Origin of the sequence: Streptomyces sp. NPDC051684 (assembly GCF_044453445.1) — a bacterium.
In the GTDB taxonomy this organism is placed as follows: domain Bacteria; phylum Actinomycetota; class Actinomycetes; order Streptomycetales; family Streptomycetaceae; genus Streptomyces.
Genome location: NZ_JBITCS010000039.1, coordinates 1 through 54909 on the forward strand (window position 1 = coordinate 1; position 54909 = coordinate 54909).

58 protein-coding genes and 3 pseudogenes (1 of these 61 only partly in view) are annotated in these 54909 nt (G+C 71.8%); 34 read left to right on the forward strand and 27 right to left on the reverse strand.

Annotated features, from left to right (window positions below; translation table 11 throughout):
* The first annotated feature begins 347 nt into the window (after positions 1-347).
* The 4 genes from ACIA8D_RS34215 to ACIA8D_RS34230 all read left to right on the forward strand — a co-directional run bounded on the left by ACIA8D_RS34215 (position 348) and on the right by ACIA8D_RS34230 (position 3191).
* A complete protein-coding gene (locus ACIA8D_RS34215; protein WP_399238125.1) occupies positions 348-875 on the forward strand; it encodes a hypothetical protein in 528 nt (175 codons plus the stop codon).
* A 118-nt stretch (positions 876-993) separates the two neighbouring features.
* Positions 994-1554: a hypothetical protein gene (locus tag ACIA8D_RS34220; protein WP_399238126.1), complete on the forward strand. Its 561-nt coding sequence runs from the start codon at positions 994-996 to the stop codon at positions 1552-1554.
* Positions 1555-1717: 163 nt separating this feature from the next.
* A complete protein-coding gene (locus tag ACIA8D_RS34225; protein WP_399238127.1) occupies positions 1718-2365 on the forward strand; it encodes a M20/M25/M40 family metallo-hydrolase in 648 nt (215 codons plus the stop codon).
* A gap of 58 nt (positions 2366-2423) precedes the next feature.
* Positions 2424-3191: an SDR family NAD(P)-dependent oxidoreductase gene (locus ACIA8D_RS34230; RefSeq protein WP_399238128.1), complete on the forward strand. Its 768-nt coding sequence runs from the start codon at positions 2424-2426 to the stop codon at positions 3189-3191.
* A gap of 75 nt (positions 3192-3266) precedes the next feature.
* On the opposite strand, the gene ACIA8D_RS34235 is transcribed toward ACIA8D_RS34230, so the two are convergent.
* Positions 3267-4214 carry a ScbA/BarX family gamma-butyrolactone biosynthesis protein gene (locus ACIA8D_RS34235; RefSeq protein WP_399238129.1) on the reverse strand — a complete coding sequence of 316 codons (948 nt, stop codon included), beginning with the start codon at positions 4212-4214 and terminating at the stop codon, positions 3267-3269.
* A 120-nt stretch (positions 4215-4334) separates the two neighbouring features.
* Between ACIA8D_RS34235 and ACIA8D_RS34240 the strand changes: the two genes are divergently transcribed.
* Positions 4335-5015, forward strand: a complete 681-nt coding sequence (locus ACIA8D_RS34240) for a ScbR family autoregulator-binding transcription factor (protein WP_399238130.1) — start codon at positions 4335-4337, stop codon at positions 5013-5015.
* The gene (locus tag ACIA8D_RS34245; RefSeq protein WP_399238131.1) at positions 5012-5716 is read left to right on the forward strand and encodes an HAD family phosphatase; all 705 of its coding nucleotides are present in this window, start codon (positions 5012-5014) and stop codon (positions 5714-5716) included. The genes ACIA8D_RS34240 and ACIA8D_RS34245 overlap by 4 nt, the downstream gene beginning before the upstream one ends.
* Before the next feature lie 94 nt (positions 5717-5810).
* Here the strand turns inward: ACIA8D_RS34245 and ACIA8D_RS34250 are convergent, their stop codons facing one another.
* From ACIA8D_RS34250 to ACIA8D_RS34280, 7 genes are all read right to left on the reverse strand, one after another.
* Positions 5811-6836: an aldo/keto reductase gene (locus ACIA8D_RS34250; RefSeq protein WP_399238132.1), complete on the reverse strand. Its 1026-nt coding sequence runs from the start codon at positions 6834-6836 to the stop codon at positions 5811-5813.
* 25 nt (positions 6837-6861) lie between these two features.
* On the reverse strand, positions 6862-7842 hold the full coding sequence (locus ACIA8D_RS34255) for a zinc-binding alcohol dehydrogenase family protein (RefSeq protein ID WP_399238133.1): 981 nt from the start codon (positions 7840-7842) through the stop codon (positions 6862-6864).
* A 70-nt stretch (positions 7843-7912) separates the two neighbouring features.
* On the reverse strand, positions 7913-9358 hold the full coding sequence (locus ACIA8D_RS34260) for an MFS transporter (protein WP_399238134.1): 1446 nt from the start codon (positions 9356-9358) through the stop codon (positions 7913-7915).
* A complete protein-coding gene (locus tag ACIA8D_RS34265) occupies positions 9351-10901 on the reverse strand; it encodes an MFS transporter (protein WP_399238136.1) in 1551 nt (516 codons plus the stop codon). The genes ACIA8D_RS34260 and ACIA8D_RS34265 overlap by 8 nt, the downstream gene beginning before the upstream one ends.
* 2 nt (positions 10902-10903) lie before the next feature.
* Positions 10904-11356, reverse strand: coding sequence for an SRPBCC family protein (locus ACIA8D_RS34270; protein WP_399238137.1), 453 nt, complete (start codon positions 11354-11356; stop codon positions 10904-10906).
* 29 nt (positions 11357-11385) lie between these two features.
* Positions 11386-12150 (reverse strand): SDR family NAD(P)-dependent oxidoreductase, encoded by a 765-nt coding sequence (locus tag ACIA8D_RS34275; RefSeq protein WP_399238138.1) that lies wholly within the window; start codon positions 12148-12150, stop codon positions 11386-11388.
* Between the two features lie 66 nt (positions 12151-12216).
* Positions 12217-13158, reverse strand: a complete 942-nt coding sequence (locus ACIA8D_RS34280; protein ID WP_399238139.1) for an ACP S-malonyltransferase — start codon at positions 13156-13158, stop codon at positions 12217-12219.
* Positions 13159-13596: 438 nt separating this feature from the next.
* On the opposite strand from ACIA8D_RS34280, the gene ACIA8D_RS34285 reads away from it, so the two are divergent.
* The 11 genes from ACIA8D_RS34285 (at position 13597) to ACIA8D_RS34335 (ending at position 24985) form a co-directional block, all read left to right on the forward strand.
* Positions 13597-14643 (forward strand): AfsA-related hotdog domain-containing protein, encoded by a 1047-nt coding sequence (locus tag ACIA8D_RS34285; protein ID WP_399238140.1) that lies wholly within the window; start codon positions 13597-13599, stop codon positions 14641-14643.
* Positions 14640-15719: a 3-oxoacyl-ACP synthase gene (locus tag ACIA8D_RS34290; RefSeq protein ID WP_399238141.1), complete on the forward strand. Its 1080-nt coding sequence runs from the start codon at positions 14640-14642 to the stop codon at positions 15717-15719. Before ACIA8D_RS34285 ends, ACIA8D_RS34290 begins: the two co-directional genes overlap by 4 nt.
* Positions 15720-15730: 11 nt before the next feature.
* Positions 15731-17431 (forward strand): FAD-dependent monooxygenase, encoded by a 1701-nt coding sequence (locus ACIA8D_RS34295; RefSeq protein ID WP_399238142.1) that lies wholly within the window; start codon positions 15731-15733, stop codon positions 17429-17431.
* Complete coding sequence (locus ACIA8D_RS34300; protein ID WP_399238143.1) at positions 17428-18525, forward strand: beta-ketoacyl-ACP synthase III; 1098 nt, start codon at positions 17428-17430, stop codon at positions 18523-18525. Before ACIA8D_RS34295 ends, ACIA8D_RS34300 begins: the two co-directional genes overlap by 4 nt.
* Complete coding sequence (locus ACIA8D_RS34305) at positions 18522-18767, forward strand: acyl carrier protein (protein ID WP_399238144.1); 246 nt, start codon at positions 18522-18524, stop codon at positions 18765-18767. Before ACIA8D_RS34300 ends, ACIA8D_RS34305 begins: the two co-directional genes overlap by 4 nt.
* Positions 18764-19984, forward strand: coding sequence for a beta-ketoacyl-[acyl-carrier-protein] synthase family protein (locus ACIA8D_RS34310; protein ID WP_399238145.1), 1221 nt, complete (start codon positions 18764-18766; stop codon positions 19982-19984). The genes ACIA8D_RS34305 and ACIA8D_RS34310 overlap by 4 nt, the downstream gene beginning before the upstream one ends.
* A gap of 87 nt (positions 19985-20071) precedes the next feature.
* Positions 20072-21049 (forward strand): aldo/keto reductase, encoded by a 978-nt coding sequence (locus ACIA8D_RS34315; RefSeq protein ID WP_399238146.1) that lies wholly within the window; start codon positions 20072-20074, stop codon positions 21047-21049.
* A 9-nt stretch (positions 21050-21058) separates the two neighbouring features.
* Positions 21059-22699, forward strand: coding sequence for a 3-hydroxyacyl-CoA dehydrogenase NAD-binding domain-containing protein (locus ACIA8D_RS34320; protein WP_399238147.1), 1641 nt, complete (start codon positions 21059-21061; stop codon positions 22697-22699).
* Between the two features lie 49 nt (positions 22700-22748).
* Positions 22749-23237 (forward strand): cupin domain-containing protein, encoded by a 489-nt coding sequence (locus ACIA8D_RS34325; RefSeq protein ID WP_399238148.1) that lies wholly within the window; start codon positions 22749-22751, stop codon positions 23235-23237.
* Positions 23234-23935, forward strand: a complete 702-nt coding sequence (locus tag ACIA8D_RS34330; protein ID WP_399238149.1) for an HAD family hydrolase — start codon at positions 23234-23236, stop codon at positions 23933-23935. The genes ACIA8D_RS34325 and ACIA8D_RS34330 overlap by 4 nt, the downstream gene beginning before the upstream one ends.
* A 177-nt stretch (positions 23936-24112) precedes the next feature.
* Positions 24113-24985, forward strand: coding sequence for a BTAD domain-containing putative transcriptional regulator (locus ACIA8D_RS34335; protein ID WP_399238150.1), 873 nt, complete (start codon positions 24113-24115; stop codon positions 24983-24985).
* 45 nt (positions 24986-25030) lie between these two features.
* On the opposite strand, the pseudogene abc-f reads toward ACIA8D_RS34335, so the two are convergent.
* The 3 genes and pseudogenes from abc-f to ACIA8D_RS34350 form a co-directional block, all read right to left on the reverse strand.
* Positions 25031-26685: pseudogene (gene abc-f, locus ACIA8D_RS34340) on the reverse strand (ribosomal protection-like ABC-F family protein).
* Positions 26686-26855: 170 nt separating this feature from the next.
* On the reverse strand, positions 26856-27863 hold the full coding sequence (locus tag ACIA8D_RS34345) for a helix-turn-helix domain-containing protein (RefSeq protein WP_399238151.1): 1008 nt from the start codon (positions 27861-27863) through the stop codon (positions 26856-26858).
* A 62-nt stretch (positions 27864-27925) separates the two neighbouring features.
* Positions 27926-28897, reverse strand: coding sequence for an alpha/beta hydrolase (locus ACIA8D_RS34350; RefSeq protein WP_399238152.1), 972 nt, complete (start codon positions 28895-28897; stop codon positions 27926-27928).
* 186 nt (positions 28898-29083) lie between these two features.
* On the opposite strand from ACIA8D_RS34350, the gene ACIA8D_RS34355 reads away from it, so the two are divergent.
* On the forward strand, positions 29084-29404 hold the full coding sequence (locus tag ACIA8D_RS34355; RefSeq protein ID WP_399238153.1) for a LysR substrate-binding domain-containing protein: 321 nt from the start codon (positions 29084-29086) through the stop codon (positions 29402-29404).
* 42 nt (positions 29405-29446) lie between these two features.
* Here the strand turns inward: ACIA8D_RS34355 and ACIA8D_RS34360 are convergent, their stop codons facing one another.
* The gene (locus ACIA8D_RS34360) at positions 29447-29908 is read right to left on the reverse strand and encodes a MarR family winged helix-turn-helix transcriptional regulator (RefSeq protein WP_399238154.1); all 462 of its coding nucleotides are present in this window, start codon (positions 29906-29908) and stop codon (positions 29447-29449) included.
* Between the two features lie 246 nt (positions 29909-30154).
* On the opposite strand from ACIA8D_RS34360, the gene ACIA8D_RS34365 reads away from it, so the two are divergent.
* Both ACIA8D_RS34365 and ACIA8D_RS34370 read left to right on the forward strand, forming a co-directional pair.
* On the forward strand, positions 30155-31414 hold the full coding sequence (locus ACIA8D_RS34365) for a cytochrome P450 (protein ID WP_399238156.1): 1260 nt from the start codon (positions 30155-30157) through the stop codon (positions 31412-31414).
* 49 nt (positions 31415-31463) lie between these two features.
* Complete coding sequence (locus ACIA8D_RS34370; protein ID WP_399238157.1) at positions 31464-31667, forward strand: ferredoxin; 204 nt, start codon at positions 31464-31466, stop codon at positions 31665-31667.
* Between the two features lie 27 nt (positions 31668-31694).
* Here ACIA8D_RS34370 and ACIA8D_RS34375 read toward each other — a convergent pair whose 3' ends face one another.
* From ACIA8D_RS34375 to ACIA8D_RS34390, 4 genes and pseudogenes are all read right to left on the reverse strand, one after another.
* Positions 31695-32132: a VOC family protein gene (locus ACIA8D_RS34375; RefSeq protein ID WP_399238159.1), complete on the reverse strand. Its 438-nt coding sequence runs from the start codon at positions 32130-32132 to the stop codon at positions 31695-31697.
* Positions 32133-32276: 144 nt separating this feature from the next.
* Entirely contained in the window at positions 32277-32522 is a 246-nt protein-coding gene (locus ACIA8D_RS34380; protein ID WP_399238160.1) for a hypothetical protein, read from the reverse strand.
* Positions 32519-33460 carry a virginiamycin B lyase gene (locus ACIA8D_RS34385; protein WP_399238161.1) on the reverse strand — a complete coding sequence of 314 codons (942 nt, stop codon included), beginning with the start codon at positions 33458-33460 and terminating at the stop codon, positions 32519-32521. The genes ACIA8D_RS34380 and ACIA8D_RS34385 overlap by 4 nt, the downstream gene beginning before the upstream one ends.
* Positions 33457-33945: pseudogene (locus ACIA8D_RS34390) on the reverse strand (CatB-related O-acetyltransferase); the annotation flags it as partial. The pseudogene ACIA8D_RS34390 and the gene ACIA8D_RS34385, both read right to left, overlap by 4 nt.
* 300 nt (positions 33946-34245) lie before the next feature.
* On the opposite strand from ACIA8D_RS34390, the gene ACIA8D_RS34395 reads away from it, so the two are divergent.
* From ACIA8D_RS34395 to ACIA8D_RS34405, 3 genes are all read left to right on the forward strand, one after another.
* Positions 34246-34647 (forward strand): hypothetical protein, encoded by a 402-nt coding sequence (locus ACIA8D_RS34395; RefSeq protein WP_399238162.1) that lies wholly within the window; start codon positions 34246-34248, stop codon positions 34645-34647.
* 523 nt (positions 34648-35170) lie between these two features.
* Entirely contained in the window at positions 35171-35509 is a 339-nt protein-coding gene (locus ACIA8D_RS34400; RefSeq protein WP_399238163.1) for a GNAT family N-acetyltransferase, read from the forward strand.
* A gap of 98 nt (positions 35510-35607) precedes the next feature.
* On the forward strand, positions 35608-36336 hold the full coding sequence (locus ACIA8D_RS34405) for a hydrolase (RefSeq protein ID WP_399238164.1): 729 nt from the start codon (positions 35608-35610) through the stop codon (positions 36334-36336).
* A 73-nt stretch (positions 36337-36409) separates the two neighbouring features.
* Here ACIA8D_RS34405 and ACIA8D_RS34410 read toward each other — a convergent pair whose 3' ends face one another.
* Both ACIA8D_RS34410 and ACIA8D_RS34415 read right to left on the reverse strand, forming a co-directional pair.
* On the reverse strand, positions 36410-37630 hold the full coding sequence (locus ACIA8D_RS34410) for an MFS transporter (RefSeq protein WP_399238165.1): 1221 nt from the start codon (positions 37628-37630) through the stop codon (positions 36410-36412).
* Positions 37627-37974: an ArsR/SmtB family transcription factor gene (locus ACIA8D_RS34415; RefSeq protein WP_399238166.1), complete on the reverse strand. Its 348-nt coding sequence runs from the start codon at positions 37972-37974 to the stop codon at positions 37627-37629. The genes ACIA8D_RS34410 and ACIA8D_RS34415 overlap by 4 nt, the downstream gene beginning before the upstream one ends.
* 105 nt (positions 37975-38079) lie before the next feature.
* Between ACIA8D_RS34415 and ACIA8D_RS34420 the strand changes: the two genes are divergently transcribed.
* The 4 genes from ACIA8D_RS34420 to ACIA8D_RS34435 all read left to right on the forward strand — a co-directional run bounded on the left by ACIA8D_RS34420 (position 38080) and on the right by ACIA8D_RS34435 (position 40691).
* Entirely contained in the window at positions 38080-38421 is a 342-nt protein-coding gene (locus ACIA8D_RS34420; protein ID WP_399238167.1) for an ArsR/SmtB family transcription factor, read from the forward strand.
* 3 nt (positions 38422-38424) lie between these two features.
* Positions 38425-38943, forward strand: coding sequence for an SRPBCC family protein (locus ACIA8D_RS34425; protein WP_399238168.1), 519 nt, complete (start codon positions 38425-38427; stop codon positions 38941-38943).
* Complete coding sequence (locus tag ACIA8D_RS34430; RefSeq protein ID WP_399238169.1) at positions 38943-39563, forward strand: dihydrofolate reductase family protein; 621 nt, start codon at positions 38943-38945, stop codon at positions 39561-39563. The genes ACIA8D_RS34425 and ACIA8D_RS34430 overlap by 1 nt, the downstream gene beginning before the upstream one ends.
* A 96-nt stretch (positions 39564-39659) precedes the next feature.
* Positions 39660-40691, forward strand: a complete 1032-nt coding sequence (locus ACIA8D_RS34435) for an NADPH:quinone reductase (protein WP_399238170.1) — start codon at positions 39660-39662, stop codon at positions 40689-40691.
* A 46-nt stretch (positions 40692-40737) separates the two neighbouring features.
* Here ACIA8D_RS34435 and ACIA8D_RS34440 read toward each other — a convergent pair whose 3' ends face one another.
* From ACIA8D_RS34440 to ACIA8D_RS34450, 3 genes are read right to left on the reverse strand one after another with little or no spacing between them, the layout of a single operon-like run.
* Positions 40738-41595, reverse strand: coding sequence for an aldo/keto reductase (locus ACIA8D_RS34440; RefSeq protein WP_399238171.1), 858 nt, complete (start codon positions 41593-41595; stop codon positions 40738-40740).
* Positions 41592-42026: a cupin domain-containing protein gene (locus ACIA8D_RS34445; RefSeq protein ID WP_399238173.1), complete on the reverse strand. Its 435-nt coding sequence runs from the start codon at positions 42024-42026 to the stop codon at positions 41592-41594. Before ACIA8D_RS34445 ends, ACIA8D_RS34440 begins: the two co-directional genes overlap by 4 nt.
* Positions 42023-42901: a helix-turn-helix transcriptional regulator gene (locus ACIA8D_RS34450; RefSeq protein WP_399238175.1), complete on the reverse strand. Its 879-nt coding sequence runs from the start codon at positions 42899-42901 to the stop codon at positions 42023-42025. The genes ACIA8D_RS34445 and ACIA8D_RS34450 overlap by 4 nt, the downstream gene beginning before the upstream one ends.
* A gap of 35 nt (positions 42902-42936) precedes the next feature.
* On the opposite strand from ACIA8D_RS34450, the pseudogene ACIA8D_RS34455 reads away from it, so the two are divergent.
* The 3 genes and pseudogenes from ACIA8D_RS34455 to ACIA8D_RS34465 form a co-directional block, all read left to right on the forward strand.
* Positions 42937-43146: pseudogene (locus ACIA8D_RS34455) on the forward strand (carboxymuconolactone decarboxylase family protein); the annotation flags it as partial.
* A 202-nt stretch (positions 43147-43348) separates the two neighbouring features.
* Positions 43349-44320 carry a hypothetical protein gene (locus tag ACIA8D_RS34460; RefSeq protein WP_399238176.1) on the forward strand — a complete coding sequence of 324 codons (972 nt, stop codon included), beginning with the start codon at positions 43349-43351 and terminating at the stop codon, positions 44318-44320.
* Positions 44321-44419: 99 nt separating this feature from the next.
* Positions 44420-46564 (forward strand): PQQ-dependent sugar dehydrogenase, encoded by a 2145-nt coding sequence (locus ACIA8D_RS34465; protein WP_399238177.1) that lies wholly within the window; start codon positions 44420-44422, stop codon positions 46562-46564.
* A gap of 119 nt (positions 46565-46683) precedes the next feature.
* On the opposite strand, the gene ACIA8D_RS34470 is transcribed toward ACIA8D_RS34465, so the two are convergent.
* On the reverse strand, positions 46684-47724 hold the full coding sequence (locus ACIA8D_RS34470) for a hypothetical protein (RefSeq protein WP_399238179.1): 1041 nt from the start codon (positions 47722-47724) through the stop codon (positions 46684-46686).
* A 71-nt stretch (positions 47725-47795) separates the two neighbouring features.
* A complete protein-coding gene (locus tag ACIA8D_RS34475; protein ID WP_399238181.1) occupies positions 47796-48746 on the reverse strand; it encodes an MBL fold metallo-hydrolase in 951 nt (316 codons plus the stop codon).
* 26 nt (positions 48747-48772) lie between these two features.
* Here ACIA8D_RS34475 and ACIA8D_RS34480 point away from each other — a divergent pair, with 26 nt between their 5' ends.
* On the forward strand, positions 48773-49315 hold the full coding sequence (locus tag ACIA8D_RS34480) for an MOSC domain-containing protein (protein ID WP_399238182.1): 543 nt from the start codon (positions 48773-48775) through the stop codon (positions 49313-49315).
* Positions 49316-49365: 50 nt separating this feature from the next.
* On the opposite strand, the gene ACIA8D_RS34485 is transcribed toward ACIA8D_RS34480, so the two are convergent.
* The gene (locus ACIA8D_RS34485) at positions 49366-49941 is read right to left on the reverse strand and encodes a dihydrofolate reductase family protein (RefSeq protein WP_399238183.1); all 576 of its coding nucleotides are present in this window, start codon (positions 49939-49941) and stop codon (positions 49366-49368) included.
* A 134-nt stretch (positions 49942-50075) separates the two neighbouring features.
* A complete protein-coding gene (locus tag ACIA8D_RS34490; RefSeq protein ID WP_399238185.1) occupies positions 50076-51596 on the reverse strand; it encodes an FAD-dependent monooxygenase in 1521 nt (506 codons plus the stop codon).
* Between the two features lie 75 nt (positions 51597-51671).
* Here ACIA8D_RS34490 and ACIA8D_RS34495 point away from each other — a divergent pair, with 75 nt between their 5' ends.
* A complete protein-coding gene (locus ACIA8D_RS34495; protein ID WP_399238186.1) occupies positions 51672-52439 on the forward strand; it encodes a TetR/AcrR family transcriptional regulator C-terminal domain-containing protein in 768 nt (255 codons plus the stop codon).
* Between the two features lie 117 nt (positions 52440-52556).
* Positions 52557-53402, forward strand: coding sequence for a prephenate dehydratase (locus ACIA8D_RS34500; RefSeq protein ID WP_399238187.1), 846 nt, complete (start codon positions 52557-52559; stop codon positions 53400-53402).
* A 68-nt stretch (positions 53403-53470) separates the two neighbouring features.
* Here ACIA8D_RS34500 and ACIA8D_RS34505 read toward each other — a convergent pair whose 3' ends face one another.
* Both ACIA8D_RS34505 and ACIA8D_RS34510 read right to left on the reverse strand, forming a co-directional pair.
* Positions 53471-53902: a DUF4267 domain-containing protein gene (locus ACIA8D_RS34505; RefSeq protein WP_399238188.1), complete on the reverse strand. Its 432-nt coding sequence runs from the start codon at positions 53900-53902 to the stop codon at positions 53471-53473.
* 38 nt (positions 53903-53940) lie between these two features.
* Complete coding sequence (locus ACIA8D_RS34510) at positions 53941-54291, reverse strand: antibiotic biosynthesis monooxygenase family protein (protein WP_399238189.1); 351 nt, start codon at positions 54289-54291, stop codon at positions 53941-53943.
* Positions 54292-54431: 140 nt separating this feature from the next.
* Here ACIA8D_RS34510 and ACIA8D_RS34515 point away from each other — a divergent pair, with 140 nt between their 5' ends.
* Positions 54432-54909, forward strand: partial view of a TetR family transcriptional regulator gene (locus ACIA8D_RS34515; protein ID WP_399238190.1) — the 5' portion only. 107 nt of this gene lie beyond the right edge of the window; the window shows 478 of its 585 coding nt (coding positions 1-478); the start codon lies at positions 54432-54434; the stop codon falls past the right edge of the window.

Genomic DNA, 54909 nt, shown 5'->3' on the forward strand with positions numbered 1-54909 from the left:
CGACGCTCCGCGTCGCCTCCCTCCTCCGCCTTGCGATCGCACGCACCAGGCCCCGCTCCCTGATCCGGCCTGATCCAAACGACAAGCCCTAGGTCTTTCCGGCGCCTTGCGATCGCACGCGCCAGACGCCGCGGCGCCGCCCTCCGGGCGACGACGGGAGATTGAAGACAGGCCCTAGGGCCCTTCTGACGGATCAGGCAGGTCCAACAGGCCGGCCCGCCGCCAGGGCTATGCGTACGTTCGTGGGATCTCGGCGGCGAATCACTGCGGATCGGGTAGGGACGATCAGGTATGTCCGGACGGCGAGACCGATCCGGGCAGCGTCCCCCGGCCGAAAGGTGTCCCCCTTGTTCCCCCGAACCCGACGTTCCGCCGTCCTCGCCGCCGTGACGGTCGTGGCCGCGGCCGTGCTCCCGGCGACGGCCGCCCGTGCCACCGCTCCCACCGATGGCGCCGATACGAAGGCGCCCGAGTCCACGGTCACCCGCGCCGAGGTCCTCCAGCGTGCCGACTTCTGGGTCCGGGAGGCCGTGCCGTACAGCCAGCGGCACTCGTACCGCGACCCGCAGGGCGCGAAGTACCGCGCCGACTCCAGTGGTTACGCCTCCATGGCCTGGCACCTGCCCACGAGCCTGACGACCCGGACCCTCCCCACGGTCAGCCACCGCATCACCAAGGACGAGCTCCGGCCGGGCGACGTACTGCTCAATCCGGACCAGCACGTCGTGATCTTCGCGGGCTGGGCCGACAAGAAGAGGTCGTCGTACCTCGCCTACGAGCAGACCCCTCCGCACGCGCAGCGGCACACCCTCCCGTACCCGTACTACCGCCACGACAAGGAATACCTGCCGTACCGCTACAACGGCGTGAAGTAGTACGCACGGGACGTGAGCGGGCACGTATTACAGGCACGAGACGGTACGGAGGAACTGGTGGACCGGGCGTGCGCGAGTGGGAAAGTCCAGCTCACAAGCGGCTGGCTAGGGTGTGGGCATGTCCTCGACGCCGAACCCCACGCACGCGCCGGTACCGCTGGATGTCGCCGAGCGGACCTGGCGGCTCGTGGTCGACGAGGCGCACTACGTGAACGCGCGGCCCGAGGACGTGCGCCTCGCGGCGGTGGTGACGCTCGCGCGGGCTTCGAAGGGGCGGGCTCGGGTGGGGGAGTTGTATGCGATCACCGTCGACGACCTCGACATGAAGGCCGGGCGGATCAGCATGCTGCACAGGCGGCCGGGGCCGGCCGCCGGGCGCACCAATCGCAAGACGTACGACCTCGACGAGGACGCGCTCACCGTGCTGCGGAGGTGGCTCGCTGTGCGCGAGAAGGTGCAGCACGGGCCGATCGAAGGGGACCGGGTGCGGGCGTTGTTCGTGACGGTGCGGGCCGCGCACCGGCACGGGGCGCTGTACCACGCGGGGCTGCCGATCCACCCGCGTGGCATGCAGCAGTCGTGGGACCGGCTCATCGGGCGGTTGAACGCCCGGCATGCCGGGGAGGACGGGTTTCCGTTGCCGCGCCGCTTCGAGCAGTTGCGTCGCGCCTGGCGGTGACGGTCTGTCCTGTCACTACTGGTCGCGTACAACTCCGCTGTTCCTCGCGGGAGTTATGTGTCCCAGGGGCGTCAAGGGCCTGGGGTCGGCATGCATGAGGGGTACATTCGACTGCTCGCACACCTCGCATCATGCTTCTGCGCCAACGGGGGTTGGGCTCAAGATGACGCGCCATACGGCCTCGCTGTGCCGTCATGAAGTTCGGCTGCTGCTGTGGCTGCACGAGCAGTGCGGCCCGCAGACCGATGTGCCCGTGCCGGCCGCGGAGTTCGGGCGGCAGAAGAACATGCCGGGGCTCGGTGTCGCCGCCCTGATCGAAGCGCTCCAGGAGCGCGGTCTTGTGCGGATCCAGGAGGACGGGGAGCGGCCGCCGCCCGATGCGGAGCTCACCGCGGCGGGGCTGGCGCGGGCGGAGCAGTTGGTCGCCGATCTGGGGAACCCGGACGCGGTCCGGCGGTACCGGCAGCGCGTCACACGAGCCCTCGCCGACCTGCGCCCCACCGACCCCCGCACCCACCTGGAGGTCACGGGGGACTGGAACCGCCCGGTCTTCGAGCGCACCGAACAGGTGGCGGAACTCGCTCAGTTGGTGAAGGGCTGCGCCCGCATCCTCGGTCACGACCTGACGGATGCCTCGGTCGGCGGGGCCAGCGACGGCAACTTCCTCGCGGCGGCCGGCATCCCGGTCCTCGACGGCATCGGCGCGGTCGGCAGCGGCGCCCACGCCCGCTCCGAGCACACCACGGTGTCGGGCATGGTCGAACGGGCGGCGCTGGCGGCGTCGGTGCTGGGGGCGTCGGCGGGGAGGTGAGGGCGGGGCGGGCGTGGGGTGAGCGCCCGCCACTGTCCCCGTCTGCTTGACTCTTCGCATGTCAACACATGGTTTGCTCGCTGAGAAGAACATCCTGGTCGCCGGTGCATCCAGTGGTATCGGTGCCGCCGCGGCGCGCCTGTTCGCCCGGGAAGGCGCCAGGGTGGCCCTGCTGGCCCGCCGGCAGAAGAACCTTGAGGGCCTCGCTGGGGAGATCCGCGCCGAGGGCGGCACCGCCCTGGCGATAGCCGGGGATGTCACCGATCCCGGGGACGTGGAGCGTGCGGTTCGAGGTGTGGTCGAGGAGTTCGGCCGGCTCGACGGTGCGTTCAACAACGCGGGCGCCGCCACCGTCGGCACCGAACTGCACGAGATGACCATGGACGATTACGACCTGGTGATGGACACCAACGTGCGGGGCACGTGGAACTGTCTGCAACACGAGATCCGCGCCATGCTCGTCTCCGGAGGCGGAGCCATCGTCAACACCTCCAGTGTCGCGGGCCTGGTGTCCACCGGTGTGGGCGCGCCCTACATGGCGGCCAAGCACGCGGTCATCGGCCTGACCAAGGCCGCCGCGCACGAGTACGGGGAGCGTGGCATCCGCGTCAACGCCCTTGCGGTCGGCTCCACTTTGACCGAGATGATGGAGGGGGCCATCGCCGAGTCCCCGGGCATCGAGAAGACGTTCTTCGCCCGAGCCATCCAGCAGCGCATGGCCTCCCCCGAGGAGATCGGGCAGGCCGCCGCCTGGCTCCTGAGCGACCGCTCCACCTTCGTCACCGGCGCGACCATGCCCGTGGAGGGCGGGACGCTCGCCGTCTGACCAGGATCATCCGACGGGTCCTGCGCGCCTTTCCCGGCAGACTCCGGGCGAGGCGCGCAGGCGCGCTCGCGGGCTTCAATACCGGTGTGCCTCGGCGAGGGTGAGGGACGTCCGGAAGCACTCCTGGCCGCTCTGCGTCATGAGGACGCGCACCACGGGACGCCCGGCGCCGTCCTCGCCCACGGTCTCGGCCGTCACGGTGCACGGCTGGTCGAGCTCCACATAACGGGAGAAGAGGGCCTGCTGACCGGCCGGAATCGTCGCGAGACCGGGGTGGATCTCCTGCGCGGCCTGGCGCGCGGCTTCCAGCAGCAGTGTGCCGGCGGCGTGGTCCACGGGGTGGTCGAAGTAGAAGGGGTGGTGCACGTCGACGCGCAGCAGCCATTCACGGGGCCGGTCGGTGGGGGAGAGCGCCACATCGTGGAACGAACCGACACCCAGCGGCTGGTGGGGGAGGGGCGGCGGCAGCGGGATGGCTCGGGCCATGGCCTGCCGGCCGTCACCGGCGTTCGGGCGCAGCCGGCGGTAGATGGCCGGCGCGAGGACGGGAAAGCGCGAGTGGGCGCGGACCAGGGCGACCCCGTCGGCCAGCACGTCGATGTCGAAAGCCAGGAAGGAGACGCGCTTGCCTCGGTACTGTGCCTCGGTGCAGGTCACGTGCAGTTCGACGGCCCGGGGCGGAAGCTGCGCCGCGGTGCGCAGTGCGGACGGCTCGCTGGTGTAGCGGAACTCGTCCCACAGCAGGTGGTGGCCGAGCGGCACGTCGTGGCCGACGTGGGCCAGCAGCGGGAAGCTCTGACGGACGGTCTCCACCAGCAGGGCGGGGCTGACGTGCCCGAAGAGCGGGGCGAACAAGTCGGTGGCGCGAGGCCAGTCGACGGGTATGGAGAACGACCCGTCCGCGTTGCTCCGCCACTCCTTGAGCAGGACCTGACAAGACTGGTGCTTGTGGACCAGCTCCTTGGGGACCGGTCTGGCCGGCCGGGGCTGTCTAGCAGAGTCATGGGTGATAACGGTGCTCATCAACGGCCTTCATCTCGGGATGGGCGGAGTTCGCATCTGAGCCGGTGCGGCGGCCCATCGGATGTCTGACCGTAGAACATAGTGTGTATTATTTTTTGTCAACCGGCAAAGGGGCTGAAGATGGCAAAGGGTCAGCAAGAGCGCGCGCTCGCCACGCGCAGGATTTTGCTGCTCGCGGCGGCAGAGGTGTTCGACGAGTGCGGGTACGCGGGTGCCGGGATCGCCAAGATCCTCCAGCGGACGGATCTCACGGCGGGCGCCCTGTACTTCCACTTCGGCTCCAAACAGGGCCTGGCGCAGGCCGTGATGAACGCGCAGCCGGAGGCGCTGTCCATCCCCGAGGACGTCAAGGGGATGCAGAAGCTGATCGATCTGCTGCTCACCTGGTCCTTCCAGCTGCAGCGCGACCCGCTGCTGCGTGCCGGTGTCCGGCTGACGGACGAACAGGCGACCTTCGGGATGCGTGATGTGACGCCCTATTCGACGTGGCGCACGATCATGCAGGACTGCCTGGAGGAGGCGCACGGGGCCGGCGACCTGCGTGCCGGAGTGGAGCCGGAGAGGGTGGCGACGTTCCTGGTCGGTACATGTACCGGGCTGCAGACCTACTCCCAGGTGGAGTCGGGGCGCGAGGATCTGCCCGAGCGGGTCCTCGATCTGTGGCGGCTGCTGCTGCCCGGGATCGCGTCCCCCGAGGCCGTCGAGCGCCTCGAAGTCGGCGTGGAGCGGGTCGATCCCGCCCTGCGCACCCCACGACAGCAAGCCGCCGAGAAGGTCGGCGCGAGAGGAATGCAACCGTGAGCAGGTTCCAGAGGCTGAAGGCGGTCGCCGTCAACATCGACGGCGTCATGCTGACCGACACCTTCAGCCCGGTCATCCACCGCTTCATCACCTCACGGGGAGGCGAGTACACGGCGGAGACCGAGCGCTCGATCTTCTCCCAGCGCCGGGCCGAGGCGGGGTGGGCCATGGCGCGTTCGGTCCCGCAGGAGATGACGGGGCCCGAGGCGCTGGAGACGTACTTCCGTGAGCGCGACGAGTATCTGGCGCAGCACCCGGTCGAGTTGAGTCCCGGCGCCCCCGAACTCGTCGGCAGGCTGCGGGGGCTCGGTCTGCGGACCGTGTGCTACGGAGGACTCGGCGCCGACCACTTCCGCGCCTCGCTCGGCACCCACGCCGAGCTGTTCGACGCCCCCGGCTACATCTGCACCAATGACTTCCGCCCCGGTGTCGCGGAGATCCCGGGTCTTCTCGGCCTGGAGCAGGGCGAGGTCGTCTTCGTCGACGACGTGGCCAAGGTCGGCGAGGTGGCCCGCGGCGAGGGGGCACCCTTCGTGGGCTACCCCAGCACCTTCCCGCACAGCCACCAGGCGCAGTTGATGCGCGAGGCCGGCGTCGAGCACCTGGTGTCGCACCTGGACGGAGTCGACGCGGCCCTGCTGGCCGGGATCGACGAGGCCGCCGCCGCGGGCCGGCTGTGGCAGACGGCGCCGGTGAACTGAGCCCGTACCTCCGGTCGTCCCCGTCGGGGAACGGGGAGGACCGGACGGCGGAGCGGCCGGAGAACGGCAGTACGGCTCCTCTTCGGCGCCGCCGTCAGCGGCGACGAAGGCGCGCGTCGGACAGGTGGGGCGGGACGTAGTCGGCGTCGGCGGGGTTCAGGTCGGTCCCCGGCGGGACGAGTTCGTCGATGCGGTCGAGTACGTCCTCGGACAGGTCGAGGTCGGCCGCGCCCAGCAGGTCGTCGAGCTGGGCGAGGTTGCGCGGGCCGATGATGGCGCTGTCCACGGCCGGGTGGGACAGCACGAAGGCCACCGCGAGATGGGCCAGTGGGACACCGGCCTCCCCGGCCAGCTTGAGCAGACTCTCGACCAGTTCGAGCTTGCGTCGATTGCCGGGCGACTCCTGGTCGAACTTGTACCCGATCATGTCCTTGCGGAAGCCCGACAGGCGCAGGTCCTCGGCGGCGCGGAAACGCCCCGTGAGCCAGCCGCTGTTGAGCGGGGACCACGTCAGGACGCCGAGCCCGTGCCGCTGGGCGGTGGGCAGCACACCGCGTTCGGCACCCCGCAGGAAGATCGAGTACGGCGGCTGCTCGGTGTGGAAGGGGATGTGGCCGCGGCGTTCGGCGGTCCAGCGCGCCTCCACCAATTGCTCGGCGGGGAAGTCGGAGCTGCCGATGGCCATCACCTTTCCCTCCCGGACCAGATCGGACAGGACCGAGAGGGTCTCGTCGATGTCCGTCGTGGGGTCGGGCCGGTGGATCTGGTAGAGGTCGATGCGGTCGGTCCGAAGCCGGCGCAGGCTGCCCTCGACGGCCTGCCGGATCCAACGGCGGGAATTTCCCCGCTGGTTGGGGTCCTCGCCCATCGGGAAGTGCGCCTTGGTCGCGAGGACGACGTGGTCGCGGCGTCCCTTGAGCGCCTTGCCGAGGATGGTCTCCGCCTCACCGCCCGAGTACATGTCGGCGGTGTCGACGAGGTTGATGCCCGCGTCCAGGGCGGTGTGCACGAGCCGGACGGCCTCGTCGTGGTCGGGATTGCCCCATGAGCCCAGCATCATCGTGCCGAGGGCCAGACGGCCGACCGTGATACCGGTGCGGCCGAGCGTGGTGGTGCGCACAGCGGGTGTCTCCTTGCCGTGAAGGTCAGGCGCCGATGGCGAGGACGGTCTTGCCGGTGCTGCGGCCGGAGGCGATGTGGCGGTGCGCCTCGGCCGCTTCACCATGGGCGAAGGTGCGGCTGATGGGCACCGTGACACTGCCGTCGAGTACGGAGTCCAGCGCCCTGCGCAGCGCGGCGGTGATCTCCTGAGGTGCCTCGGCGGCCAGGGCGGCGAGGTTGAAGCCGAGGACGGCCTTGCCGCTCATCCACAGGTCGTTGGCGCCGAAGGAGACGTCGTCGGCCCCCGAGGCGTTGCCCATGGCCACGAGCCGGCCCCCGATGCCGAGCGCCTGCATGCTCTGGGTGCGGGCGGCCCCGCCGACCGGGTCGACGGCGATGTCGAAGCCGCGCCCGGCGGTGAGGTCCGAGGCCGCCGCGGGCAGTTCGTCCCGCAGCAGCACGTGGTCGTAGCCGAGGGCCTTGGCCGGCTCGATCTTCTCGGGGCTCCCCACGGTGCCGACCACCTGCGCGGCGCCGAGCAGTCGGGCGACCTGCCCGAGCTGGCTGCCGACACCTCCGGCGGCGGCGTGCACCAGAACGGACTCGCCCTTCCGCAGCCGGGCCGTGCGCTCAAGGACCAGGAAGGCGGTGCTGGTGTTGGACGGGGTGGCGGCCGCCAGCTTGAGGTCCGCGCCGGAGGGCAGCGGGCACACCAGGCGGGCGTCGGTGACGGCGACCTGGCCGTACCCGCCGCCGCGCAGCATGGTCAGCGCGGCCACCTGCTGACCGGGGCGCAGGTCGGTCACCTCCGCGCCCACGGCCCGCACGGTGCCGGCCACTTCGATGCCCGGAACGTAGGGCAGTTCGAGGTCGACCACTCCGGAACGGAAGAGGATCTCGGCGTAGTTGACGCCGCCCCAGGTGACGTCGATGGAGACGTCACCCGGGCCGGGGACGGGCTCCGGGGCGTCGGTGAGGGTGAGGACTTCGGGGCCGCCGAAGCGGGGGATCGTGATGGCGCGCATGTGTCGTACCTCGTGAAGTCGGGGGCGGTGCGGGCGCGTACGGAACGCGTACGCGGGGGGAGGGGGGCGGTCAGGCCGGTTCGCGGACGGCCTCCGGCCGCTGATCGGACGGCAGTTGCGCGGCGCTCGTGCGCGGTCGCCGCAGGAGCGCCGCGATCGCCGCCGCGGAGGCCAGGCACAGCGCGGCGAAGCACCAGAGCACGGAGTGCAGGCCGTCGGCGAGGCCGGGGCCGGTCAGCGTGCCCCGCGTGGTCTGCGCGAGGACGGCGCCGACCGCGGCGATCCCCACCGTCTCGGCGGTGAGCTTGGCCGTGTTGAAGGCACCGGACGCCGCGCCCGCGTGCTCGACCGGCACGGCGTCCACGGCCTGGCCGTCGAGCAGCCCCTGGGCGATGGCCACGCCGCAGCCCGCGACCAGCAGGGCGGGCAGCAGAGAGGTGCCGGTCGCCATCCAGGCCGCGCCCGCCGCCACCAGGACGAGGGACGCCACCACCTGCACGCGGGCCGGGACCCAGCGCACCAAGTAGCCGCACAGCAGCGGCAGTAGGAGCACGGGTGCGGTCAGCGCCAGCATGGCCCACCCGGCCGTCGACGGTGTCATGCCGGCGGCGCGGGTGAAGTAGGTCGGCAGGTAGGTGAGCAGCGGGGCGAACAGTCCCACCACCGCGGCCACCGCGAGGCACAGGGCCGCGAACCGGCCGGTGCCCACGTGCCGCAGGTCGAGCAGCGGATACGGGGCCGCCCGCTCGCACCGCACGAAGAGCGCGAGCGCCAGCACGGTGACCGCCGCGGCCGCCCACACCAGCGGGGACGACCAGCCGAGCAGCGGTCCCTCCACGAGCGTGAACACCAGCGCCAACAGCCCCACGGTGAAGCAGATCGCACCCGCCCGGTCGCCCTGGCGGTCCGTGCCACCCGCCGTGGCGGGGCGCGGGAGCAGCGGGACACCCAGCAGGCACCCCGCGCCGACCAGGCCCGGCAGGGCGAAGGCGGCCCGCCAGCCGAAGCCGTCGACGAGCTGGGAGGCCACGGTCGGCCCGAAGGCGAGCCCGATGCCGATGGTGGTGCCGAACAGGCCGAAGACACGGGCCCGTTGGCGCCCGGCGAACGCCCCCGCCAGCACCGCGCTGGCACCGGTCGTCGTGGCCGCGGCGCCGATGCCGGCGAGCAGCCGGGCCGCGTCGAGGAACCAGATGTTCCCGGCGGTCGCGGACAGCAGCCCGCAGGCCGCGAAGAGCGCCACACCCGCCGCGAAGACGCGCCGGGCACCGTAGCGGTCCGCCCACGATCCGGTGACCAGCATGAACGCCGCGAAGGTGGCGCTGTAGGCGTTCACCACCCACTGGGTGTCCGACAGGCCGATGTCGAGCTGCCGGGCGATGTCGCTGAGCGCCACCGACGCACCGGTCAGGGTGAAGGGCACCAGGAACAGGGCGACCAGCGTGGTGGCCAGGACCGCCGCGGTACGTGCCCGGGCCGGGGCCGCGGGCATGTTCCGCTCGGACGGCTCAGGCATGTTCGGCCTCCTTCAGCGGCGCGGTCGGCTCCGCCGTGACACCCTCGGCGTCCGGGCGACGCGGCGCGAGCAGCCGCCACACGGCCACGCCGATGGCGGCGCACAGCACGGCGCTGACGAGCAGGACGGTCTGCCAGGCGCCGGTCAACTGCTCGGCGACCAGGTCGTGGAAGCCCTCGCCGGTGCCGGACGGGGCCAGGCGCGCCAGCCCTTCGTTCTCGCCCGCCACGGCGGTGTTGGCGATCTCCCCGGCGGACGCGGCAGAGCGGTCGTCGTCGGCGAGGCGACCGGTGAGCAGCCCGACGAGGGCGGCCCCGGCGGCGGCGATGGCGATGGCCTCACTGCCCAGGCGCAGCGTGTTGAGGAACCCGGCGGCGGTGCCCGCGGAGCTGGGCTCGACGACCTCCAGGACGGCGCCGTCGACCAGGCCGAAGTTGAGCCCGAGGCCCACGCCCAGCACGATCAGCGGTCCGGCGAGGGCCGCGGCGCCCGCACCCGGATGCAGGGCGAGGGCCAGCCAGGCCACCCCGGCCGTGAGCAGCAGCACGCTCAGCCCGAGGACGGCGCGGGTGGTCAGGCCCCAGCGCTGCAGCCGGGCCGCGAGCATGGGCGTGGGCAGGATCGGCAACGTCATCAGGAGCATGAGCGTGCCGGCCTCCCGGCTCGAGATGTCGTCCGCCACGACCAGGTAGTTCGGCAGCAGCGGCAGCAGGATCACGAACGCGAAGGTCGCCGCGACCGGGACCAGACACAGGCCCATGAAACGGGCGTTGCGCAGCAGCGCCAGATCCAGCATCGGCGCGCTCACCCGCTTCTCGACCGCGGCGAACACGGCGAACAGCACCACACTGCCGATCAGCAGCCCGAGCACCACGGGGCTCGACCAGCCCCACTGCGGACCCTCGGCCACCCCCATCATCAGCGCGAACAGCGCGGTCACGAACAGCACCGTGCCCGCCCAGTCCACCCGCGCGCCCTGCTGGGGCCGCGCCCCGCTCATCGCCGGGATCGCGCAGGCCACCAGCGCCATCAGGATCGCGTGCAGGCCGAAGAACGAACGCCAGCCCAGCGAGTCCGCCAGCACACCGGCGGCCATGGCGCCCAGCGCGAGTCCCGCACCGGTCACGATCCCGACCGCGGCGAAGGCACGCGAGCGGGCGGCGCCGGTGAAGGTCGCGGACAGGATCGCGCTGCCGCTGGTGAGCAGGGCGGCGGCGCCGACACCCGCCAGGGCGCGCGAGATGTTCAGGACGGTGATGTCACTGACCAGCGCACTCAGGGCGCTGGAGGCCGTGAAGAGCACGGCGCCCGCGGTGAACAACCGCCGCCGGCCCCAGGCGTCGGCGAGGGAGCCGCAGGCCAGCATGAAGCTGGAGAAGGTCAGGTTGTAGGCGTGCACCACCCACTGAAGGCTCGCCAGCGAGGCACCGGTGTCACGGGCGATGTGCGGCAGCGCGACACCGGATCCGGTCACCGAGGTCGGCAGCACCAACAGCGCCAGCAGCACCGCGACCAGCACGCACGCGGCGCGGGAACGTCCCATGCTCACGAGGCGACCGCCAGGGACTCCGCGCGCAGCTTGAGAGCGGCGTTCATCAGCATGAAGCCCTGCTCGATGCGCCACACCATCGCGCCGGCCAGCGGCATGCTCAGCCCGCCGAACTCCTCGAGCTGGCGCAGCCGGACGCCCCCGTCGCGCTCCTCCAGGACGAAGGAGTGGCGGGCGCGGAAGAACGCCGGGTGCTTGATGATCCCCGACCACTGCAGCAGCCGGCCCTCGTGCAGGGCGGTCACGGTGGGGGTGTGCGTCTCCTCCTCGGCCTTCATGGGGCGCTGCATGCGCAGGTTCAGCCGGGCCCCGGCCTCGATGCGGCCGTGGGCCTCGATGATGAAGGGGTTCCAGTCCCGGTAGCGGTCCAGGTCGGTGACGGCTTCCCACACGGCCTGGACCGGCGCGTCGATGTCGACGTGGGTGTCGATGCTGCGTCGCGTACGCACGATCGTCTCCAAAAGGTTCGAGGTTCGGTTCAGGCCGGGATGGACATCGACAGGCCGCCGTCGACCAGCAGGTCGACCCCGTTGACGTAGGCGGCGTCGGACGAGGCGAGGAAGGCGACCACGGAGGCCACCTCCTCCGGGGTGCCGATGCGGCCGCACACCACGTCGCGGCGGGCCGCCTCGCGGGCCTCCTCGGTGGGCACCGACTCGCGGTACATGTCGGTGTCGATGTAGCCGGGGCTGATGGCATTGACCCGGACGCCGTGCGGCGCCAGGTCGGCGGCCAGCGTCTTGGCGAGGTTGCCGGCCGCAGCCTTGGAGGCGGCGTACAGCGAGCCGATGGCCAGGCCGCGGTGGTGGGTCCACGAAGAGTTGATGACGACGGCGGCGCCGTCGTTGAGCAGCGGCAGAGCGCGCTGGACGGTGAAGAAGACGCCCTTGACGTTGGCGGCGAGCACGTCCTCGACGTCCTGGTCGGTGAAGTCGCCCAGACGCTTGAAGACGCCGACACCGGCGTTGGCGAAGACCGCGTCCAAGGTGCCGAAGCGCTCACGGACGGCGTCGGCCACCGCATCGGCGCCGGAGGCCGTGGAGATGTCCGCGGCCACGGTCAGCACCCGCTGTCCGGCGTCCAGTTCGACGGCCGCCTTGTCCAGGCGCTCGGCGTTGCGGCCGGCCAGGGCGACCCGCGCCCCCTCGTCGAGGAACCGGCGGGCCGCGGCCAGGCCCATGCCTGAGCCGCCGCCGGTGATCAGAACGGTCTTGTCGGCGAAGCGGGTGGTGTGCACGTGCATGGTGATAACTCCTCATAGTGGTACGGAAAATGGGGGCGCCGCGGCGGGCGGGCGCGGGACCGCAGGTCAGGCGGGCGAGGGAAGCAGCTGGTCCGCTCGTTGGACGGGGAGCTCGGGGACGGTGCGGCGCGCGAGCCCGGCCATCGTGCGGCCGGGACCGACGTCGAGGAGCCGGGTGCATCCGGCCGTGTCGCGCAGGGTGCCGAGGACGCCGTTCCAGTGCACGGGCCCGGTCAACTGGGCGAGGCACAGCCCCGGCCAGTCGGCGCCGTGGGTGTGCACGGCCGCGTCCACATTGGCCACGACCGGTGCGTGCCGCGGCGCGAACTCCACCGATTCCAGGGCCTGGGCGAGTTCCTCGGCGGCCGGCTCCATCAAGGGGGTGTGGCAGGCCGCGGAGACGGCGAGCCGGGTGCAGGCGACACCGACGTCCTCGGCGCGCCGCACCAGTGCCTCCACCGCTTCGGGAGACCCGGCCACCACGGTCTGCCGGGGGCCGTTGAAGTTGGCGAGCCACAGTGCCGGCCGGTGCACCCGCACCTCAGCGACCAGCGCCTCGGCCATGTCCCGCCCGGCGGTCACGGCCGCCATGGCGCCCGGTCGCGAGCGTGCGGCGCGTGCCATGGCCCGGCCTCTGGCCGCCACCAGCCGGGCGCCGTCGTGGACGCTCAGAGCCCCCGCGGCGACGAGGGCGGTGTACTCGCCCAGACTGTGTCCGGCGTGGGCCCGGGCGGCCGGAGCGGACCCGTCGGCCTGCTCCAGCGTGCGCCAGGCCAGCAACGAGGCCGTGAACACGGCGAGTTGGGCGCGGTCCGTGCGGGCCAGCTCGGCCGCGTCGGCCTCCAGCAGCAGCCGCGCCACGTCCAGGCCCGCGGCCTGCGACACCTCCTCGACCAGTCCCCAGGCGGGGGTGGCGGACCACGGGGCCCCCATGGCCTGCCGTTGCACCCCTTGTCCGGGAAACAGGGCGGCGGTGCGCGGGGCCGATGACGCTTGGTTCGCAGTCATCTTCTTCCCAGCTCCTTCGTTCGGCGTTCGCTCCAACATGTTCACGAGTGCTTTCTAAAGCAGTGCTCAAGAAGCGCTAAAGCGCATTCCGGGGCCTCCGTGAATGCGGCGGCTTTAGTGATCCTTTGGTGTGCCGCAGTCAGACTCCTGGTGCCGGCCGAGAAATGGACTCGGCCTCAGGGGAGGAACAGCATGAGCACCACGGAACGGGCGCCGCAGGCCGCCCACAGGGGGCGCGAAAGACCGGATTCGGGGCACGGATTCGAGGCCCTGGGGGAGGGGCTGAGGAATTCCCACGCCGCGCGAATTCGTGCGGGGATGGGGCTCTCTCAGGAATTCGACCCGCCGCGAACTTTCTCGGTTTCGCCGCAACCGCGCCCCTGGCGTTCCCCGCTGCCCTGGACCGCCTGACCGCCCGTTCCGATGAAAGGAGTTCTTGTGTCCCCGACCCTGTCGGCGCCGTCGGTCCCACGCCGCGGCGAACAGGCGGAGCTGTCCTTCACCCGCACCGTCGACCGCCGCATCCTGCACCGCTGGGCGCTGTCCGAGGTCTTCCTCACCGATGTGCACCACGCGGACGACGGCAGTTACCGCGCCGCTGCCCAACTGCCCTGGAACCACCCCTACTACGGTGACCATCTCACCCGCCTCGACTGCCCCGACCCGCTGCTGCTGCTCGAGTGCGTGCGTCAAGCCGAGACCTGGGGCGGGCATGCCGTGGCGGGCGTGGGCGAGGACCGCCAATTCCTGCTGCGCCGTTGGTCCATGGCCCTTCCGGGCCTGCTGACCAGCCCTGACGTACGGCGCCCCGCCGAGGTCTCGGTGGCGGTGCGGACCTCCGACGCCCGCGGCCCGGCCGGCGCCCCGCGCCGCCTCACCTTCGCCGCCGACGTGGGGGTGTGGGACCACCACGTCGGACAGGTACGCATAGAGGTCGGCTACATCCCCGCCGATGTGTACGCCACCGTGCGCGAGAGCGGCCGCGGCGGCCCGCTGCCCGACTTCGACGCGCTGCCCCGCACCACCAGCTCCCTCGCCCCGCACTGGGTCGGGCGCACCGACCGTCGCAACGTCGTCCTCGACGACATCGTCACCGACGGACAGGGCGCCGGCGCGCGGGTGTGCGCCCCGCTGGACAACCGCAGCATGTTCGATCACGCCCAGGACCACGTGCCCGGCATGGTCCTGATGGAGGCCGCCCGGCAACTGTGCCTGTTCACCGGGGCCGAGCTGCACGGCACCTCCGCCGCCCACACCACCGTGGCCGGCTTCGACTTCTCCTTCAGCCGCTACGCCGAGCTGGACGCGCCACTGCACGTCCACGTGCGGAGCAGCGGCCCCTACGCCGGGGACGACGCCCTCTCCGCCGCACTGCCCCGACTGGTCACCCACCACGTCGAGTTCCTCCAGAGCGGCGCCCTGTGCGCCCGCGGCGTGCTGCACACCACCACCGCCCGCGCCGCACCCACGAGGAATCAGCCGTGATCGACATCCCCGACGGAACCTGGATCGCCGCCGCCGAGTGGCTCCCGCCCACCTCGCAGACACCCCAGGACGCCATGCGTCTCGGGCTGGTCACAGCCCAGGAGGCGGCGGTCATGGGCTACTCCTACCTGCCGTGCTCGCAGGACCTGTCCGCACCGCAGATGGCGGTCGAGGCCGGGCTCGCGGCCCTGGAACGCGCCCACGTGGACCCCGCACATCTGGGATCCGTCCACCACGCCTGGACCTACTACCAGGGGCACGACTTCTGGTCGCCGGCCCACTACGTCGCCGCGCGCCTGGGCGCACACGACGCCGCCCCTGTCGGCATCCAGCAGATGTGCAACGGGGGAGCGGCCGCCCTCGAAGCGGCCGTCGCCCGCCTCGCCGTCACCGCGCCGTCCGCCCGCGCCCTGGTCACCACCGCCGACCGTTTCGTCGCGCCCGGCTTCGACCGCTGGGCCGGCGACTACGGAGTCTGGTACGGCGACGGCGCCACCGCCGCCGTCCTGGGCCGCGGCACGCCCGAAACGGCCGTCCCTGCCCGGTCCCTGAACCTGCGCGCCCTGGTCACCCGGGCCGAGCCCGACCTGGAGATCGTGCACCGCGGACGCGACCGCTTCCACACCACCGCGCACCAACGCGGATGTGTCGACGTGCGCCGGACCAAGAAGGCCTACCTGAGCGGCACGGGGCGGGACGCCTTCGTGACCCGGCTGCGGCAGTGCACCACCGAGGTGCTCGCCGCCGCCCTCGCCCAGGCCGCCGACCGGCCGGGGGCCTGCACCGACAGCGGCCCGCGCAGCGTCCTGCTGCCCCGCCTCGGAGCCGCCACGGCACGCGACATCTACGGCAAGGCAGTGGCCGAAGTGACCAGTGCCCCGGCCGTGGACCTGGGCGCGGGGACCGGACACCTCGGCGCAGGGGACGCCCTGTCCAACCTGGCCGCCCTCTCCGACCCCTCCCATCCGCAAGGGCTCCTCCCCGGCGAGTACGCCGTCGTGCTCAGCGCCGGAGCCGGCTTCACCTGGAGCGCGCTCGTCGTGCAGCGCCCCACCGAGCAGACCGACCCGTCCTGAAAGGCCACCCCATGTCCTCAGCCACCACCTCCGACAGCCTGCTGGATCCGGCCCCGCCCGCCGCGCCCGTCGTCATCGTCGGGGCCGGCCCCGTGGGGCTCGTCCTCGCCGCCGAACTCCTCAGCCGCGACGTTCCGGTGCGCATCATCGACGGCACCCCGCCCGGCTCCTCGCTGCACTCGCGCGCCATCGTGGTGTGGCCGCGCAGCCTCGAACTCCTCGACCGGATCGGCGCCGCCGAACCCCTCGCAGAGGCCGCCAACCGGCTCGACGCGGTCACCTACTTCTCCCAGCGGCGCCTGCTCGGTTCCATCGAGATGAGCAGGTTGGCCGAGACGCCGTTCCCCTTCGGCGCCGTGATCCCGCAGAGCCGTACCGAGGACGTCGTGCGCGCCCGGGTGGAGGCCCTCGGCGGCAAGGTCGAGCAGGGCCGTGTCATCGACGTCCGGGACATCCACCGCCGCCCCGTCGTCGAGGTCGAACGGCCCGACGCGTCGGGCAGCGAGCAGATCGAGGCGTCCTGGGTGATCGGCGCCGACGGCGCGCACAGCACCGTGCGCCGCCTCGCCGGGATCGAGTTCCTCGGCTCCGGCGAGGACGTGCTCTTCGCCATCGGCGACGGCCCCATCGACGGCGACCTGCACCAGAACGAGCTGCTGTACTGCTACACCCGCAGCGGCGCCCTGGGGCTCGCCCCGTTCGGCGAAGGCCGCTTCCGGCTCGCGGTCAGCGTCCCCGGCTGGAACCGTCAGGACGCCCCGCCGCGCGCCCTGTTCCAGGAAGTGATGGACGAGCGGGCGCCCCGGCCCGGCGCCATCGGCACCCTGGACTGGACCACCATCTTCCGCGCCCGGCGCCGGGTGGCCGAGACCCTGCGCGAGGGCCGCGTCTTCCTCGCCGGCGATGCCGGGCACATCTTCAGCGCCGCCGGGGCCCAGGGCATGAACACCGGCATCCAGGACGCCGTGAACCTCGGCTGGAAGCTCGCCGGAGTCATCGACGGAAGCCTGGAGCCGGGCATCCTCGACACCTACGACACGGAGCGCCGGATGGCCGCCGAGCGCGTGGTGCTCACCACCGCCAAGCAGACCAGCTGGGGCCTCTTCCGCCGCCGGCGACAGATCGCCGTCCGCGACGGCGCCGTCCGCCTGGCTCAGCGCTCCGGCCTCCTGCAACGCTTCGGGGCGCCGCTGATGGCCCAGCACGACGTCACCTACCGGCCCGCCGAGTCCCTGCGCGACACCCTGCCGGGCGTCACCCGCAAGGTGCGGGCCGGCGACCGGCTGCCCGTCTTCAGCCACCACCACCCGCGCGGCCGGGAGACACCGGCGCCCGCCACCGAGCGCGGCGGCTGGCCGGTGATCGACGCGGCCCGCCCCTCCGTCCTGCTGTGGGCCGGAACCCGCCAGGACGGCGCCTGGATACAACAGGCCGACGCCGTGCGCGCCGGACTGCCGGCCACGGTTCCGGTGCAGGACATCTCCGCCCGGCCCGGCTTCGCCCCGCTGCTCGGCACCCGGCCGTTGGCCGTCGTGGTCCGCCCCGACGGACACATCGCGGCCCTGACCGAGGCCGAACCCGTCGCGGTGCGCACCGCCCTGCGCGAGACCCGTACCGTCATCGGGCCGCGAGAGACCAGCGGCCGGGCGGGGACCGAGAGCGTCACCGAGATGGGCGTCGCGGCCGCCGTGTCGCAAGGGGACGCCCAGTGAGCAGGGCGGCGGTCCTGTGCGGTCTCGGTGCCTGGGTCCCGCCCACGGTCGTCGACAACGACCAACTCGCGCGGGACCTGGACACCTCGGACGAGTGGATCCGCACCCGCACCGGCATCGCCCGGCGTCGTGTCGCGGGACCGGGACTGTCGACGTCGGACCTCGCCGTCGAAGCCGGCCGCCGGGCCCTGGAGTCGGCCCGGCGGACCGCCGCGGACGACGACGCGAGCCGGTCACAGGTCGACCTGGTGGTCCTGGCCACCAGCACGCCCGACCAGCCGTGTCCGGCCACCGCACCCCAGGTCGCCCACCGGCTCGGGCTCGGCACCGTGGCCGCCTTCGACGTGGCCGCCGTGTGCACCGGCTTCATCTACGCCCTGGCCACGGCCGCATCAATGATCGTCGCCGGCTGCGCGCGCAGCGCCCTCGTGATCGGCGCGGACACCTTCTCGACCATCCTCGACCCGGCCGACCGCACCACCCGCGCCATCTTCGGCGACGGCGCGGGCGCCGTGGTGCTGCGCGCCGGCGAGGACACCGAACCCGGTGCCCTGCTCGCCTTCGACCTGCACAGCGACGGCGCGGGACACGAGCTGATCACCGTTCCCGGCGGAGGCGCACGCGAACGCGCGCTGCGCACCGATGACGAGGCCGACTGGAACCGGTACTTCACCATGCAGGGCCGCGCCGTGTTCACCGAGGCCGTCGTGCACATGAGCGACTCGGTGCGCGCCGTCCTCGACCGCATCGGCTGGCACAGCACCCGGCTCGACCGGCTCGTCGCCCACCAGGCCAACCTCCGCATCCTGCGCGCCGTCGGCGGCCAGCTCGACCTGGAGGACAAGCAGGTCGTCACCAACCTCGACGAGGTCGGCAACACGGTGGCCGCCTCCATCCCGCTCGCCCTGGCCGACGCGGCCGCCGAAGGGAACCTGCGGCCGGGCCACCGGGTGGCCCTGACCGGCTTCGGCGGGGGAGTCACCTGGGGCTCCGCCGCCCTGACCTGGCCCAGCCTCGACGTCCGACCCGGCACGCCCGCAACCGACGGCGCGCCCCTCATTCACAGAACCGACGACAAGGAGAACCTGTCATGACCGCCACCACCACCCTCACCGACCGCGTCGCCGCCCTGATCGCCGAGCACTTCGGCCTCCCCGAGGAGGAACTGCGCTCCGGCGTCACCTTCGAGGAGTTGGACATCGACTCCCTCGTCCTCGTCGAGCTCGGCCTGATCCTGCGCAAGGAGATGGGGATCGTGCTCCTGGAGGGCGAGTTGAAGCCCACCCACACCCTCGAGACGGCCGTCGAGGTCATCGCCGCCAAGGAGAGCGCGTGAACGCCGCGGCGTCCATCACCGGCATAGGCCTGGTCACCCCCGCCGGAATCGGCGTGGAGGACAACTGGTCGGCCGTCGCCGCCGGCCGCTCCGCCGCGGCCCGCGATCCCCAACTGGCCGGATTGGCAACGGACTTCTCCTGCCGGATCCCCGGCTTCGACGCCGACGCCCTCCTGGGCCGCCGCACGGCGTGGCGGCTCGACCCCTTCACCCGCTACGCCATGGTCGCCGCCCGCCAGGCCGTCGAGGACGCCGGCCTGGACACCCGGTCCTGGGACGGGGCCCGGGTCGGCGTCGTCCTGGGCAACTCCCTGGGCGGCACCCACACCTTGGAGGAACAGACCGGCCGCTTCCTCCAGGACGGACCCGACGAGGTGTCCGCGCTCACCGTCCCCAAGTCCATGGTCAACATGGTGGCCGGATACGTGGCGATGGACCTCGGCATTCTCGGCCCGAGCCTGGTCACCGCGACCGCCTGTGCCTCGGGCGCCACGGCACTGGGCGTGGCCCGCTCCCTGCTCGTCTCGGGCCAGTGCGACATCGTGCTCGCCGGGGGCACCGAGGCCGCGCTCACGCCCGCCACGGTGACGGGGCTGTCCCGCATGGGCGCGCTCTCCGAACGCCGCGAGGACCCGCAGCGGGCCTCGCGCCCCTTCTGCGCCCACCGCGACGGGTTCGTGCCCGGCGAAGGCGCCGCCGTCCTGGTGCTCGAGGCGCCCGGCCACGCCCGCGCCCGCCGCGCGTCCGCCTACGCGGACCTGGTCGGCTTCGGCGCCTCCAGCGACGCCCACCACGCCACCCAGCCCCACCCCGAGGGACAGGGCCTCGTCCGCGCCGCACAGGACGCACTGCGCGACGCCGGCGCACTGCCCGACGAGATCGGGCACGTCAACGCGCACGGCACGTCCACCCCGCTCAACGACAGCACCGAGGCCCGCGCCCTGCGCAAGGTCTTCGGCACGGGCCCGGCCGTCACCTCCACCAAGGGCGTCACCGGCCACACCCTCGCCGCCGCGGGCGCCATCGAAGCCGCCTACACCGCTCTCGCCCTGCACCACCAGACCGTGCCGCCCACGGCGAACGTGGAACGGCTCGACGCCGAGGTGGACATCGACGTGGTCACCGGACAGGCCCGCCCGACCCGCATGGAGCTGGCGATGAGCACCTCGCTCGGCTTCGGGGGACACAACGCCGCCCTCGTCCTGAGAGCCGCCTGACCGTCCGAGCACACCGCGGCGGGAACCGCACGAGCGGTTCCCGCCGCACCCGCCCCACGAACCTCCCCACACGGAAGCGAAACCGCCATGGCCACCACGCCAACCCCGCACCCCCTCCTCGACGTCACCGGCCGGCGCACCACCGGCATCGGCCTCGGCTGCATGGGCATGAGCTGGGGCTACGCCGAATCCCAGCGCGACGACCGGCGCTCCACCGAGGTGATCCACGCCGCCCTGGACGCGGGGGTGCGCCTGCTCGACACCGCCGACGTGTACGGCGACGGCCACAACGAGCGGCTCGTCGGTGCCGCCCTGCGCGGCCGCCGCGAGGACACCGTCCTGGCCACCAAGGGCGGCCTTGTCGTGGACGACCTGGCCCGCCGCGACATGCACCGTGACGGCAGCCCCGCCCACCTGCGGACCGCGGTCGAGGCGTCCCTGACACGGCTGGGGGTGGAGACGATCGACCTGTACTACCTCCACCGCGTCGACACCGAGGTGCCCCTGGAGGACAGTTGGGGAGAGCTCTCCTCGCTCGTCGACGAGGGGAAGCTGCGCGCCCTCGGACTGAGCGAGGTCACCGCCGCCGAGGCCGATCGCGCCCACGCCGTCCACCCGGTGGCGGCCGTGCAGTCGGAGCTGTCCCTGTGGACCCGCGACCCGCTCGATCCGCACACCGGCACGCTGCGCTGGTGTGCCGACCACGGCGCCGCCTTCGTGCCCTACGCCCCGCTCGGCCGCGGATTCCTCACCGGCGCGTACACCCCCGACTCGTACGAGCAGGGGGACTTCAGGGCCACCAGCCCCCGCTTCTCGGGCCTGGCACACGAGGCCAACCTGCGCATCGTCGAGGCCGCACGCCAGGTCGCCTCCCGCAACGGCGCCACACCCGCCCAGGTGGCGCTCGCCTGGACCCTGGCCCAGGGGCCGCACGTCGTCCCCGTACCCGGCACCAAGAACCCGGCCTACCTCAAGGAGAACCTCGACGCCGCCCAACTGGCCCTGGCCAGCGACGACCTCGCCCTGCTCGACGCGGTTCCCGCCGCCGTCGGCAGCCGCTACTGAGGAGGCCGCATGCCCACCGACCGTACTGCCGTCGTCGTCGGCACCTCCACGACAGCCGAGGCCCTCGCCCGCGCCCTGCACACCGGCGGAGCGGACACCGTGCTGGTGACGCCCGGGACGGACACCCCGCAGGCGCGGACCGACAGCGGGACACCGCGCCGCAGCGGGGAACTCGGCGACCTGGCGCAGGCCGACGTCGTCGTCCTGGCCGGGGGAGAGGACCCGGCCGCACTGCGCCGCCTGGTCGCCCGGGCCGCCCGTCATCGGGCCCCCGGCTCCGCGTTCGCCGTCGCCTGCCTGGGACCCGCGCTCGCGGAGCTGCGCATACCGGAGGCCGACGACCTCATGCTGGTGCGGCTGCCCCGCCCCGACCTGATACGCGCCGCGGAGCTGACCGTCTCCCCCCGCACCGCGCCGCAGACCCTCGACCTTCTCGACGAGACCCTGCGGGACGCCGGCATCACTGCGCACACCGTGACGGACACCGCCGGAGGCCACAGCACGGCCCCGTTCCTGCGCCTGCTCGACCGCGCCATGCGGCTGGTGGAGGAAGGCCGGGCCGACGCCACCGCCGTCGACACGGCCATGCGCCTCGGTTGCGGCTGGCGCAGCGGACCACTCCAACTGGCCGCCGAGCTGGGCCCCGAGACGGTGCGTCAGGCACTCGCCGCCGTCGCGCGGGAACGCGGTCCCCGCTGGGCCCCCGCCTCCGCACTGCCCGCGGCGCAACTGCTGCCGACCGCCGCACCCGAAACGCAGGAGGCGGCGCGAGGCGAGGAGGACGAGCCCGGCAGGGAACGTGTCGTGGTCGTCGGCTCGGGAACCATGGCGTGCGGCATCGCCGAGGCCCTGGTCCGCTCCGGACACCGCACCGACCTGCTGGCCCGCTCGGCGCCTTCCGCCCAACGTGCGCGGGAGAGCGTCGAGTTCGCCCTGGAGCAGACCCTGGCGGGCGACGACCTGACCGCCGCGACGGGGCTGCTGGCGACCGGATGCGAGGAACGCGTGCTGTCCGACGCCCAGATCGTCATCGAGGCGGTGGTCGAGGACCCGGCGGTCAAGAGCGCCCTCTTCGCCCGCATGGGCGAGGTGTGCCCCGCCGGGACACTGCTGGCCACCACCACATCCAGCCTGTCCGTCCACGCCCTCGCCACCGCGTCCGGGCGGCCGGAACACGTCGTGGGGCTGCACTTCTTCAACCCGGTGCGCCACCTGGGCCTGGTCGAACTCGTCCCCGCCCGCGCCACGTCCCGGCGCACCGCCGAGCGTGCCCGCCAACTGGTGGAGGGGCTGGGCAAGATCCCGGTGCGTTGCGCCGACCGCCGCGGCTTCCTGGTGAACGCGCTGCTCTTCCCGTATCTCGACGACGCCCTCGAACAACTGTGGTCCTTCGGCTCCGAGCCGGCCCGGCTGGACGTTCTGGCGAAGAGCGTCACCGGACTGCCCCTGGGGCCCGTCCGCCTCCTGGAGACGGTCGGCGCCGATGTCGCCCTGGCCGTACTCGACCAGTTGTGCGCGGCCGACGGCTCGGGCGTCGCCCCCTCCCCGCTCCTGCAAGGGGCGGTAGCCGCAGGGCACTTGGGCCGCAAGAGCCCCGGACGGAGCGTCCGCGCCTTCCTCGACCGGGCGCCGTCCCGCGCCGCGGCGTGATCCACCCTTCCGTATCGCCCACACCACCCCAGCCTCAGGAGGCTCCCTGATGTACTCGTTCCTGTCGATCCGACGCGGCCGCAAAGCGCTCGTCGCCGCCGCTGCCGGAGCTCTGCTGGTGACCGCCGGCAGCGTGGCGTACGCGCAGACCGACGCCGCCGGTGACCCCGTCACCAGCGAGACCCTCTCCGAGGGCGTCACCGACCGACCCTTCACCATCAAGGCGGACGGTTCCCGCCACTTCGTCTACCGCAAGGCCGTCATTCCGCCGGGCGCCGGAACCGGCTGGCACTTCCACACCGGCGAGGAGATCGCCGTCATCCACTCCGGCACCATGGTGCGCATCAACGGCAGCGACTGCTCGGAGCGCAGCCTCGGACCGGGCGACGCGCTCGTGGAGCCGACCGGGCCCGACGAGGTGCACTTCGGCACCAACCGGGGCAGCGAGCCGGTGGTCCTGTACATCACCGACGTCCTCCCGGAAGGGGCCGACTTCTCCGAGCCGGCGCCGGACCCCGGCTGCGAGAACGCCAAGTGACCGCGCCCGCCGACATCGCACCGGCCCGCGACGTCGCCCACATCCGGGTCGCCTTCTTCGACGTCGACGAGACCCTGCTGACCATCAAGAGTATGTTCCGGTTCCTGAGGTTCCACCTGCGGGCCCGCGGACTGCCCGACTCCGCCTACGAGGAGGCAGCGCAAACCCTGCGCCGGCGCGCGGCCGAGGGAGTCCCGCGTACGCAGACGAACCGCGAGTACTACCGGCTCTACGCGGAGCAGCCCCTCACGGACGTCTTCGCCCAGGGGCGTGCCTGGTTCGCCGAGGAGCTGGAGCGAGGCGTCCTGCATGCGCCGGGTGTGGCCCAACTCCGGGCGCACCAGGACAACGGCGCACACGTCGTCCTCGTCTCCGGTTCGTTCGCCCCCGCGCTCGAACCGGCCGCGCGTCTGCTGGGCGCGGACCGACTGATCTGCAGCACGCCCGAAGTGCGCCGGGGGACCTACACGGGCCACCTCGCCAGGCCCCTGATCGCCGAGGAGAAGGGGCGGGCCGTACAGCGACTGCTGGCCGAGCTCGACGTCCCCGCCGAACAGGCGGCCGCCTATGGAGACCACGCGTCCGACCTGCCGATGCTGGCGGCGGCGGGGCTTCCCGGCTGCGTGGGCGACGACCCCGCGCTCGTGGCGCACGTTCGCGACCGTGACGGGATCCTGCTCCCCGGCATGAACCGCTGAAGCGTCAAGGAGTCGAAAACCTGGACCGGTGTGAGGGGGAGCTCACTCGGCGAAGAACATGAGAACGGCTATTATGTTTTCTGTGCGCACGCCGCCACCGTGCGCCCACAAGGCATCCGGGCAGCGCTCCGTCCTGAAGGCGGAGTGCTGCCCGGTACGGCTCCTGAGGGGGAAGCAGTGACCGCACTGACCGAGCACCATCTTTCCGAGACCCACGAGAGAGTCGACGTCGAGGCCCTGCGCTTCCGCATCCTCGGCCCGCTCTCCATGACCGTGCACGGCCGCGAGGCCGCGCCGACCGCGGCGAAGCAGCGTCAGGTTCTGTGCCTGCTGCTGATGAACACGGGCCGGCGGGTGACGACCACCGCGCTGATCTCGGAACTGTGGCCCCACGAGGTGCCGCGCACGGCGAAGACCGCCCTGCAGACCTACATCAGCGCCCTGCGGCGACTCCTCGCCAAGGAGTTGGGCCTGCCCGCCGAGACGGTGGCCGCGACCCTGCTCACCACCGACGCCGGGAGCTACACCCTGCACCTCCCCGCATCCTGCTGGGACGGGGCCGCGTTCCAGGTGCTCCTGAAGCAGGGCGAGGACGCCGCCGGGCGCGGGGACTACGCGCAGGCCGAGACCGTGCTCGCGCGGGCGCTGTCCATGTGCCACGGAGACATCCTCGAGGACGTCCTGAAGGGCCCTCAACTGCGGCCGCTGGTCCGCTTCCTGGACGAGGCGCGACTGCACGGCGAGGAGCTCCTCGTCGACACCTTCCTGCGCACCGGCAAGAAGAACCAGGCGGTGTGCCGCGCCACCACACTGGCCGACCGGAACCCCTACCACGAGGGACTGCACGCCCAGTTGATGCGATCCCTGTACGCCGCCGGCCGCCGCAACGACGCGCTCAAGGCCTACCGCGAACTCGACGCCCGTCTCGCCGACGAACTCGGCACCGTGCCCTCGCCGGAGACCCGCACCCTCCACCACGCGCTGCTCCAGGACGCCCCGGACGCCGCCTTCCTGCGGCTCGCGCCGGTGCAGGACGTGAGCCGCGCGTAGGTCTTCGGTGCGGGGTGGCGATGCCGATGGTGGTGGCGGTGGCGTTCAGTGTTTGAGGCCCGCGTGCAGTTCCAGGTGCTCCGCCTCGAAGCGCCCACGGAAGTCGCGGTCGTGCGAGACCGCGACCACCGCCCCCGGGTACGCCGCGAGCGCCTCCTGGAGATCGTCGACCAGGGCGAGGGCGATGTGGTTGGTCGGCTCGTCGAGGACGAGGAGGTCCGCCGGCCGGGTCACCAGCCGCGCGATCTGCAGCCGCCGCTGCTGGCCCACGGACAGGGCCGCGACCGGGACGTGCAGGTCCTGCTCGCGGAACAGGCCCAGGGACAGCAGCTGTTCGGCGTACTCGTCCGGCAGTCCGGGCGCTCCGGCGGCGAACGCGGCGAGCAGCGGCAGCCGCGTGGTGTGTGCGGGCAGTTCCTGGGCGAGATAGCCGATCCGGGCGGAGCGGCGCACCGTGCCCGCGTCCGGCCGGAGGTCGCCCGCCAGGACGCGCAGCAGCGTCGTCTTGCCCGCGCCGTTCTCGCCCGTGACCAGCAGGCGCGCACCGGGCTCGATCGTCAGCAGCCCGTCCAGGCGCAGCCGTTCCCCGACCCGTACGTTGTCGAGCTCGGCGAGTGGGCCCTGGGCCGGTTCTTCGGCCGCCGACGAGAGGGCCGTCGTGAAGCGGAGCGGTTCCGGCGGCTCGGCCACCGGGTCGCGCCGCAGCCGGTCCAGGCGCTCGCGCACCGCGCGCACCTGGCCGCCGAGCTTGGCCTCGCTGGAGCGGCGGTGCTTGCCGAAGCCCTGTTTCGGGTCGCGGCCGGTCACGGCCAGTCGTCTGCCCGCGGCTTCGAGCAGCTCCTCCGCACGGGCCACCTCCTCGACCCAGTCCGCGTACCGCTGCTCCGCCCCGCGCCGGGCCGCGGCCTTCGCGGCTCGGTAGCCGGCCCATCCGTCGCCGTACCGGTGCACGGTGCGCTCGTCCCGGTCGACTCCAGGATCGTGGTGGCGATGTGCTCCAGGAAGCCGCGGTCGTGGGTGACCGCGACGACGGTGCCGCGGTGCGCGCGCAGATGGTCCTCCAGCCAGCGCACGGCCGTCGCGTCGAGGTGGTTGGTCGGCTCGTCCAGGAGCAGCAGTTCGGGGGCGGCGGCCAGGGTGCAGGCGAGCGCGAGGCGCGACTGTTCGCCGCCGGACAGGGAGCCGAGCGTGCGCTCGCGGGTGATCCGGGCGAGCCCGAGCCCGTGCATGGCGGCATCCACGCGGGCGTCGGCCTCGTATCCGCCGCGCTCCTCGTAGGCGATCAACAGCTCGCCGTACGCGGTGAGTTCCTCCTCCGAGGCGTCGGCGAGGGACTCCTCGGCCGCGCGCAGTCCTCGCTCCATGTCGCGCAATTCGGTGAGCGCGTGGTCGACGGCGTCCTGCACGGTGCGGTCCGCGTCGAGGTCGAGAGTCTGGGCGAGGTGGCCGGTTCCGCCGGGGAAGCGGACCGTGATCTCGCCGGTGTCCGGCGGTTCGACGGCCGCGAGCAACCGCAGCAGGGTGGACTTGCCGGAGCCGTTCTCGCCGATGACGGCGGCCTTCTCGCCCGGCCGGACGGTGAAGGAGACCTGGTCGAGGACGGTCCGGGTGCCGTACGACTTGGTGACGGACCTGACGGACAGCTGCGCCACGGCGGGGCCGGTGCTGGTGGGCAGGGCGGTATGGGCGCGTTCGCGCATGGGCTTTCCCTGGGGGTGTGAAGGGTCGACGGGCGGCAGAAACGGCAGCGGGGGCCGGGCCCGGACTCAGACGAAGAAGAGGAAAGCCATGACGGAACCATAGCACGTAACAAGACGATTCGTCTCGTCTCAAGTGGTGACCAGTGGATGCGGCAGGGAAGCCGCCCGTGTCAGCCCTCGGCCCCCGCGTCGGAGAGGCGCAGCAGGAGCGCGGCCGCCACGTACCGCATGCGGCCGGACGGTGTGCGCGGGTCGTAGCCCAGTTCGCGGGTGAGGGCCTCGTGGCGGGCCTGCACCGTCGAGTGGTGCATGCCGAGCCGGGCCGCCGCCGAGCGGATACTGTCGGCCTCGATCAGCGTGCGCAGGACCATGCCCGAGCGGGTGTCGAGGCGGCCGAGCACCAGGACGTCGTCGTGCGGGTCCTCGGGGTCGTAGGCCTGCGCCAGCCGCAGCATCACCCCGAGGGCGGTCGCGTCGACGACCGGGTCGCAGGCGTCGGCGAGGCGGTGCGCGACGATCGCGCCGTCCCACGAGTCCGGCGCGTGGTCGGCCCGCGTCCACGGGCCGAGCCCCGCGCGCCCTGCGGGCTCCAGGGCGCCCGAGACGTCGAGCGTCGCCCGCAGCATGCCGTAGCGCGTCGGCACGACGGTCGACGGTGCGCCCGGAAGTGTCTCGTCGACGGCCGTCGCGATCACCCGGATCCGGGCGCCCGCGCCGATCCGCAAGCGCGCGAGCGCCGCCGCGCGCTCGCGGGTCCCGGCAGCGGCGTCCACGGCGATGTCGAGGCCGCTGTCGGGACCCCGGCGCGCCTCGAACAGCTCGACGGCCAGGGCGAGCCGCTCGACGACCATCGCGTCGTTGGCGTGCGGCGCCCCGTCCCGTTCGAGCCAGACGCGGACGCGCGGGCCGGGGCGCTCGTCCTCCGCGTCGGCCGACGGGGAGGAGGTATCCGGCGAGGCCGCTTCTTCTGGGCCGAGCAGCCGCCCCGTCGGGTCGCACCGGATGATCCGACCGCGCCTCTCCGCCCCGGCGACGACGCCCGCGAGCGCCGCCGCCGCACGCACAAGGCCGGTGAGCCCCACACCGGAGGCGGTGAGCGCGTCGAAGTACGTGACGACCTTCAGCGTCTCGCTCGCCTCCGGATCGAGGGAGGTGAGCCGCCCGACGAGTTCTTGCATGCGTGCTCCCTGTGCGCGCCCCCGCGTAGCGGAATCAGGCTATCGCCGCGTCCCTCGTGTCGTTACGGGGCGAGGAGGCGGGCGACCCAGTCGTTGCGGGCCGCGGTGGCCGCCCGCGCGAGCGCGGTGTGCGGGGCGAGCATGTCGAAACCGTGGAAGCCGCCTGCCCATACGTGCAGTTCGGCCGCCACGCCCGCCCGCCACAGGGCCGCCGCGTAGGCGACGTCCTCGTCGCGGAAGACCTCGGCGGAACCGCAGTCGATGTACGCGGGCGGCAGCCCCGACAGGTCGCTCGCGCGCGCCGGCGCGGCGTAGACCGAGACGTCGGCCGTCCCGCGGCGCTCGCCGAGCAGCGCGCCCCAGCCGACGCGGTTGCCGCCGCGGACCCAGGTGCCGTCGGTCTCGTACTGGAGCGTGGACACGGTCTCGTCGCGGTCGTCCAGCATCGGGCAGATGAGGACCTGGCCCAGGAGCCGCGGACCCTTGCGGTCGCGTGCCAGGAGGGCGGTCCCGGCGGACAGCCCACCGCCCGCGCTCGCGCCCGCGATCAGGATCCGGTCCGGGTCGATCCCGAGTTCGGCGGCGTGCTCGGCCGTCCAGACGAGGCCCGCGTAGCAGTCCTCGACCGGGTACGGGTCGGGGAACTCGGGGGCGAGCCGGTACTCGGCCGTGACGAGGACGGCGTCGTGCTCGACGATCCAGGACATGAGTTGGGTGACGCCGATGAGGCGCTGGCCGGCGATCATGCCGCCGCCGTGCACGTGGTAGATCCCGGGACCCGTCCCGGTGTGGTCGGCGCGGGCGATCACCGACACCGGTATCTCGGCCCCCTCGTACCCCTGGATGGTCGTCTCGCGGCACACCAGGCCCGCGTCGGCGAGGACGTCGTCGGTCAGCTCGACGGGCGTCGGTGTCTCGCGCAGGCGCTGGATCGTCTCCGGGGTCAGGGTGGGGAGCTGCTCGCCGACGAGGGCCAGGACCGCCTCCAGTTCGGGGTCGAACGGAGGGCGGGGCAGGGTGGGGTTGTTCGGCATCGGGACTCCTTCTCGGCACCGGGCGACGGGGTGTGACCCCACCGTGCTCGTGGCACGAGGGCCCGGGAACCCGCCGTTCAGGGCGGTTTCCCGGCGTCCTGACCGCCGTTCGCGCGGCGACTGTGGACCGGCCGTTCCCCTCTCCCGTACGGCAAGGGGGCCGGCGCGATATCTGCGCCCCGCGGCGTGCGAGGCGATCGACGTTGGCGGGTCAGGCGGTCGGGGTCATCCCGGCGTGCGGGCTTCACCCCGCACCTCGCCCACCACGCCGACGAGTGGGACACCGGCGTGGCCCTGGTCGCGTACGGCCTCGGCGTCATCCTCGTGCCCCGCCTGGCCCGGCTGCGCGAGGACCTCCCGGTCGCCCGCATCCCGCTGAGCGGCGAACCGGCCCCGGCCCGCCGCATCCTCTCCGTCACCCGTCCCGGCGCCCGCGAGATCCCGGTCCTGTCCCGGGCCATCGAGACGATCACGGCCACGGCGGCGGAGGTGCTGCCGGGGGAGTGACGGGGCGGGGCCCCGGTGAACCGTGCGGCGGCGCCGCGTCGTTCAGCGGGGCCAGGGCCGGCCCGTGCGTTCCTCGATGTCGGTGTTGAACCGTTCGAGGTCCTCGACGAACCGCCGCAGCCGGTCCTCGGGCCAGTCGCCGAGGACGTCGGCGAGGCCGGAGGCGATGGCGTCGCGGTCCGTGCGCAGGCGCTTCCGGCCCTCCTCCGTGATCCGGAACTGCCGGGCGATGCTGCCGTCCGGGTCCAGGGTCCGTTCCACGAGGCCGTCGCGCAGCAGCGCCGTCGTCTGCCGGGTGAGGGTGGAGGGAGTCAGGCCGAAGGCGTCGACGAGGGCGGGTACGGACATCGGGCCCTGCGCCTCCAGGCGGCTGAGCAGGACGTAGGCGCTACGGTCGAGGGCGTTGTGGTCGAGGCGGACGCGGCGCGGCGAGGTCATCTCCAAGTGCCGCGTCAGGATCAGCAGTTCACGCTCGATCCGGCCGCCCGCCCGCCGTGCGTCCACGCCGACCTCCCCCTGTGTCAACCGTCAACCGCCGTTGCCTGGTACGCGATTGAAGCATCATGCGCTGTTGTGCGCCATGCATCAAAAGTGCATCATGCACAGGAAGTGCATGATGCACTTGCCGTCCGGCGCATCGTGCCGGCCCTTCCGCCCACCGCCACCGAACCGCTGCTACCGAACCACCGTCATCGCCACCGAATCGCCGTCGCCACCTGCCGCCTCCACCCCCACAAGGAGACGCACACCATGACCGACCAGGCCGAACACCCCTACGCCCAACCGCCCGTCCAGCTACCGCTGTCCGGCGACACCCCACTCGAACCGCCCGCCGTGTGGGAGGAGCTGCGCGCCCGGTGCCCCGTCGCCCACGCCACGCTCCCCAGCGGCGACACGGCCGTCTATCTGACCCGGTACGACGACGTCCGCGGCCTGCTCTCCGACCCCCGGTTCGTCCGCCCCACCGCGCAGGACAACGCCGCCCGGATGGCGCCCGAGGGCGTCGGGGGAGCCGCCGCCACCGGAAGCTCCGCCATCGCGACCCCCAACCGGGGCGAACCGCACCAGCGTTGGCGCCGCCAGGTCGGCCGGTACTTCACCGCCAAGCGGATGACCGCCCTGCGCCCCGGCATGACCCGCCTCGCCGAGGGCCTCGTGGACGCGATGCTCGCCGACGGCGCCCCCGCCGACCTGCGCGCGAGCCTCGGCTTCCCGTTCCCCGTCTACGTCATCTGCGACCTTCTCGGTGTCCCCGCCGAGGACCGGGACCGCTTCTCCGGCTGGTCCGACTGCTTCCTCAGCGTCACCCGCTACAGCGCCGACGAAATCCGTGCCGCCCAGGAGGACTTCGTTGCCTACATGTCCGCGCACATCGCCGCCAAGCGGGCCGCGCCGGCCGACGACCTGCTCAGCGTCCTCATCACGCAGAGCGACGAGGGCGGAGGCGCGGGGAGCGGGGTCGAGGGCGGTGGTCTGAGCGACGAGGAACTCGTCTCCACCGGCATGGGTCTGCTCGTCGCGGGCCACGAGACCACCGCCAACTCGATCGGCAAGATGGTCTCCCTGCTGCTCGACGACCGCGCCCGCTGGGAGCGGCTGCTGGCCGACCCGGCACTGGTGCGCACCGCCGTCGAGGAGTCCCTGCGCTTCGACAGCAACCTCGGCTTCGGACTGCGCCGTTACCTCGGCGAGGACGCCGAGATCGGCGGCGAGGTCGTCCCGGCGGGCAGCACGGTCGTGTGCAGCATGCCCGCCGCCAACCGCGACGAGCGCGCCTTCACCGGCGCCGACGCCATGGACCTCGCCCGCACCCCGAACCCGCACCTCACCTTCGGTGTGGGCCCGCACTCCTGCCTCGGCCAGGCACTCGCCCGCACCGAACTCCAGGTCGTCCTGGAGGTCCTGCTCGACCGCGTGCCCACCCTGCGCCTCGCCGTCCCCGCCGCCGAACTGCGCAAGACGGAAGGGCTGTTGGTCGGCGGCCTGAGCGAGGTCCCGGTCCGCTGGTGACCCGCGTGCCCCTGGCCCCCCGACCGTAGAACCATGGAGGAGACGGACCGTGAAACTCACCGTCGACCAGGGCAGGTGCTGCGGCGCCGGAGCCTGCGTCCTGTCCGCGCCGGAGGTCTTCGACCAGCGGGACGAGGACGGCATCGTGACGCTCCTGACGTCCGAGCCCGCATCGGAACAGCACGCCGCGGTACGCGAGGCGGCGGCGATGTGTCCGACGGCGGCGATCGGGGTCGTCACCGAACCCGACTGACCGTGGCCTGACCAACCGGGCCGCGCCTCAGCCCTTCTTCAGCTCCTCGGCGAGCATCACGATGATGCCGCTGGGGCCGCGGACGTACGTGAGCTTGTAGATGTCCTCGTAGGTACCGACACCGCGCAGCGGGTGGCAGCCGTGCCTGGCGGCCGTCTCCAGGGCCTCGTCGATGTCGTCGACCGAGAAGGCGACGCGGTGCATGCCGATCTCGTTGGGCAGGGTGGGGGACGTCTCGATCGCCTCGGGGTGGATGTACTCGAAGAGTTCGAGACGCCCGTTGCCGTCCGGCGTCTGGAGCATGGCGATCTTGGCGTGATTGCCGTCGAGACCGACGGCGGTGTCGGTCCATTCGCCACTGACGGTGTCCCGGCCGATGACCGTGAGACCGAGGTCGGTGAAGAAGGAGATCGTCGCTTCGAGGTCGCGAACGGCGATGGCGACATTCTCAAGTTTGATGGCCATACCGGGCATGCTAGCGAGCGCCGGACCGATCGGGCGCCCGAGTTACGCCGATTCGAGTACTGGCCGGAGTTCGAGTGCTTCGGGCGTGGGAAAACCGCGGGCCGGCTCGACGGCCTCGGCGTGGTCGGCCACCTCCAGCAGGAATCAGCCGCCGAGCGTCTCCTCGCCGACGTGCACCGGCCCCTCGGCCACGCAGTCGGATCCGTGCGCCGCCGTGCGCACGGTGACAGGGCCCTGGGTCTCCGTGTCGAGGGCGTCACCGCCCACCCGTTTGCCCGCGGCCGCCAGTTTGCCGATCCATGCCTCGTACGCCGCGCGGTGGGCGTCGCGGTCGGCCCGGATCCGGGCGCGTGACGCGTCGGCCTCGAAGATGACGAGGGCGAACTTCATGACGGGTTCCCCTGTTCGGTGCGGTGGACGGAGCCGGTCGTCGCGGCCGCCGCGACCGGGTCGAGGCGGGCCAGCGCGCCCGTCTCCAGCGCGGTCCACAGCGCGCCGTCCGGACCCACCGTGATGCCGTGCGGTTCGGAGGCGGGGGTGGGCAGGTCGTGGACGGTGACGGTGCCGTCGGCGGTGATCGAGCCGACCCGGTTGGCGCCCCATTCGGTGAACCACGCGGTGCCGTCCGCGTCGGTGGTGACGGCGTGCGGCCGGGCCGACCGGTCGGGCAGCGGGTGTTCGGTGATCCGGCCGTCGGGTGTCCTGCGGCCGATCCGGCCGGCCGCGATCTCGGTGAACCAGACGCTGTTGTCGCGGCCCACGGTGACACCTACGGGTGCGGCGTCCACGGTGGGCAGCTCGTGGACGGTGATGTGCCCGTCCACACCGATGCGCCCAAGGGTGTTGGCCTGGTTCATCGTGAACCACATCGCGTCCTCGCCCGCGGCGATGGCGGAGGGGAAGGCGCCGGTGCGCGGCAGCGGGTACTCGGTGACCGACCCGTCCGTGGTGATACGGCCGACGCGGTCGGCGGCGGTCTCGGTGAACCACAGCGCGCCGTCCGGCCCGGCGGCGATGCCGAAGGGGCCGCACTGTGCGGTGGGCAACGCGAACCCGCTCACCTCGCCCGCGGTGGTGATCCGGCCGATCCGGTGCGCGCGGTACTCGGTGAACCACAGGGCCCCGTCCGGACCTGCGCAGATGACGGTCGGACCGCTGTCCGGGTCCAGTTGACGAAGGGTCGGCTCCTGCCCCGGGACGAGCCGGCCGATCTGGCCGCTGTGCACCAAGGTGAACCACAACGCACCGTCCGGGCCGGTGGTGATCGCGTAGGGGCCGCCGGTGCGATCGCACACCACGTACTCCTCGACTGCCTGCGTCCTCGTCACTGCTGCTCCAGACCCTCGGTGGCGGCGATACGGGCGATGTCCTCCGGTGAACCGGCCATGATGGCACGGGCGTTGGCGGTCACCACGTCGACGGGCCAGTCCCACCAGGCGGCGCGCAGGAGCTGTTCCACGGCGCGGTCGTCGAAGCGCTGTCTGATGGCTCGCGCCGGGTTCCCGCCCACGATGGTGTAGTGCGGCACATCGGCGGTGACCAGCGCGCCCGCCGCGGTCACGGCACCGTCCCCGATCCGGACGCCCGGCATCACCGTGGCTCCGTATCCGAACCACACGTCGTTGCCGACCACCGTGTCGCCGCGGCTCGGCATGCCGGTGACGATGTCGAGCGTCCGCTCGGCCCACTCGCCGCCGAACATGGTGAACGGGAAGGTGGACACCCCCATCGACGGATGGTCGGCGCCCGTCATCAGGAACGTCGTACCCGTCGCGAGCGCGCAGTACTTGCCGATGACCGTCCGCCGGGGCCCGGCCGTCTCCACGTTCTACGAGGTGCTTGCCCTCGTCGCGGCGGGGGACGTGGTGTGCCCCGTCCTTGACGAGGGGCGGCACTATCACGCGCACCCCGACGTGACCTACCTTGCCGTCCACGACGCACCGCCCGTCCAATCGGGGCTGATCTGGCGCACGGATCGCGCGACCCCACTGGTACGGGCACTCGCCGACGCGGCGAAGGGGTGCGGGGGCTCGGCGGCGGGGAAGCGGCGGCCCACCGGCGGCCGGATCATGGTCTTGATCGGCTTCTGCGCGGCCCTTAGGCTCTCCTGTCCATGGGAATGGCGGAGCCCCGCCGCGGGCGGCGGGCATGGCGCGACGGACCGGTCGCGCGTCGCATGGGAGCGGGCCTGTTGGGCGTCGCCGGACTGGCCGCGCTGGGTGCGGTGTTCGTCGCACTGCCGGGGGCGGTCGTCGACCACGATCTCGCCGGGGCGCACGTCGCCGCGCAGGCCCGGCTCAAGGCGGTCAACGATGTCCGTACGACACTTCTGCAGGTGGTCGGCGGCCTCGTCGTCCTCTTCGGCGCGTACGCCACATGGCGCCAACTCCGCGTGAGCCAGGACGGGTTGCGTGCCACGCAGGAGGGCTACGTCACCGACCGGTTCGGCCGCGCCGTCGACCAGCTCGGCAGCGACAAGCTGGACGTGCGCATCGGCGGGCTGCACGCGCTCTGACGGATCGCGGAGCAGTCCGCCCGTGACAAGGAGGCCATCATCTCCATCCAGGCCGCGTATCTGCGCACCCACCTGCCCTGGCCGCCCACCGCCCCGGAGACACCCGCCGCGGACACACCCATCAACGACCTCGCGCCCCTGGAGACGCGCGCCGCCGACTCCCAAGTGGCGCTGACCGGGCTCGGAGTGCTGTGCCAGGAACGGCAGCGGTCCTGGGTCAACCTCAGCCTCACCGATCTGCGCCGGGCCGACTGCGACGGACTGTGGTTCCCCGAGGTCAACTTCGACCGCGCCTGCCTGGAGGCTCGGCCGCAGCCACGAGGACGTCGTCGCGGCGCGGGAGCAATGGGAGGCCGCAGCGGAAACGCTTCGGTATGGTCCCGGGCTACCCCGGGGCGCGCCTCCCGGCCCCTGACCTGCCCAACAGCCGCCTCAAGCCGCGCGGCAACCGCACACGGCCCTGACACTTCCAGCCCACACACCAACACACCAACACACCAACACACCAAAGGAGACAAGTGTCATGACATCCGCCCCCACTCCGGTCGTGGAATACCGTCCCGACGAGCAGCGCTACGTCATCACGGTCGACGGCGAACAGGCCGGTCTCACCGAGTACCGCGACCGCGACGACCAGCGGGTCTTCTTCCACACCGAGGTCGACGACCGTTTCGCAGGACAGGGCCTCGCCTCGATCCTGGTGACGGAGGCACTGGTCGACGTCCGCTCCGCCGGCAAGCGAGTGGTGCCGGTCTGCCCCTACTGGGCCAAGTACGTCAAGAAGCGCGAGCAGGAGACGTCCGACGTGGTCGACCCGGTGACCCCGGACATCCTGTCCTGGCTGCGAGGCCAACTCGGCTGAACGGGGGCGTTGCCCTTGAGCCGTCGTCGGCGCGCCGCAGGAAGCGGCCGGGCGGCCCCGCCCGGCCGTGGGTACGCTCGGTCTGCCACGGCGGGTGGGTGACCCCGGCTGGGCGTGCCCCGCAACGCTCACAGTCCAGGCGCGAGAAGGGAACACGCACCGCCGACGCCGCACACACCAAGACGGCTCCCGAGCCCGTCCGTGACACCGCCGCCGACCACCTCCTCACGCCGGACAACTGCGCCGTGGTCTTCATCGACTACCAGGACGGCCAGTACGCCACCATTGGCTCGGCGAGCCGCGAGGAGATCGACCTCGGCGCCATCACCCTCGCCAAGCTGGCCCGCGCGTACGAGATCCCGACGGTGCTGTCCACGGTGGCCGTGGGCATGGGCGTCAATCGGCCGACGGTCCCGGAGATCACGCGTGAGCTGCCGGACGTTCCCGAGATCGACCGCACAGGGGTCAACTCCTGGGAGGACGCGGACTTCCGTGAGGCCATCGAGGCGACCGGCCGCAAGAAGATCGTGATGGCCGGTCTCTGGACCGAGGTCTGCCTCGCCTTCCCCACCCTGGGCATGCTCCGCGAGGGCTTCGAGATCTACCCGGTCGTCGACGCGGCCGGCGGAGTCTCCCCGGTCACGCACACCACGGCGATCGAGCGAATGACGCAGGCCGGCGCACAACCGATCACATCGCTCGCCTTCGGCTGCGAACTGATGCGGAACTGGGCCCGCCCGGACGCGGACCTGTACCGGGCGGTCGTCAACGACTACTTCGAACGCAAGCGCGCCATCGGCGACAAGGCGGGGTCCCTCTTCGAGTAGTTCGGCCAGTTCGGCCAGTTCGGCCAGTTCGGCCAGTTCGGCCAGTTCGGCCAGTTCCGCCGGTCGCGCCGGTTCAGCCGCACGGTGAACCGGCGGTCGGCGTGTGCTGTGCCCGAGGAGCCCCCGAGGCCGGGGAGGCGGTCGGCGCGGCGGACACGGACCGCGGCGTGAGGCGGGTGACGAGCACGGCCAGTACGAGGCCGAGCACGGCGGCGAGCGTGGCCCATCCCGGCAGTGCGCCGGCGCCGACACCTCCGGCGAGCAGGGCGCTTCCCGCCGCCGATCCTGCGGCGGAACCGAGATACATCGCGGCCATCTGGAAGGCGACGACGGTCACGGCCTGCTCGGTGCGGTCGCGGGTGAGGGCCTGTTGCAGGACCGGCACGCTGCTCCAGCCGCTCGCTCCCCACACCGCCGTGGCGATCAGCCACACCACGGGACGGTCGGTGAACCAGACGACGAGGAACGAAGCGAGAAGGAAGGCCGGCACGACGGGCATCAGTCGGCGGGGCCCGAGGGCGTCGAGGCGTTTGCCGATCAGCCCCGATCCGAGTACGCCGCCGATGCCCCAGGCCCAGACGAGTGCGAAACCCCAGCCGCCCAGGCCGCGTTCGTCGGCCACCGGCAGCAGGTAGGTGTAGAGGCCGAGGCTGGCCACGCCCAGGACGAAGGCCAGCGCGACGCCGAGCGCGACGCGCGGGTTGCCGAGCACGGCGCGGGCCCCGGAGCGGCGCGCGGTGGGGAGTTGGGGCAGTGTGCCGGAGCGCAGGGCGAGGGCGAGCATGCTCAGTACGCCGATGAGGACGACGAAGCCCATCGTCCCGCGCCATCCCACCTGTCCTTCGATCAGCATGCCCAGCGGCACGCCTGCCACGGTCCCGGTGGACAGGCCGAAGGTCACCAGGGACATCGCGCGCCCGCGTTCATGGTCGGCCACGAGCGCTCCGGCGGTGGCCGTGGCGACCGCGGTGAGCACGCCGGCGCCCGCGCCCGCCACGACGCGGGCGCCCAGGAAGACACCGAGCGTGGGGGCCAGTGCGGTGACGAGGTTGCCCAGGTTGAAGGTGCCGAGCGCGACCAGCAGTGCCGTGCGGGTGGAGCGGCCGACCAGGACGCGGGAGAGGAACGGGCCGGCGGCCGCATAGGCGGCGGTGAACGCCGTGACGCCCAGGCCGATCGCCCCGGCCGACGTGGCCAGCGAGTCGGCCATGTCCGGCAGCACGCCCGCCAGCACGTAGGCGTCGATGCCCAGGGAGACCGCGGCGACGATCAGCGGCCAGACCTTCCCGATCACGCGGCACCCCCCTCGGCTTCGGCCGTGCCCTCGTCCTCGTAGCCGGCGAGAACCGTCCGTACCAGGCCGGGGAACCGGGCCTCAAGATCCTCCGTACGCAGCCGGATCAGGCACTTGCGCCCCTCGGCGCGGACGAAGACCACGCCGGATTCGCGCAGCAGGCTCGTGTGGTGGGTCAGCGTCGAGCGCGGCAGGTCCGGGCCGAGGTCCAGGCTGTCGACCTCGCCGCGCTCGCTGAGGATGCGCAGCATCGTCAGCCGCAAGGGCTCGCTGAGCGCGAACAGCACGCGCGGGAGCGCGATGTCGTCCGTGTCGGGATGGTGGTACGTGCGGGCCGCGGCCATCACGTCGCTCCAATCGTTCGAGAATTCCCGCACAATATAGTGCGGGAATTCTCGAACGATCAACCCGGGATTGACGCATTCCCATATCGGCATATGATGAATGCCATGGCACGAGCAGCGACGACGTCGGACGTCTTCAACGCGATCGCCGAGCCGCAGCGCCGGGACATCCTCGCGCTGCTGCGGGCGGGCGAGCGGCCGGTGGGGGAGCTGGCGCAGGAGTTGGGGTTGAGCCAGCCGGGGGCGTCCAAGCACCTGCGGGTGCTCCGGGAAGTGGGTCTTGTGCGGGTGCGCGGGGTCGGCAAGCAGCGACTGTACGGCCTGGACGCCGACGGGCTGCGGCCGGTGCACGAGTGGGTCGGCGGATTCGAGCGGTTCTGGAGCGAGAGCTTCGACCGGCTGGACGCCTACGTGCAGGACCTCAAGCAGACACGGCAGGAGGAATGACCGATGGCGAGCACAGAGGCAGGGCAGGAAGCGGGGGCGGAGTCGGCGACGGCCGACCGGGAGATCGCGATCTCCCGGGGCATCGACGCTCCGCGGGAGCTGGTGTTCGAGGCCTTCACCCAGGTCCGGCACCTCTCGCGGTGGTGGGGGCCGGAAGGCTTCACCACCACCACGTCGGCCTTCGAGTTCCGCGAGGGCGGCGAGTGGGTCTTCGTGCTGCACGGTCCTGACGGGACCGACTACCCGGAGTGGATCCGCTGGCTGCGGATCGCGCCGCCGGAGCGGATCGAGCTGCTGCACGGTGAGTACCTCGACGACCCGAACTCCTTCGAGACGGTCCTGACCTTCGCACCGGACGGCGCGGCGACCCGGATCGAGATGCGCACGCTGTTCCCCACCAAGGAACAGCGCGACGAGGCGGTCGAGAAGTACCACGCGGTCGAGGCCGGCCGGCAGACCCTGGGCAACCTCGCGGCCTACGTCACCGGGCTCGTCCGGGACCGGAAGGGGGCGGAGGACTGATGGCCGGGAAGGTGTTCTTCAGTGTCTCGATGTCGCTGGACGGGTTCATCGCGCCCGCGTCCCTCGGTGATTTGATGGGGCAGCAGTGGATGGAACTGCAGCAGTGGGTCTTCCCGCAGCGGTTCTTCCGGGAGAACCTCAAGCTGGGCGAGGGCGGCGAGGAGGGGCGCGACAACGACATCGTGCGGGAGACGTTCGAGCGCACCGGCGCAAGCGTCATGGGCAAGCGGATGTTCGACGCCGGCGAGCAGATGTGGCCGGAGGATCCGCCGTTCCACACACCGGTGTTCGTCGTGACGCACACCAAGCGCGACCCCTGGGAGCGGGCGGGCGGGACCACGTTCCACTTCGTCAACGACGGTATCGAGGCCGCGCTCGACCGGGCCCGCGACGCCGCCGGAGACCGTGATGTCCGGATCGCGGGCGGCGGCGAGACGATCCTGGAGTACGTGAACGCCGGCCTGGTCGACGAGTTCTCCATCGCCCTGTCGCCCGTGCTGTTCGGCTCCGGAGTCCGCCTGTTCGAGGGCGTGGACGCGTCCAAGGTCGCGCTGGAGCCCATCCGTTCGGAGCCGTCGCCGCGGGTGACACACCTGACGTACGCCGTGCGTCCGAGGTAGCCGCGCCGCCCGGGGCACCTCGACGGGCGCGGGAAACCCGCCGCCACGAACCCGCGTACGGGGAATACGACGCACGCACGGGGGATTGCCCAGAGCATGAAGTCCATCGTGTACACCAGCAACGGCGACTCCGAGGTTCTGCGACTGGAGGAGCGCCCCGTCCCCGACCCCGGGCCCGGCGAGGTCCGCGTCGCGGTCCATGTGTCCGGCGTCAACCCCACCGACTGGAAGGTCCGGGCCGGGATCTCGGGCAGTCTCGGCGACGGCGGGAGCCAGGTGCCCAACCAGGACGGCGCCGGCCGGATCGACGCGGTCGGCGAGGGAGTCGACGCCGCGCGGATCGGGGAGCGGGTGTGGCTGTATCTGTCCGCGGCCGGGCGCCCTGACGGCGGAACGGCCCAGGAGTACCTGACCATCCCGGCCGAGCGCGCCGTGCCGCTCCCGGAGGGGGCCGGCTACGACCTGGGCGCGGCCCTCGGTGTGCCGGCGCTCACCGCCCACCGCGCGCTCACCCTCGCCGCCGACGGGCCCGACCGTTTGGCGCCCGGCGCGCTCGACGGGTGGACCGTCCTGATCGCCGGGGGAGCGGGCGCGGTCGGCAACGCCGCGATCCAGTTGGCCCGTTGGGCCGGGGCGACGGTCATCACCACCGTCAGCTCCCCCGAGAAGGCCGACCTGGCGAAGGCCGCCGGCGCCCACCACATCGTCGACTACCGAACGCAGGACACCGCCAAGGTCGTCCTCGACCTGGCGCCGGACGGCGTGGACCTCGTCGCCGAAGTCGCCCCGGCGGTCAACGCCGAGCTGGACCTGGCGGTCACCAGGAACAACGCGACGATCGCCTTCTACGCCAACAACGGCGGCGACGAACTGCGCCTGCCGCTCCGCGCGACCTTCGGCCGGAACCTGGACTGGCACGGCCTGTCCCTCTACACGGTCCCGGCCGAGTCGATGCGCAAGGGTGTGGCCGCGGTCTCGGCCGCGGTCGCGGCGGGTGTGTTGCGGGTTGGCGCGGAGGCCGGTCTGCCGCTGGTCCGCTTCCCGCTGGACGAGACGGCCGGGGCGCACGAGGCCGTCGAGGGCGGCGCCGTGGGCAAGGTCCTCATCGACGTCAGGACCACCGCGTAGGGGCGGTGCCCGCGCGCGCGGCGCCGAGCCCACGGCTTCCTCGGCGCTACTTGCCGCTGTAGACCGGGAACATGCTGTGCTCGCCGTAGTCCACGTCGCGCAGGCCCCGCAGGGCGTCCATGTCGTCGCCGGAGATCTCGAAGCCGACCTCGGCGTTGGAGCGCATGTGTGCGGGGTTCGCCGTCTTCGGCAGCGACACCGTGCCCAGCTGCAGGGTGTAGCGGATGCACAACTGCGGGACGGACACCCCGTACCGCTCCGCCATCGCCCGGACCTCGGGGTTCTCCAGGATCGCGCCGTGGGCGATCGGCGAGTACGCCTCGACGAGGATCTGCCTGCTCTCGCAGTAGGCCAGGAGCTCCGACGGGGTGTTGCCCGCGTGGACGAGCAACTGGTTCACGTGCGGCACGACGGTCCCGTCGCGCAGGATGTTCTCCAGGTCGTGCTGCTGGAAGTTGGACACACCGATGGAGCGAATGCTGCCCGCCTTGTGTGCCTCTTCGAGCGCGCGCCAGGTCGCGCGGTTGCCCTCGGCATAGTCCCCGCCACGGAAGTCGTCCCAGGGCTGGGGGCTGTGGATGAGCATCAGGTCGATGTAGTCGAGCCCGAGCGTGCGCAGCGACTCGTCGATCGCCTCGACCGCCCGGCCGTAGTCCTTGATCTCCGCGGCGAGTTTGGTCGACACGAACAGTTCGTCGCGGGGGACCGCGGCGGTGCGCACCCCCTCGCCGATGCCGCGCTCATTGCCGTAGGCCTGCGCGGTGTCGATGTTGCGGTAGCCGATCTCCACGGCCGCGCGGACCGCCTCGGCTGCCTTGTCGTCGTCGATGAACCAGGTGCCGAGCCCCAGCTTGGGGATCTCGACTCCATGGGACAGCTTGTAGGTCTCGTCCAGGATGGTCATGCGTGTGCTCCGTTCCTCGGCAGCTCGCCGTACACCTCGTCGGTGACGGGCTCGAGCCATTCGTTCCGCACGTCCTCGCCCGGGGTGATGAAGGCGACGTGGGAGAACCACGCGTCGGCCTTCGCCCCGTGCCAGTGCTTCGTGCCCGCCGGGACGCGGACCACCGTTCCCGGCGTCATGCTGACGGGGTCCTCGCCCTCGGCCTGGTACCAGCCGCTGCCCGCCGTGCACAGCAGGATCTGGTCACCGCCGCCGTCCTTGCCGTGATGGATGTGCCAGTTGTTGCGGCAGCCGGGCTCGAAGGAGACGTTGCTGACGGGAACGCTTCCCGGGGCGAGCGGAGCCAGGTAGCTCTGGCCGGTGAAGTACTGCGCGAAGGCGTCGTTCTTCTCCCCGAGCGGGAAGATCTGGTCGAACTCGTGGACAGTCATTCCGTTCTTTCTTTCTGTTGCTGCCTGGCGGCGGACGTCGCGGCAAGGCTCGCGAGCAGGCGGAGGCGCTCCTCGCTGGGCGAGCCGGGTTCGGCGGTGTAGACGAGCAGGGAGAGCCCGGGCTCGGCGGTCAGCTCCATCCCCTCGTACATCAAGGTGAGGTCGCCGACCTCGTGGTGGTGGAACTGCTTGGTGCCCGATCCGTGGCGGCGCACATTGTGTGCCCCCCACCGGGTACGGAACGCGTCGCTGCGCGTGGACAGCTCGCCGATCAGGTCGTGCAGTTCCTTGTCCCGGGGGTCCCGGCCCGCTTCGGTGCGCAGGATCGACACGGTGATGTCCGAGGCCGCCTCCCAGTGCGGGTAGAACGCCTGGGCCCGTTCGTCGAGGAAGCAGTACCGCGCCAGGTTTCCCTGCCCGGGGCCGTCGAACACCTCGTCGTAGAAGGTGCGCCCGAGAACGTTGGTGGCGAGGACGTCCATCCGGCCGTTGCGCACGAACGCGGGCCCCAGGACGATCGCGTCCAGCGTGCGGGTCAGGCTGTCCCTGGGCCCCCACTTCTTCGGCCTGCGCCGGCGTACGGGCCGCGCGGCGCCGTTGGCCGCGCGGGCGAGGTCGAAGAGGTGCTCGCGCTCGGCGTCGTCCAGTCGCAGCGCCCGGGCGAGCGACTCCAGGACGGCGTCGGAGACACCGGCCAGCTGGCCGCGCTCGATCTTGGCGTAGTACTCCGGGCTCACGTCCGCGAGCATCGCCACCTCGCCGCGGCGCAGGCCCGCGACCCTCCGGTGCCCGGAGACCGGCAAACCGACCTGCGCGGGCGTGAGGTTCGCTCGACGGGACATGAGGAACTCCCGTGCTTCGTTCCTTGCGTCCATGCGACCCACGTTAAGCCGCGCGGCCGCTGCGAGGGATGCCCTGCCAGTACGCCCCTCAGCGGGGACCCCCTGGTCCGGGACGGTCCATTGATTGCACCGACAGGGTCCTTTTCGACGAGGTCAGGGAGCGCGAGGGCCTGTCCACGCGCGACCGCAGCCTCGTCACCGGCGCCGCGCTGACCGCGCTGACCGCGCTCGGCAAGGTGGACCAGTTGCGCTTCCACCTCGCCTTCGCCCGCGAGAACGGCGTCACCGCGTTCTGCTCCGGCCGGCCCAACGCTCCGGCGGAACCGTTCCCGGGAGGAGAGTTCCGACATCGTTGTCGGCGCTCTTGTCGCAGGCCCCCGATGTTTGTACGTTGCAGCAGGCATCACAGGAAGCGCTTTCTCGCTCCCGGGAGGGGACATGACGCCTCGCACAGTCACGCCTGCACGCCGACCCAGACCCTTGAGTGCGCGGTCGTGGCCCCTCGCGACGGCCACAGGGGCCGCGCTGCTCGGCGCCGCGCTCCTCACGCCGCCCGCGGGCGCGTCCGTGCCGGACGCCGGGGCCCCGGTCACCGCGGCGAGTGTCCGGGGAAGCCTGGTCGCGGGCTACGACTTCGAGCATCCGGACCCGGCGGACGCCGCGCGCGAACGCGACGTGGGGCCGTCCGGTACCCCCCTGTCGCTGGTCAACGGCGGCGCGGCGATGCGCGTGCGCGACGACGCCGATCCGCGGCGCGGCCACGTCCTGCAGACCCGGCAGGTGAACCCGGACGAGGCGGGCAACGACGACTGGAAGGCCGGCGTGTACGACCCGGACGGCGCGGCCTCGCTGCACGCGTTCAACGCGGCGCGCCAGGCCACCGTGATGGGCTGGTTCCGCACCACCGGGCCGAACCCGAGCCCGAATTCGGGTTCGGCCGACCCGGCCGACCGCTACAACGCCATCGGGCTCGCGGGCCTCCTGACCGGCGACTCGAACGGGCACGACGTGCGGGCCCTCCTCGAACTGATCGACGTAGAGGGCGAGTTGCGCCTTGTCGCCCTGGGGCGCCGCGTGGACGGTTCCGCGTCCCAGACCTTCGCGGCCGACGGGGACTGGCGTACGCACCTGCCGGACGGTCAGTGGGTCCACCTGGCCGCGACCTTCGACTTCGACACGGGCGACATGGTTCTGTACCGCAACGGCCGTGCACTTCCCGGGAGTTACGTGCGCGACGACGACCCGTGGGCGCTTGCCGGAGCCCCGGAGCCCGACCTCGCGTCGCCGACCGACCCGCGCGGCATCAAGATCGGCGGCAGCTTTCCGCAGAACACCCGCGAGGCCAACCCCTGCAACTGCCGCATGGACGACCTGCTGTTCCTGGACCGCGCCGCCACCCCCGGCCAGGTCATGTCCGAGTACCGCCGCACCGGTGGACGTCCCGCCTCGTGATCCCGCGGGCCGTCCCCGCCGCCGAACACACCTTCCGCGCGTCCCCCCATGAAGGGAGCCCCCTTGTCCCCCCTTTCCCCCTTGCCCTCCTCGCCCCCCTTGTCTCCACCGGCCCCGCACCCCAGGCCCCGTAAGAGACCCCTCGTCGTCCAACTCCTCACCGGCGCCCTGCTCGCCGCGGCGCTCACGGCGGCGCCGGTGGCAACGTCGGCGAGCGCGGCCGAAGCGCCCGTCGACGCCGCGTCCGCCGCTGTCACCGACCCCATCCCCGGCAAGCCTGTCACCTCCGGACTCGGCCTGGAGGTAAAGGAGTTCGCCCAGCTCCCGAAGTCCGAACCGCGCCCGGGGCCGGTCGAGGACAGCCGGCTCATCCGGCACAACCGGATCAACTACCTGACCCCGTTCCCGAACGGGTCGGGCCGGCTGGCCGTCGCGGACCAGAACGGCAGCATGTACTCCCTCGACAAGGACGGCTCCGGTCAGCACGTCTATCTGGACCTGTACAAGGAGTTCTCCTCGGCCTACTACGCCAGCCGGGGCCTGGGTACCGGCTTCGGCTATGTCGCCTTCGACCCGGACTTCCGGCACAATGGCCGCTTCTACACCGTCCACACCGAGAAGCCCGAACTGACCGACGCCAAGCCGGACTTCGACCAGCCGAGCGGGAACGGCTTCCACGGCATCGTCACCGAGTGGACGGCCGACGACCCCAGCGCGCCCACCTTCTCCGGCACCCACCGTGAACTGCTCCGCATCGGCTTCAACGGTCAGGTGCACGGCGTCCAGCAGCTCGACTTCAACCCGACCGCCAAGCCCGGCGACGCGGACTACGGCCTGCTCTACATCGCGGTGGGCGACGGCGGAAAGGGCTCCACCACCGGCGACCCGCAGAACCGCGCCCTCCCGCACGGAAAGCTCCTGCGCATCGACCCGCGCGGCCACGACAGTGCGAACGGCGAGTACGGCATCCCGGCCACCAACCCGTTCGTCGGCGAGTCCGGCACCCTCGGCGAGATCTACGCCATCGGCATGCGCGATCCGCACCGCTTCAGCTGGGACACCCGCGGCAGCCACCGCATGTTCCTCTCCCACGTCGGTGAGCACGCCATCGAGTCCGTCTACGAGGTACGGGCCGGGGACAACTACGGCTGGAGCGAACGCGAGGGCGCCTTCACCTTCGACAAGAAGGCCACCGACCCCTGCGCCAAGATCCTGCCGCTGCCCGCCGACGACGCGAAGTACGGCTACACCTATCCGGTCGCCGCCTACGATCACGACCCGCCGGCCAACTGGGACTGCAAGTCCGACGTCGGCGTCGGCATCTCCGGCGGCTACGTCTACCGCGGACACGACCTACACGGGCTTCAGGGCAAGTACATCTTCGGTGACATCGTCGACGGCCGGCTGCTCTACTCGGACGCCGCCGACATGCGCCGCGCGAAGCCCGGCGCCGAACAGCGCCTCGCGCAGCTGAACAGCCTGATGGTCTACGACGCGAAGTCCGGCAAGCGTGTCTCCATGCAGCAACTGGCCGGTGACAAGCGCGTCGACCTGCGGTTCGGGCAGGACGCGCAGGGCGAGCTGTACCTCCTCTCCAAGGCCAACGGAAAGATCTGGAAGGTGACGGGCACGCGCACGTTCGCGAGCTGCGACACGAACGGAACGACCCTCACCAACGTGATGGCCGAGGACAACTGGGCACCCGTCACCCCCTCCAAGTGGCAGTTCAAGAACGGCGAGGCGGTGATGACCGAGCCGGGGGTCGAACGCCCCGGACCGCGCCGCCCGTACGAGTACGCGGTGCTCACCGCCGGACCCACGTACCGCAATGTCCGCGTCGACGCCGAGGTCCGCATCGACACTCCGACCGACGTCACCAACCGGGACGTGATCGTCGTCTTCGGCCATGAGTCGGACACCCGGTTCGGCTACGCGCACCTCTCCCAGGACAACTCCATCTATCCGCACAACGGCGTCTTCACGGTGGACGACGCCGACCGTCTGCGCGTCGAGGACCAGTGGAACGGCACCACCGGCGCCCCACCCGCGATCAGCGACGCGGCCTGGCACAAGGTCCGGGTGGTCCGCTGCGGTGACACCGGGGAGACGGCCGTATACATGGACGACTCACCGCACCCACTGATGACAGCGGTGAGCACACGTCCCGGCGACGGCCGCATCGGCTTCGGCTCCTTCGACAACGCGGGCAGGATCCGGGGGGTGAAGGTCTCCGGGAAGTCGTAGCGGTCCACCGACCGCCTCTGGATCGTCGAGCCGTGCAACGCCTGAGCCCGCGAGGTACTGCTCCGGCATGCCGGCTCGGCCCCTGACGGCCTGAAGGGCGAGCATTCCTTGCCTGTTCGTCAGGCGTCGTCGTGCTCCGCCCAGGCCGACACCTGGACCGTTTCCAGGGGCCACCGGCGGTCGGTGGCCAGGCCGGGGCGGCGCGCTTCCAGTTCTTGGATGAACTGGTCGTGCCAGCGCACCTGTTCCCGGTGCAGGGCGAGGCGTGACAGGCGTCCGACGGCGGGGTGGCAGGACGCGATGACCTGTGCGAGGAGCAGGGAGGTCTCCGCGTCGCTGGCTGGGTCGCCGGCAGCGTCGTGGTGGATGCCGTACCACTCGGCGACGTCCTGGAGGCGGCGCGGGCCGGACCGGTTGGGCTCGGCGTGTCGGTCCAGCACCTGAGGGTCGCAGATCGGGGACAGGCCGCCAGGTAGCCGGGCGGACAACTGTGCGAGACCGTGCCGGGTCAACTCCGTTTCCAGGATGGTGAGGACGAACGGCGCGTACCAGACGATCAAGGGCTCCTTGGCCGCCAGGTAATCGGTCACCATCGCCGCCAATTCGTCCAGCGCCTCGGCGGCAGGTGTACCTTCGGCGCGCGCCCGGTCCACCTTGATGCAGTGTTCCTTGGACTGTGCGACGGACAGCGGGCCGGGGCCCGGGTCGACGAGCCAGCACGTTCGCTTCCCGTCCGTGGTGCACACCGCCGCGCTCAGGATGCGGTCGATGCCGTAGCGGTTGCCCGTGGTCGCGATGTCCAGAGCCATGAGGCGGCGCCGGTGCCAGCCCGGATGATGGCGACGGGGCGGTGGCGCGGGCTCCCGGACATGGTCACGGTGGTACACGTCCCAACCGCCGAACACGTTGTTCGCCACCACCCCCGTGCCGGGTGCGACGGCTCCCCCGCAGGTCTCGCACTGGCCGTCCCGCTGGTTGGGGCGGAGCGCGGAGGGGTCCGAGGTGGTGCCGTCCGGGTCGGTGGGCGGGGCGTGTCCCGGGTGGTACACCACCCACCGGCCCCACGCGCTGCGCAGCAGGACCCCGGCCTCGGCCGCGACTTGCTCGCCGCAACGGGCACACCGACCCGCGTACTGGTTCGTCCGTGCAGAATTGCCCACTTCTCAGTCACCTCCCCTGGATCGGCAGCCCAACGGGCCCCGCGAGCCCGGCCTGATCCAAACGACAGGCCCTAGCCCCGCACCCCGTCGCCCCCGCCCCGGCGGGCGACGCTCGCGGTCTGGCCTTCGTGGATGTCGTTCACCCATTCCCAGCCGGGTCTCGTCGATGCGCCGAGCCGTGGGTCGTGGGGAGTGAGACCGGCGCGCAGGGCATGTACGTACGCTCGGTCCTGGTCGATACGTGTGCGTACCTGGCCGGCCCCGCCGACCGAACCGTGGCCGGGGACGACGACCTCGACGTCGTCCGCCACGTCGTCGAGCCGCCGCAGGCCGACGAGGTAGTCCTCGACGGGGTCGGCGGAATCGTCGAGCATCGGGATCAGGACGTCGGAGAGCATGTCGCCCGCGATGAGAACCCCACTCCCTTCCAGCAGCAGCGCGGCATGGCCCGGGGCATGCGCCGGATGTTCGATGATCCGGACGTCGGGGCCGTCCCAGGGAAGGCGTGCGGTGCTGGCGGGCAGGGCCGTGATGCGGCCGAAGAGGTCCAGTGGCGTTTCCTTGGCGATTTCCGGCGGGAGCCCCTCGGCGAGTTGGGTCTTCCAGTCCGGGTGCGACAGCAGGTCGTCAAGGAATTCCGCGCATCGGGCCGTCCCGTATCGGGGTGCCTCGCCCAATTCCGGGTGCCAAAGTGCGTGATCCCAGTCGGGGTGTGTCGCGAAACCGGCGACCACCGGCCATCCGTGCTTCCGAAGGTCGTTCGCCAGACAGGTCATTTCATCGCCCGTGATGCCGGGGTCCACGAGCAGCACACCATCCGTGCCCCGCACGACCACGGTGTTGTTCTGGAGCAACTCGCTCTGGTGGACAAGCACTCCTTCGGCGACCTGCTGCAACATGGAAGACCTCCGATTCGCGGCCTGCGGCCGGTCGTTGGGACGGTAGCGCACACCCTTTGTGCTGTCTTCGAACGTGTGGAAGTCGTGGCTTGAGCGGTGAGGGTTAGGCTCGTGGCCTGCCACGGTTTCCGACGAGGGGGGTCCGGCGTATGAGCGGGACAGTGACGGCGGTCAGCAGCAACGGGGAGTACTCGTTCACCAAGCCGAACCGGGACAGCGTCAGGCTGCTCACCGGACTCGGCGTGGAGGGAGACGTGCACGCCGGTGTGACGGTCAAGCACCGCTCGCGTGTCGCGCAGGACCCCACGCAGCCGAATCTGCGCCAGGTCCACCTCATCCATGAAGAACTCTTCGCCGACGTCGGTGAAGAGGGGTTCGCCGTGGCGCCCGGCGAACTCGGCGAGAACATCACCACGCGCGGCATAGACCTGCTCGGTCTGCCGGTCGGCACATTGCTGCGCGTCGGCGACGAAGCGGTTCTGGAGGTCACCGGGCTGCGCAACCCCTGCCTCCAGATCGACAACTTCCAGGACGGACTGCTCAAGCGGGTCGTCGGGCGCGACGAGGCGGGGAACGTCGTGCGCAAGGCCGGAATCATGAGCGTCGTGAGGGAAGGCGGCGTTGTGCGCCCCGGCGACAGCATCGACATGGAACTCCCCAGTGGTCCGCATCGCCCACTGGACCGCGTCTGAGCGGCTCGAGCGGTTTCGCGGCGAGGTCCGGTGGTGCGTGTGCCTGGGTGTCAGTGCAGCGTCGGTCGGTAGACGAGTTCCTGGATGTGGCCGTCGAGCGTCCGGTTCTCGATCAGTTCAAGGTCGAAGTCGGCTGCGCCGCGGAAGATCGGGTCAAGGCCGGTCCGGCCGGTGATGACAGGGAAGAGCGTGACCTGCACCCGGTCGACCAGACCGGCGGCCAGCAGGGCGCGGTTCATCGACAGGCTGCCGTGCGAACGCAGCGGTACCTCGGACTCCTCCTTGAGACGGGCGATCACGTCGACGGCGTCGCCCCTCTCGACCGTCGCGTCCAGCCAGTCGAGAGGCTCCTTGAGGGTCGACGACACCACCGTCGCCGGGAGATTCCGCATGCGTGTCACCCATGGGTCCCGTACCTCGGAGTCGGCGGTGCTCTCGGCCAGCATGCTCGCGAAGGCGCGGTACGTATGGGCACCGAAGACCATCCGCTGCTCCGCGTCGTACAAACCGAGACGGTGGCCGAGCAGTTCGGGGCCCTGCTTGCCCCAGTAGCCGGTCCAGTCGCCGCCGGCCGCGCCGTAGCCGTCGAGGCTGGAGAAGACGTCGAACGTGTAGGTGGCGGTCATGGCGGTCTCCTTGGGTGCGATTGACGGCCGGTGCGGAGCGGCGAGTGGGCGGGTGCGGACTCACCGGCTCCCGGGTAGTGGTAGACCTCCGGGGATGGAGGAACTCATCGTTCGGCCGTTATGAGGGTGGACATTCAGCGCCTCCGACCCCACTCCGTCAGATACTCCTCCAGTCCCTCCGCCGTGGCTCCGGCCCACGCGACATAGCCGTCCGGGCGGATCAGGAACAGGCCCGGGCCGTACGCCTCGTACTCGGGGATGCGGGCGCTCTGTATGAACGCGTCCGCCGAATCGGCCGCCGGTAGGGGGAGTTCGGCCTCGGCCCCCACTGCCAGGAGCGTCCAGTGGGGGCCTCGGAACACATCGAAGAGTCGAACACCGCCCCGGCGGCCGTCCGGCGCCCGGTCACCCGCCCGCAGCGCGTCGTCCGCGAGATCCGGCCGCGTTTCGCGTGTCAACGTCGACTCGCGGTAGCCGATGCCCAGCTGGCGCATCTCCCCGCCCCGCCGAATGTGCCGGCCCTCCGTGCTCGCCCGGTGGATCCGGGTGCTGATCCCGAGGATCCCCGCCGCCACGGGCATCCGCTCCTCCTCGTAGGTGTCCAGGAGCCGTGCCGGTGCGCCGCCGAGCACCGCCGCCAGCTTCCAGCCCAGGTTGTATGCGTCCTGCACGCTGGTGTTCAGGCCCTGGCCTCCCGCGGGGGAGTGGATGTGCGCCGCGTCGCCCGCGAGGAAGACCCGCCCCACCCGGAAGCGGTCCGCCAGCGCCGCCCGGGCCCTGAAGTCCGAGGCCCACGGCACCTCCGCGATGTGCTCCGGGGACAGCACGGTGCGGGTCGCCAAGAGCTTGGTCACCCCGTCCGGCGACACGTCGGGGGTCGCCGACTCGTCCGCGTACTGCGCTGCCAGCTGGAAGACGCGGCCCTCCTGCTCCGGGGCCGGCGGCAGTGGGCAGAATGCCACCGTGCCGTCCGGGGCCTTCGGCCACACGTGCCAGTGCGTGTCCGGCAGCGGGGCGTCGGCCGTGAGCCGCACGTCCGCCACCAGCATCGGCTTCGGGTCGACGGTCTCCCCGGTCATGGTGACGCCCAGCGACCTGCGGACCGTGGAGCGGCCGCCGTCCGCCGCCACCGCGTAGCGGGCGCGCACCGTCGAGCCGTCCTCGAAGGTCGCCGTCACCGCGTCCGCGTCCTGGGCGAGGCCGCTCAATGCCGCGCCGAAACGGACCTCACCACCCAGCTCCCGCAGTCGCGCGTAGAGCACTTCCTGTGTGCGGGCCTGGGGTATCAGCCAGCCCTCCGCGTACGGGACCTGCTCCGTCGGCTCGGAGCGCTCCATCATGTCCCACTCCTCGCCCGGCTCGTCCTCCTCCCACACCCGCATCGTCGGGTACCGCGTCCCCGCCGCGTGGATGGCGTCGAGGACCCCGAGGTCGTACAGCACCTCCTGCGTGCGGGGCTGCAGGCCCTTGCCCCGCGAGCCCGGGAACAGGCCGTCCGCCCGCTCGACCAGCAGCGCCCGCGTTCCGCGCCGCGCCAGGTCCACCGCGAGCGCGAGCCCCGTCGGGCCCGCCCCCACGATCAGCACCTCCGTCGACTCGGCCTGCGCCGCCGCCTTCGCGTTCTGCTGCTTTTGCTGAGCCTGCTGCGCGCTCATGGCCACCACCCGCTCCTTAACATCGTTAAATTCCGATGTGTCGAGCATGACCTTAACGGCGTTAAACTGTCAAGCGTGTCCGAAAACAAGAAGCCGAACGAGAAGCCCGCGAGCACAGGGTCCGCGACCCCGAAGCCCGCCAAGGCCAAGCTCGACAAGGCGCACGTCGCCGACACCGCCCTCGACGTGCTGAACGACGTCGGCCTCGAAGGGCTGACGCTGCGCGCCATCGCCAAGCAGCTGAACGTGCAGGCCCCCGCCTTGTACTGGCACTTCAAGAACAAGCAGGCGCTGCTCGACGAGATGGCGACCGTGATGTTCCGGCGGATGATCGAGGCGGACGGAGTGCCGGCCGCCTTCGAGTCCGCGGAGGGCTGGCGGGAGGGCCTGCTGCAAGCCAACCGGCACCTGCGGGCCATGCTCCTGCGGTACCGCGACGGGGCGAAGGTCTTCAGCGGCTCACGGCTCACTGGCACGGACCACGGCCCGGAGCTCGAGGCGCATCTGCGGCAGCTCATCGACGCCGGATTCACCGCCGAGCAGGCCGCCTGGGCGAGCAACACGGCGAGCATGTACACGCTCGGCTTTGTCTCCGAGGAGCAGGGCATGCGCCCCGAACCGACCCAGGCACAGGCATCGGCACAGGCACAGGCACAGGCACAGATACAGGCACAGGCACAGGACGATTCGCTCGTGGACATCGCCGAGCGCGCCGAGAAGCTCGCCGACTACCCGCTGGCCGCGGCCGCGGGCAGTCAATTGTTCGCGTCGTACGACGAGCGGTTCGAGGAGGGACTCCAGCTGATCGTCGCGGGGATCTCGGCACGCTACGGGGTGCGATGAAGCGCCGCCGGCCGCACCCGCCGTTCTCAACCCCTGAACACGGCCGCCCCGGAAGTCGGATCTCTTGTTGAATCCAATGATCGACGGCAACGGCTTCCGCACCGAAGGTGAAACCCTGTGACCCGCATCGCGTACCAAGGCGAACACGCCTCCAACTCGGCGACCGTCGCCCAGAACTTGTTCCCGGGGTGCACGGAACTGCCCTGCGTCGGCTTCGAGCAGGCGCTGGACGCGGTGACGTCGGGCGACGCGGACCTCGCGGTGATCCCCGTGGACAACTCCACGGCCGGCCGCGTCGCCGATGTGCACCACCTGCTCCCGGAGTCGGGCCTGTTCGTCGTCGGCGAGTACTTCCACGCCATCTGCTTCGACCTCATGGGCGTGCCAGGGGCCTCGCTCGCTCAAGTGGAGTGCGTCCGCAGTCATGTGCACGCCCTGGGGCAGTGCCGGAAGGTCGTGCGCGCGGGCGGCTGGCGCACCCGCGTCAGCGACGACACGGCGGGCGCCGCCCGCGAGGTGGCGGAGCTGAACGACCCCCGGCACGCGGCGCTCGCCCCGCCGGCCGCCGCCGGGCACTACGGTCTCGAGGTGCTGCAGGCGGGCGTCGAGGACGACCCGGCCAACACCACGCGGTTCGTCGTCCTGTCCCGTGACGCCGACTTCGCCCCCGTGTCCGGCGGGCCGACGATGACGAGCCTGTTCTTCGCCGTTCGAAACATTCCGAGCGCCCTGTACAAGGCGCTCGGCGGGTTCGCCAGCAGCGCGGTGAACCTCACCAAGATCGAGAGCTACCAGATGGGCGCGGGCCTCAATCCGAGCTGCTTCTACGTGGAGATCGAAGGCCACCCCGACGAGCCACGTGTCGCGCTCGCCCTTCAGGAGCTGGAGTTCTTCTCGTCCGAGGTCCGCGTGCTCGGCGTCTACCCGGCTCACCCGCACCGGCTGGAGGAGCGGAAGGTGTGAGGCGCGCCCGCCCGCACGCAGGGGTGGTCCGGCGTGTGGCCGGACCACCCCTGTGGCGCGTGTGGCCGTCAGGCGGGCTGGGCGGCGGGCGCCGGGGCGGCGGGGATCGCGTGGGTCCTGCCCGTCTCGCGGAGGATCAGCAGGCCGGTGAGCGCGATCAGCGCCGAGGTCAAGCCATGGATGCCCAGCGCGGCGGCGACGGAGCCGTGGTGCGCCAGGACGTTGACCATGTCGCCGAACGGGGCGACGGCCTCCATCAGCAGCACCCAGACCAGGGCGCGCCGGTGGCCCGTCACCAGCAGGACGCCGATGACCAGGCCCATCGAGAACTCGCGGATCCCCTTCATGACGAGGAAGCCGCCGCCGTCGCCCGCCGGCCAGTGCGGCAGGCCGACGCCCGGAGTGGCCGTCTCGGGGGCCAGGATGAAGGTCAGCCCGAGGTAGAGAACGAACAGGGCGCCGACGGTGGCCAGGACGGTGTTGACGTTCTTCAGCGACACGATGCTGCTCCTTCGATCTGTCACGCCTCGACCTGATGTCATGCCTCGACCTGCTCGAAGATGTGCGGATACGACACGACGTCGTCGGGAAACTCGGCAGCCAGGCGCTGGAACTCCGGGCTGCCGAACGCGGCGGCGAGCGCCTCGGTGGACTCCCAGACCGCGACGTTCAGCAGGAGTTGACTGCCGGCGGTCCCCTTGTGCATCCGCAGGGAGACGAATCCCGGCTGGGCCTTCATGAATTCCGCCTGCCTGCGGAACAGGGCCAGGAACGCTTCGGTGCGCTCCTTCGGGACGACAAAGGTGTTGGCCAGGACGATGCGCCCGGTCTCCTCCTTGAACTGCGCGAACATCGGCGTACTCGCGTCCAGGCTCTGAAGCTCGGCCATCGTCGGTACTTCCTCTCGCTGTCGGGTGTGTCCACAGCATTGCCAACAAACGTTTGCCAACGACTGTTGGTCAACGGGTGTTGGCAAACGTAGAGCCGCGACCCTGGACTGTCAACAGGCGTTGGCCTACATTCGTTGGCATGACCGGCAGTACGGAGAACAAGCAGTCCGCACGGCGTTCCGACGCCACCCGCGCCGCGATCCTCGCCGCAGCCCGCGAGCGGTTCGCGGCGGACGGCTACGAGAAGGCGACCATCCGGGCCATCGCACGCGACGCGGAGATCGACCCGTCGATGGTGATGCGCTACTACGGCAACAAGGCGGGCCTGTTCGCGGCGGCCGTCGCGATCGACCCCGGGCTGCCCGGGCTGGCCGTCGAATCGCGCGACGACGAGATCGGCCGCACCCTGGTGCGTCACTTCCTCACCCTCTGGGAGGAGAACGGGGAGCTCACCGCGCTGATGCGGGTCAGCGCCACCGACCCGGCCGCAGCCGAGCGCATGCAGACCGTGCTGCGCGACCAACTGATCCCGCTGGCCCGCCGGGTGGGCCCGGAGCCGGAGCAGGCGCCGTCCCGGGCGGCCCTGTGCGCCTCGACGGTGCTGGGGCTCGCGCTGA

Bases quoted from the DNA above. Each gene is read 5' to 3' on its own strand.
- ACIA8D_RS34225 (WP_399238127.1), top strand. From the start codon at position 1,718: ATGACGCGCCATACGGCCTCGCTGTGCCGTCATGAAGTTCGGCTGCTG.
- ACIA8D_RS34255 (WP_399238133.1), bottom strand. From the start codon at position 7,842: ATGCGCGCCATCACGATCCCCCGCTTCGGCGGCCCCGAAGTCCTCACC.
- ACIA8D_RS34230 (WP_399238128.1), top strand. From the start codon at position 2,424: ATGTCAACACATGGTTTGCTCGCTGAGAAGAACATCCTGGTCGCCGGT.
- ACIA8D_RS34295 (WP_399238142.1), top strand. From the start codon at position 15,731: ATGTCCTCAGCCACCACCTCCGACAGCCTGCTGGATCCGGCCCCGCCC.
- ACIA8D_RS34275 (WP_399238138.1), bottom strand. From the start codon at position 12,150: ATGCACGTGCACACCACCCGCTTCGCCGACAAGACCGTTCTGATCACC.
- ACIA8D_RS34220 (WP_399238126.1), top strand. From the start codon at position 994: ATGTCCTCGACGCCGAACCCCACGCACGCGCCGGTACCGCTGGATGTC.
- ACIA8D_RS34305 (WP_399238144.1), top strand. From the start codon at position 18,522: ATGACCGCCACCACCACCCTCACCGACCGCGTCGCCGCCCTGATCGCC.
- ACIA8D_RS34350 (WP_399238152.1), bottom strand. From the start codon at position 28,897: ATGCCGAACAACCCCACCCTGCCCCGCCCTCCGTTCGACCCCGAACTG.
- ACIA8D_RS34395 (WP_399238162.1), top strand. From the start codon at position 34,246: ATGGGAATGGCGGAGCCCCGCCGCGGGCGGCGGGCATGGCGCGACGGA.
- ACIA8D_RS34265 (WP_399238136.1), bottom strand. From the start codon at position 10,901: ATGGGACGTTCCCGCGCCGCGTGCGTGCTGGTCGCGGTGCTGCTGGCG.
- ACIA8D_RS34320 (WP_399238147.1), top strand. From the start codon at position 21,059: ATGCCCACCGACCGTACTGCCGTCGTCGTCGGCACCTCCACGACAGCC.
- ACIA8D_RS34365 (WP_399238156.1), top strand. From the start codon at position 30,155: ATGACCGACCAGGCCGAACACCCCTACGCCCAACCGCCCGTCCAGCTA.
- ACIA8D_RS34440 (WP_399238171.1), bottom strand. From the start codon at position 41,595: ATGACCATCCTGGACGAGACCTACAAGCTGTCCCATGGAGTCGAGATC.
- ACIA8D_RS34490 (WP_399238185.1), bottom strand. From the start codon at position 51,596: ATGAGCGCGCAGCAGGCTCAGCAAAAGCAGCAGAACGCGAAGGCGGCG.
- ACIA8D_RS34415 (WP_399238166.1), bottom strand. From the start codon at position 37,974: ATGGCCGCGGCCCGCACGTACCACCATCCCGACACGGACGACATCGCG.
- ACIA8D_RS34235 (WP_399238129.1), bottom strand. From the start codon at position 4,214: ATGAGCACCGTTATCACCCATGACTCTGCTAGACAGCCCCGGCCGGCC.
- ACIA8D_RS34315 (WP_399238146.1), top strand. From the start codon at position 20,072: ATGGCCACCACGCCAACCCCGCACCCCCTCCTCGACGTCACCGGCCGG.
- ACIA8D_RS34480 (WP_399238182.1), top strand. From the start codon at position 48,773: ATGAGCGGGACAGTGACGGCGGTCAGCAGCAACGGGGAGTACTCGTTC.
- ACIA8D_RS34435 (WP_399238170.1), top strand. From the start codon at position 39,660: ATGAAGTCCATCGTGTACACCAGCAACGGCGACTCCGAGGTTCTGCGA.
- ACIA8D_RS34425 (WP_399238168.1), top strand. From the start codon at position 38,425: ATGGCGAGCACAGAGGCAGGGCAGGAAGCGGGGGCGGAGTCGGCGACG.
- ACIA8D_RS34260 (WP_399238134.1), bottom strand. From the start codon at position 9,358: ATGCCTGAGCCGTCCGAGCGGAACATGCCCGCGGCCCCGGCCCGGGCA.
- ACIA8D_RS34375 (WP_399238159.1), bottom strand. From the start codon at position 32,132: ATGGCCATCAAACTTGAGAATGTCGCCATCGCCGTTCGCGACCTCGAA.
- ACIA8D_RS34420 (WP_399238167.1), top strand. From the start codon at position 38,080: ATGGCACGAGCAGCGACGACGTCGGACGTCTTCAACGCGATCGCCGAG.
- ACIA8D_RS34380 (WP_399238160.1), bottom strand. From the start codon at position 32,522: ATGAAGTTCGCCCTCGTCATCTTCGAGGCCGACGCGTCACGCGCCCGG.
- ACIA8D_RS34325 (WP_399238148.1), top strand. From the start codon at position 22,749: ATGTACTCGTTCCTGTCGATCCGACGCGGCCGCAAAGCGCTCGTCGCC.
- ACIA8D_RS34485 (WP_399238183.1), bottom strand. From the start codon at position 49,941: ATGACCGCCACCTACACGTTCGACGTCTTCTCCAGCCTCGACGGCTAC.
- ACIA8D_RS34345 (WP_399238151.1), bottom strand. From the start codon at position 27,863: ATGCAAGAACTCGTCGGGCGGCTCACCTCCCTCGATCCGGAGGCGAGC.
- ACIA8D_RS34240 (WP_399238130.1), top strand. From the start codon at position 4,335: ATGGCAAAGGGTCAGCAAGAGCGCGCGCTCGCCACGCGCAGGATTTTG.
- ACIA8D_RS34400 (WP_399238163.1), top strand. From the start codon at position 35,171: ATGACATCCGCCCCCACTCCGGTCGTGGAATACCGTCCCGACGAGCAG.
- ACIA8D_RS34510 (WP_399238189.1), bottom strand. From the start codon at position 54,291: ATGGCCGAGCTTCAGAGCCTGGACGCGAGTACGCCGATGTTCGCGCAG.
- ACIA8D_RS34280 (WP_399238139.1), bottom strand. From the start codon at position 13,158: ATGACTGCGAACCAAGCGTCATCGGCCCCGCGCACCGCCGCCCTGTTT.
- ACIA8D_RS34430 (WP_399238169.1), top strand. From the start codon at position 38,943: ATGGCCGGGAAGGTGTTCTTCAGTGTCTCGATGTCGCTGGACGGGTTC.
- ACIA8D_RS34450 (WP_399238175.1), bottom strand. From the start codon at position 42,901: ATGGACGCAAGGAACGAAGCACGGGAGTTCCTCATGTCCCGTCGAGCG.
- ACIA8D_RS34445 (WP_399238173.1), bottom strand. From the start codon at position 42,026: ATGACTGTCCACGAGTTCGACCAGATCTTCCCGCTCGGGGAGAAGAAC.